Source organism: Bradyrhizobium sp. UNPA324 (genome assembly GCF_006658635.1).
GTDB lineage: Bacteria > Pseudomonadota > Alphaproteobacteria > Rhizobiales > Xanthobacteraceae > Bradyrhizobium > Bradyrhizobium nanningense.
This window is the reverse complement of the sequence record NZ_LFJD01000004.1, coordinates 1,482,369-1,523,585: the sequence shown is the minus strand read 5'-3', so window position 1 is coordinate 1,523,585 and position 41,217 is coordinate 1,482,369. Positions and strand designations below refer to the sequence as shown.

Here is a 41,217-nt window from a genome sequence, read left to right as displayed (position 1 = left end):
CTCTTCCGACAGCCCCTTGGGGGCCTTGTCGGACTCGATCAGGGTCTCAAACCCATAACGATACTGATCGACGTCGATGCCGCGGACCCGTTCGATGGTTTCCTGAACCGCCGCCATCTATCGCTCCGTCCGCACGGGAAACTTCGCAGCCTGCGTCATCGGTCTGCCCTCAAGCCGGAATGCAGGTGTCGGGCACCGGACAGACGACCGCGCATTGTGCCGTGTCGAAATGCCCCTCACACTCGGTGCACTTCTTCGGATCGATCACGTACATGTCACGCTTGAGGCTGATTGCGGCATTTGGGCACTCGAATTCACATGCGCCGCATACCGTGCATTGCGAGGCGACGATCTTGTAGGACATGTGTTTCGACTCCTTGAGCAGGTGATGCCGTCAGACATCTCCCTTTCAAGCGTCGTGCCAACCGTGAAGAATAGGAAATTCAACGACTATTTGCGCAAGGCCGGTTGTCGTGGCCCCGACAGCATGTCGCATCTGCGACACTTGCCGTCAGAGTCGCTTGACCTCGATGCCGTACTTTTTCAGCGCGTAGCCGATTTGCCTCGGCGTCAGGCCCAGCAGGCGCGCCGCCTTGGCCTGGACCCAGCCGGACTTTTCCATTGCCGCAACAACGCGATCCCGGTCGGCGACGCTCCCAGCCGGCGACGCGGTGGCGGCATTCGACGCCGGCGCCACCGGCTCGACCACCGCCGGAAATCCGGCAGCAGCGGTCTCGCGCGGAGCGGCTGGAAGAGCAGAGAGCGGCACGATCGGCAACGAGCGCTGCTGCGCGCTCTCGGATCCACCCTTCCACAACATGGCCGACAAGCACTGACTATGACAGCATGCAAAATCGTTTCTGACGATTTCCGGGCCTGGCGCCAGCGTCGCAGTTCGCTGCACGCAGTTCTCCAGCTCCCGCACGTTGCCGGGGAAGCCACAGCTCATCAGAACCTCGATCGCGTGCCGATCGAAGCTCAGCGCGCGACCGTTTTCACTGTTGAAGTTCTTCAGGAACTCGTTGGCCAGCAGCGGAATGTCGCTGCGCCGCTCGCGCAGCGGCGGTAGCATCATCGGTACCACGCTGATCCGGTAATAGAGATCGGCGCGGAACTCGTTCCGCGCGACCGCTTCTTCCAGGTTGCGGTTGGTCGCGGCGATGACGCGGACATCGACCTTGATGGTCTGGTTGCCCCCGACACGCTCGAATTCCTGCTCCTGCAGCACCCGAAGGAGCTTGGCCTGGAACGAGGCCGAAATCTCGCCGATCTCGTCCAGGAACAGGGTGCCCTTGTCGGCGAGCTCGAACCTGCCCTTGCGCGAATTCAGCGCTCCGGTAAAGGCCCCCTTTTCGTGGCCGAAAAGCTCGGATTCCAGCACCGATTCCGGCAGAGCCGCGCAGTTGATTTTGATGAACGGGCGTTTGGCCCGCGGCGACAGCTCGTGAATGGCCTTCGCGATCAGCTCCTTGCCTGTGCCGGACTCGCCGCGCAGCAAGACCGTCGAGTTCGACTTGGCTACGACCGCAATCTTCTCGAGCAGCCCGCGTAGCGCTGCGCTGTCGCCGATGATGCCTTCAACGTGAACCCTGCGGCGATCGCGCGCTGGCTTGAGCTCGGAGAGCTCCTTCTGAAGGCGATAGCTCTCATGCATCAGCCGTTCGCGGTCCTGCGCGACGACGCGGTGCAATTTCACGGTCTGACCGACCAGATTGGCGACCATCGTCAACAGGCGCACATCGGAATCGAGCCGGTACAACGATCGCTCGTCCCAAACCCGATCGATCGTCAGCGTACCGACGACCTTGGCATCGATGCGGATCGGAACGCCGATGAACGACACGCGCGTCGTCTGCGAGGCCCCGAGAGCCTTCACATCCATCGGACCGAAAGCCGGATGGGTGGCGATGTTCTCCGCGACCAGCGGCATCGCGGTCGCAACGACCTGGTCGACGGCCTTCTGCGGCAACCGCCCACGATAGCGCTCGTCGCTGCCCTCGCTCCAACCGGCGCCAACCGCAAGATCGGGAATGCCGTCATCGGCGAGCAGCGCAACGACGCCATGACGCATCTGGAGAAACGATTGCAGCAGGTTCACGACGTTGGCGAGCGTCGTCTCCAGCCGTGTCGGCGCCGTCAATATCTTGGAGATCTCGAAAATGCCGGTCAGCGCGATCTCATTCAGCGGCACGATCGGCGCAGTCTGATCGGCCGGCGGACGTTCAACCAATGGAGCAGCATTCAGCATGACGGAATCTCCGTTGCCCGTTTCATCCTCCCCGCCGCACTCTTCGGAATTTGTCGTATTCTCATTCATGTCGTGTCGGGAGTCGCGCTCAACTTGTCAGCATCGCTGCAAAAAGATTCCGTCGCACTTGCACGCTTTGTCATCCGTGTCGCGGAATTGACCGTCGGAATGGGCGTCACGCGCGAAAGCGGGATCGCCGCATTGATCTAGCGCAAGTCGACAAAGTTTCTTTGGCGATCGACGCCTGCCGCTTGATCACACGTGCTGCCCTCCGTTGATCGGTACTTCCGCACCGGTGACGTAGCTGGCCGCATCCGAGCACAGGAAGAAGATCACCTTCGCGACCTCGTCGGGCGTACCGACACGATGCAACGGGATGATCGGCGCCAACTGCGCTTCGGTCTCCGGCGACAGGATGTCCGTCTTAATCTCCCCCGGAGCGATCGCATTCACGCGAATTCCGAACTGCGCGTAGTCGTGCGCCATCTCGCGGGTCAGACACGCAAGTGCCGCCTTCGACGTCGCATAGGCGCTGCCGGCAAACGGATGAACCCGGGAACCTACGATCGACGTGACGTTGACGATCGAGCCGGCGGCCTGCTTCAATTCCTCGACCAGGCCCTGGGCGAACAGGATCGGCGCGAGCAGGTTGACGTGGAACACGCTCATCCAGGTTTCGACCGGTGTCGTCAGCGAGTTCAACCGGCTGCCGTCGGCGGCCTTGGGCGAGATGCCGGCATTGTTGATCAGCGCATGCAGCGGCTGGCCGTCGAGCCGTTCCTTGATATCCGCGACCGCGCGCGGCAACGCGCGATGGTCGCTCAATTCGACCTGAACGTGGTTGTCCGCTCCCGAATCCCACGGGCATCGATCACCATCGAACGGCTGCCGCGAGCAGGTGATGATCCGCCAGCCGGCATCGGAAAACAGCTTTCCCGTGGCGTGACCGATACCCCGCGACGCACCGGTCAATACGAGCGTTTTCCGCGCCCCGTGTTGTGCGCGCGACTTGTCGCCGTGAAACGGGCACAGGGCGACATCGGGTGCCGACGTGTCGCCCGGCGCGCCGTCGCGGTCCAGCAGATCGAGCGTCACGCAAAGCTCCTCACCGCGCCCCGGCGGGCGCCACACGATGACAACAGGAGCAACTTTGCAGGATTTGGGCCACGCTCTGCCGGCCAATCACGACGATTTTCGGCGCTCGGTGTCCGCTTCGCGACACGTTGAAAGATTTGCAACAGGGAGCGTTGAGTTTCGGACCAAACAACGCCGTCCCGGTGCGCTCCCTCTTCCTGAACGTTGATCGGCAGTTGAGAGCTGCTTTTCAATCGTTCCAAATGGCCCGGCTCTTGCTCTTCCCGTCTCAACGTTCATTCGCGCCCTGTCGTGCTGCACTTTTCCTGCAAAAGTGGTTTCAAATGCTCCAGCCGAACGACCAACGACTCTTTGCTGTTATCCTCGGCACCAATGAGATCGCATCCGCGATCGGCATTCGGCTCGTGCGCGCTGGCTATGGCGTGGTGCTGTCGCATGATCCGGATCCGCCGGTGATCCGCCGCAAGATGGCCTTCCACGACGCGCTCTTCACCGACACCGCGCAACTCGAGGACATCGTTGCCGAACGTGCGGACGACGGCATGCAGGTCTACCAGGCCCTGCGCGGGCCGGTGCGAATCCTGGTCACCTGGCTCGGCCTACTCGACCTGCTTCCCGTCCGGCAAATCGACCTCCTCATCGATGCGCGTCTTCAGAAGCGTCGGATCACGCCCGACCTCAGGCGGCTGGCCCGGCTGACTATTGGTCTCGGCCCCGGGTTCTCGTCGAACTTCAATTGCGACCTCGCAGTGGAGACGCGTCCGGGCAGGATCGGACTCGTCTCTGACCAGCGCTGGACAGACGCAGCCGACGGCGTTGCGAGCACCCTGGGCGATATCGGAGCGGAACGCTTTGTCTATTCGCGGTTTGCGGGGCGATGGCACACACCGATCGAGATCGGCACCCGCGTCTACCGGGATCTCGTGCTCGGCCACCTCTCCGGCGTGCCGGTGCTCGCGCCGCGCGACGGCATCTTGCGCGGCATCGCCCGCGACGGCAGCGAAGTTCCAGCCGGCGTCAAGCTGCTGGAGATCGACCCGCGCGGCCGCGACGCCCAATGGAGCGGAACGGACCAGCGCGGCCGCGCCATCGCCAACGCCACCATCGCCGCCGTCAGGCTCCACGCCGCGCGACGCATCACGCAACGGAATCCGGCATGATCGTCTGTTCCTGCAACATCATCAGCGATCACGACATCAGGGGCGCGGTCGTTTCGACCGACGACGAGCTGTTCTCGGCCGCACAGGTCTACGACTGCCTGGGTTGCACGGTCAGGTGCGGACGATGTTCACATTCCGTGAAGCGGATTCTGGAGGAGCGGCCGGTTCATCGCGCACGGCATTTGGAGGCCCTTGGAGCCATGGTGGTTCACACGGAGCAGGGTTTGGAACGAGTCGAGTGAAGATAGTAGAGACAATGGAGGCGTGCAAACCAGCCGGATTTGAACGCACGGGCGGGCTTCCTACTTGGGCCGATTGGCCGGCCCTACCCTCACCGCACCACCCGGTAGGCCTTCGCCCCGCTTCCGCCTCGGCCCTCTGCCGCCTTGCCCCGGTCGGTCACCCACATCACGCCGATCCGCGCCAGCATCACCGGCCCGCCGCGCTCGACGACTAGAAGCAAGGGGCCTTGGCCCGACACCCTAGTCACGCGCGTGAGCCACGCTGCTGCTATTATAGTGCTTGTAGTCGTATGGTTGAAAACGCCATTTGCCCCTCAGTTGAACATATCTGAACAGGAATCTATCCGTTCTTTGCTGACCAAAAACGTCAGTGTAGGCGACACTTCCAAAGAACCACAGGTACGCTTCTCCCCGAAACCAACGGCAGCGCATCAGCAACGCTATTAATGGGTACGATATCTGCGCAAACCTGACCATCGGTGGTCGCGCCCGGTTCAATCATGTGCTGCGATGGGATTTGCTCAGATACGGAATAGACGGGGCCGGGAGGTCGGAACGACAACGCAATTCCGTGACTATTCTCCCTGTATATCGCTGGCGTCTTTCCATAATTTTTCAGAGCATACTCGACCCCGGCATTGTTGCCAAACCCCATGTCAGGAGAATTGGGATAGAGCATTGCCGCGTGCACAAATCGGTCCAACGTGTGCTGCTTGATAATAACGTAGAACCTTGCTCTCTCAACCTCAATAACGGCCTGCGCACTGGCCTTTGCCGCCTTGGCAGCATCCTAATTTCTAAATCGACCAGAACCAAAATCGACTTCACCAAAGTGATGGTCATCAAACAGCGCGGTGTCCTGAACTCATTTGCGAAGTTTGATTGCTACATGAGCGCGAGCGAGATCGCGGACGAAGAACTGAGAGACATCGTTCATCATCAACTTGCCCACTGCTCTATGCAACCCAACATCGATGGTCGGCTGTCATGGGGCGCCACGGATGCCGGATGGATCATCTCGCGCATGATTCAAACGGGCAAGTTGTGAAGTGGGCGCGGGTCCCTCTGGGGGCCCCCTCCCCTACGGCCTAAGCGCGCCCCAGAAAATCGCTAGCCGCACAAGGCCGATCTTGGGTTGACACGGTTGACAGGTTGACACAGCGGCAGCTGTAGCTACTTGGTCGGCGCGCCGGGTAGCACAAACTCGCAGCGATACGTTCGACGGTACTCGGAATCAGGGGGTGCGCTATCACCTATCCAGCCGGCAGTTGCTCACTTTAGTGAAATCGTAATCGCACTGAGGTTGGCAGCCATCTCCAATCCGGCCTTAGGGCCTTGCAACACCATGACGACGCCGTTGTCGTTTCTTAGGTGGACACCACCCACACCGCCGACGAAAGCGCCACCACCGCCAACCGAACTGTAATTGCCCGCGAAGTCGTGGACATCCCTGATGCCAGAGGCCCAGCCTTCCAGGCGGCCGGCGGTCGCGCCGGCCGTGATGCCGAGGCTTATCCCTGTGACCCGGAAGGGATAGCTGCGGCCGCGATAGCTCAGTACACCAGTGCCGGCGCCGCCGCCCACCAGCAGGCCCGCCTTCACGATCTTGACCCGGACATGGCCGGCGGCTTGCGCAAACGAGGGAGTGGCCGGAACGATGGCGGCAAATAGGGCGATCGCGGCAAGGCGGGCGGTCAACCGCAGCATGGTGCCCATCATCTCACGGGTTCGCAGCATCGACTTTCTTCCAAGTCTGGTCGGGATCAAACAGCGTAAGGCGCTTGGCCACGAAGTCGGTGCGTTTGCCGAGATCCTTCTGGTAGACGACGCCCGCATGATTGACCAGGAAGGTCATCACGCCTGAATTTCCGTACTCAGCGGGCCACGCGATCAGCGCGAAGCCGCCGATCATCTTGCCTTTGACGACATAATTCATGGCGCCCCCGGGCGCATCGGGTCCCTGCCCCCTCAGAATGCGGAAGTAGTAACCGTGATAGGGCGTCATCCCCTCGCCGGATTTGTACCCCTCGCTCGAGGCTTGCGCGGCCAGTGGTCCGAGCGGGCTGGGATCGCTGTCGTCGCGCCAGAACAGGCCATCCTTCTTGCCTGGCGAGGAGACGATGCGCTGCGCGTAGACGCCGGCGCCCTCGCCGCGGTTCTTGTCCGCATATTCGTTCTGCGCATCGACGAAAGCGAGCGCGGTCTGGATCGCGTCAAGCTCGTTGCGCCCGATCCGACGGCGAAGCACCTCGATGCGCCCTTCGTCGGTGTCGAATTCCCAGCCGGTCTTGGTGTTCACCAGCGGAATCGGGAATGGGAAATCGTCGGGTCCCAGGATGAGGGTCGCGCTCCTGTTGCCTTCCGCCTTGATGCCATGCTTGGCATCGTACATCGAGGTGAAGCGCTGGCGGATATCGTTGTCGGCGACCTCATCGCCGGAGGAGACGATGTCGTCGGCCGCCCTGCCGAGCACTTTCAGGATCTCATCCGGCCCGCTCTTGACCGCGGCGGCGAGCGCAGCCGTCGCGCCCTCCGGCGTCTTGTAGGATTGCTGCGCCTGGGCCGCAGAGCCAAGTAGCGCCAGCACCATCATGCCGGGCAACACGGCGCGGCGAAACAATGTCAGACCGATCATGGCATCACCTCCACGGGGAGCTTCGCGCCGCCCGCGAGCCAGTCGCGGTAGGTGCGGAATGTCAGCCCAAGCTTTTCATAGTAGACCCGCAGATAGCCATCACGGCCGCGGGTCACGGCGCCGGGCATCACCTGCTCGACCTCATGCGCCATCACGCCGACATAGGCCTTGTCGCTGCCGATATAGCTGAAGCGATAATAGCCGAGGCCGCTGGCGAGGTGGCCGAGCAAGACGATGTCGTGCTTCAGCGCGATATCCGAGCGCCGGCCACCGCCGCCACCTCCGCGGAATCCGCCGCCACCACCACCACGCATTGCCATTCCGCCTCCACCACCTCGGCCGGCCATGCTCGGGCCGCCGCCGCCACGTGGCATGCTCGCCATGCTGGACCGCCCGCGCGCCGATGCGGCGGCTGCCGATCGGCCGGAGGAGACGTTCATCGCGCCACCACGATTGCCGCCGCCGCTGCGGTTGGCTGCACTGCCGCCGGCGCGGTTCGCGGCCTTGGCGCGATCGCCGCCGCCCTTGGCAGCAGACTTGGCCCGGTCACCACCACTCTTGGCGCGATCCGCCGCGCGGTCTCCGCCGGTCGGACGATCGCCACGATTACCGGCACGATCACCCGCACGATCTCCGGCCCGGTCGCCAGCGCGATCACCTGGCCCGCCGCGATCACCAGCGCGGTCTCCTGCACGATCTCCCGCGCCTTGATTGGGGCGCAGGACCTGGTTGCCCTCGCGGCCGCGGAAGTCCATCCGGTCCGACGCGCCGGCCTTCAGATTGTTGTTGCCGAAGCGCTGCTGAACGCTGGTGTTGCTGTAGCGCACGCCCTGCCGATGCGCCGGATTGTGCTGCCAGCCGTTGCCGATGTTCGTCGTGCGATGATTGACGTAGACGTTACGGTTACCCCAATTGCAGCCGCCGCCCCAGTAATTGCCCCAGCGTCCGATCGCCCAGGCCGTGCCGAAGGCGATGCCGGCCGCAACCACTCCGGCGCCGATATAGGACGGATAGCCCCAATAGTACGGCGGATACTCCGCATAAGGCCAACTGCCGTAGACGGTCGCTGGATCGTAATACGGCACGTACATCGCTGCGGGATCGGCCTGCTGGATCACGACGACCTGCTTGCCTTCCTGAGACTCGACGCTGACCTTCTGCTGCTTGGTGGTGGCCAGCTTCTTGTTGTCATAAGCCTTCGTGCGCAGCCGCTGGATCGCGTCCATCACATCGGGCTGCTGCGCGAGAAAGGCGTCACCAAGCTTCTTGGTCCAATCGAGCTGATCGCTCATCATGGTCAGGACGTCGGCGGTGCTGGCCAGCGCTTTGACGCTGTCGTCCCAGCCCTGCTTGTCCACCTCCGTCTTCAGCGCGTCGCCCTTCAGGCTCTTGCGCCCCTTCAGCCAGCGGTCGGCCTGCACAATTTCAAGCGGATAGGTCGAGGCGGCCAGCACGTTGGCAAGCAATTCGTCGGGATAGAGCGCGATCGGCGCGACCAGAGCCTCCAGCTGTTCGGGCTTCAGAAGCTCGGCCGTCGGCGCAGCGGGATTCGCCGCTTGCGCCTGCGGGGGCGGCCCGGCAGGCTTGTCGCTCGTCTGGGCCGACACGCAAACCGGCGTGGCCAGCAACAGCGCGAGCGCGATCAACGTCTTGCCGCAGCGGATCATCGCATCCTCCATCTCAGTTCAGCCGAGACCATGAAACCGAGCCAGCAACGTTCATTGACAAAAATCAACGAAACGAGACCGTCGCCTGCTGCAACGCGGGATGCTAGCTCGCGAGCGGCAGGCGAACGGTGAATAGCGCCCCGCCGAACGGCTGGTTATCCGCGGAAATCGTGCCGTGGTGCGCCTCAACAATGGTTCGGACGATAGCCAGTCCCATGCCCATGCCCTGCGGCTTGGTGGTGAAGAACGGATCGAAGATGGTCTTGAGATCGGCAGCCGCAATGCCGGGCCCCGTGTCTCCGACGCAAATTTCGGCAAAATTGCCGGCGCGGGCCATGATCACGCTGACCTCGCGCTTGCCCGTCTGAACCTCCGAGATCGCATCCAACGCATTGAGGATGAGATTGAGCACGACCTGCTGCAGTTGAATGGGATCGCCCTTGACGTGCAAGCCAGTGTCGGGTGGCGAATAGAAGCTCAGCCCGATATTGCGACCTGCTGCGAGGTCACGGACAAACCCTATCACCTCTCGCACGGTCACGCTCAGCTCGATATCCCTAAGCTCGAACGGCGCTTTCCTGAGCATGCTGCGCAGGCGGCGGATCACCTCGCTTGCGCGCTGATCGTCGCGCCTGATATCGGACAGGATTTCGCTGATTTCAACCAAATCGGGGGAGCCTCGTCTCAGCATCAGCTCCGCCGTTTCCGCGTTGGTCAGAATGGAGCCGAGCGGTTGATTCAGCTCATGGGCGATCGACGCGGTCAGCTCGCCGACCGCCGAGTAGCGATTGAGATGTGCGAGTTCGGTAAGGCGCTGCCGTGATTCGACCTCAGCCAGCCGACGGCGCCGTCGCTCATGCAGCAAGCCACTGATGAGGCCCGTCTGGATCAGGATAACCGCCGCGATCATGGCAAGCTGCCAGCGGTATTTTTCCCAGATTCCCGGCTCGCGAAACACGACCTCGCTGCCCTCCGGCAAATTGCTCTCACTGATCCCCCACCGCTGCAACTCGCGCCAATCGTATTTGGGCGCAGCATATTCGATCGGCTCGATCTTGACGTCTGCAGGCTTCTCGCCGCCGAGGATTCGCAGTGCCGCATCGGCGGTCTTTCGGCCCAGTTCGGGGATGGAATGCATCGGGCCACCGACGATATCGCTCCCGAAGAACGACTCCTCGAAGCAGAAGATCGGGGCGTTCGCGACGGCGCGGAGGCGATGCAGCGCGCTCTCCCCCTCATGAACGACGCCCGCCGCGTCGACGGACATCAATCCCCAGAACAATGCCGTGTCGGGCGGAAGTGACGAGGCTCGCTTCAAGATCTCGTCGAACGGCAGATCGCCGTACCAGACGAAGGAAACACGATCTTCGAGTGATCTGACATCCTTCTTGACCTCGTTGAGCCAGAATTTCTCCAGCGCGGACGCGCCGATGACGAGGGCGATGGTCCGCGTCTCCGGCAGCACTTGAAGGACGTCGCGGAACGCGGCGACAAAATCGTTGCGGACTGAAACCACCGTGTCCTTCTCGGTCAGTCTCGCCCGGTCGATCAGCCGTTCTTCCACCGTTGTGAGGACCATCGGCACAGTCGAAAACAGGTCCGACCGATGTCTCTGCACGAAGCCTGCGGCAGGTCCTCCGACGCTCATGATGATGTCGGGCGGACGACCCTGGTAGATCGAGCGAAGATACTCGACGAAGGGTCCTTCAGGTCCCGGCGCGGTGAACCGCGCTGTGAGGAGGGTATGCTCCTGGATGTCCAGCGACCAGGGGGAACGCTGTTCGAGGTTCGTCTTGATGCTGCGCGCGTATTCGCTCCAGGGAAGGAAGTCCCGGCCGAAGGAGTGCAGCAACAGCACGCGCTTGGGTTCGCGGCCGTAGACGTCGCGCTGCTGGGCAGCATCGATCGGATTGGAGCAAACGCCGGCACAAAACGCCGTTCCGAGACACAACAGCGCGACGGCGACGATGCGCGGCTTGACCGACGCAACCAACTTGCGTCCGCTCATGTTTCTCTCCGCCGGCCTCATCCAGACGGCGCCATCACAGCACATTTGAGTGCGACCGTACTAGCCCTCTCGTCGCTTCAGTGGCCACCGCTGAAAATCAGCGTCTTGAACGGCAGCAAGAGGGTCTGGATCCGCAGCAGCAGCGCATGGACGAAACCGATCGCGTCGATGGCATGGAGAACGATCCGCCGACCGGTCGAGGTCTTGGGGTCGACGATCTGCTCGTGATTGCTGGTGTACGCATTCACGATGCAGGTGCTGCCGGCCGTGACGCCGTCAAGCCCGCCCTTGTAGAGCGGCTCGAGGAACACCAGAATCGTCCCCGGCTTGGCGAGGTTCTGCGCCTCGATGAGCTGCTCGCCGGTCCGAAACTGACCGGACGCGATGTAGTCCTGCACGCCGGTCACGACCAGGGGAATCACGGCCCACGGCCTGGACACGCAGGTGGCCTCGGCGACCATGCCCTCCTTCATCACGCCTGCTTCGATCTGGCCGAAGCCGGCCTGCAGCCGCTCCCGGCCGGCGCCTTCGGGAATCAGAATTCCCGCGGGTCGCATCAGTTGATTGACGACATCGCCAGCGCGGACGAGAAATTGCTCGACACGTCCCTCGACGCCAGCACGGACGAAGGTCTTGTCCAGATCCACCTGCGCCTCGGCCAGCGAGGCTTCCGCGCTCGCCTTCTGCGCCGGCAGCAGCGTCGACACCTGCAAGGCCGCCGATTCTTTCGCGGCGGTCGCGGCGTCAATACCAGCCTGACGCTGATCGACCACGACCTGAAGCTTCTCAATATCGCGCTGCGGCACTATGCCCGGATTTCGACGTTGCAGCTCCGTCTTGACTTCGAGTTCGTCCTTGGCCTGCTGATAGCTGGCCCTCGCCTCCTGGAGCTGCGCCTCGGCCTTAACGACATCGGCCTTCGCCGACGCCATGGAAGCATCGATCTCGGCGACCTTGCGCCTGGCCGTTTCGAGCGCTGCCGTCTGCTTCGAATTGTCCAACCTGAAGAGCACGTCGCCCTTCTTCACGGTCTGGCTGTAACCGACATTGACCTCCGCGACACGGCCTGATCCCTCGGGCAGGATCGGAACGGTCCGGAACAGCATCGCCGCGTTGGAGGTCGCCGGATGAAAGAAGAACACGCTGGTGATCAGCGCCACGGTCAGCATCAGGCAGCCCGTGATGCCCCAGCGCAGCTCGTACCAGACGGAGAAGAGCGTGATCTCCTTGCCGAACCGCTTACCTTGCGCAAAGCGCCGATAGAGGTAGTCCGGAAGAATGGTCAACAACGAGCAGATGATGAGCTCAAGCATGGCTGCGCACCTTATGCTCAGTATCCACGATTTGATCCTCCCGGCTGATCGTTGTTGGAGCGGCCGCCGTGTCTGGCTGAGGCGCCTCGCTCGCATCAACCGGCGACGTGCTGTCTGCGATCTTCTCCACTGAACCGGCGATGCTGCGCAGCGGCGTTCCGAAATCCGGCAACTCGATGAGCGCAAGCACCAATGCCGCGATCCAGTACAGATGCTCGTGCGTGAACAGCGCGATAAGTCCCAGCACGGCCACGATCTCGAACTGCAGCTTCTGGGTCTTGTGCGCCATGCGCTCGGGCAAGCTATGCAAATGCCAATACAACAACCCCACCGCGAAAACAGCCGCGATCAGGATGATGCCCGTCACGATCATCAGCGCATCTACCTCGCCTGGCGAGACGATGTAGAAGGGCAGATGGTGTGGTGCCATCGGATGAAGCTGCTCGCTCAACGTGCTCTCCTGAACGGGGACCCGGCTGTCGCGGCCCTTGACGCATTTTGGGGATGGCAGGGTCTGCATTGGTTGATTTGAATCAACGGAATGGCCCCCATCCGACCTAGCCTTGCTTGAGCACTGAAACAGAGCAGCAGGAGACATCGGCAATGCCCGCCAATCTCGACACCCTGATCCCCAATGCCAACCAGATTCGCAAGGAAGCGGCCCTGAAGGAGGCCGAGAAGGCGGAGGAATATGCCCGCCTGGCTGCCGCGGCAGAAGCCGAAAAGCGCGCCCTGGTCGAGCGGTTGAGTAAGCCGTCCGGCAAGACCGAGGAAGAGAAGATCCAGCTTGCCGCGACCATCATCCAGCGTGCGGTGCGCAACGGGATGACCGAGGTGCAGGTCTATCGCTTTCCCAATACGCTGTGCACCGACAGGGGGCGCGCCATCAACCAGCAGGAGCCGGGCTGGGAGAAGACGCTGACCGGTATCCCGAAGGAAATCTTCCAGCTCTGGACCGACTATCTGAAGCCGCGCGGCTATCGCATCAGTTACCAGATCATCGATTTCCCCGGCGGCATGCCCGGCGACATAGGCGTCACGATTTCCTGGGGCGACTGATCGTCGCTCTCCTGGATCCGATCTGACGAAAGGCAGAGCATGGCAAACGACGGGGCCGGGGCGCGGATGAAGCGCAAAGTCTACGAGAAGGAGCTGGAGAAGCTCCAAGTCGAGCTATGCCACCTCCAGGAATGGACCAGAACGACCGGGGCTCGGGTGATCGTCGTGTTCGAGGGACGGGATGCGGCCGGCAAGGGCGGTACGATCAAGGCGATCACCGAGAAGGTCAGCCCGCGCGTGTTCCGTGTGACCGCCCTTCCGGCGCCTTCCGATCGCGAGAAATCGCAACTCTTCATGCAGCGCTACATGGAGCACTTTCCGGCAGCCGGCGAGATCGTGATCTTCGACCGGAGCTGGTATAATCGCGCTGGCGTCGAATACGTGATGGGATTCTGCTCGAAGGACCAGCATCAGCGGTTCCTGTCGCTCTGCCCCGAGATCGAACGGTACATCGTCGATGGCGGTATCATCCTGATCAAGCTTTGGCTCGAAGTGGGAATGGACGAGCAAGAGCGCCGTTTCAAGGCGCGCATTGACGACCCACTGCGGCAATGGAAGCTCAGTCCGATGGATCTGGAATCCTATCGACGCTGGTACGACTACTCGCAAGCTCGCGACCTGATGCTGAAGGCGACCAACTCCGAGCATGCGCCTTGGAGCCTCGTCCGCTCCGACGACAAGCGGCGGGCGCGGCTGAACTGTATCGCGCACCTTCTGAAGTCAATTCCTTACAAGCGCATCAAGAAGGACAAGGTCAAGCTGCCGAAGCGCTCCGCCAAAGGACGCTACGACGATCAGGCTGTTCTGAAGGGCGTGAACTTCGTCGAAGAACGTTACTGAAATGAGATCCAGATCGACCAAAATAGGCCGCGCGATGCGGCCTATCTTGTTGCGTCGACCATCTATTTCAGCCGGATCGTAACCCCGCCGACGGCCGCCGATACCTCGGCGCCTACCTTCGGCCCGCTGAGCTGCAGGATCACGCCGTTCGCGTTTTGCAGTTGAACCGCTCCCGCACCGGCGGCAACGGCGCCGCCGGCTCCGCCCACCGCGTAGGAGCCCTCGATCGATGCCGGGCCGCGCAAGTTCAAGGCACGCCCGACGAACTTGGTCGTCGAGGCACCCACGGTCAAGCCGACGCTCATGCCGGATACGGTGAACGGATAATTCTTGCCGCGGAGGTGCAGCACGCCCTCGCCGCCTCCGACGCCGACGATGAAGCCGCCCTTGGTGAAAACCACGGCGACGCTGCCGGTTTCGGCGCGCGAGGGCGCGCTGAAGCCGGCGACACCGAGGAGCAGAGCAGCAATAGCAACCAGTTTCTTCATGACTTTCCCCTGAGTTTGGCTCGCTATTGAGCCAGAAGCATAGCGAAGTAGCCGAACACGGTGAGCAGGATGCCCGAGACGGCATAGCCGACCGGGAAACCGATCCAGGGCACGGAGCTCTGAATTTCCACCGCAGCCTCCCGGCAAGGACCGGAGTGCGAGCGCGCGCCGGCCACACCGCCCATCAGGACAGCGGGATTGATCTTGAAGATGTGGAATCCGATCGCCCAGACGATGAACGGCGGGATCGTGCAGGCGATGAAGCCGACGATGAAGATCTTCAGCGCGACCGCACCGGTGAGCTGAGCCAGGAGACCGGCGCCGGCGTTGACGCCGACGATGGCGACGAAGACGACGAGACCGAGATCCTCGAGCACGTTGCGGGCTGCGTTCGGCGTGTTGCCGAAAAAGCGCAGCCGCGACACGATCGAGGAGACGATCACACCGGACAGCAACAGCCCGCCGGCATTGCCGAGGCCAACCTTGGCACCGAACGCCGGGAACTCGATCATGCCGATCAGGAAGCCGATGATCATGCCGACCGACAGGGTCAGCAGATCGGTCGACGTGTTGGTGCGTGCAATCCGGCCCCACATCTCCCCGAGCTCGTTGACAGCGGATTTCAAACCGACCACCGAGACGATGTCCATCCGCTCGAGCTTGGTCTTCAGGCCTGCCGGGATCTGCACGCCGCCGCGCTCGACCTTGGTGACCTGCAACTGGCCGGCGATCGCGGTGTCACGGAAGGACTCGAAGGTGCGTCCCACCATGTCCTTGTTGGTGACAAGGATGTCCGCCTGGTCCATGGGAATGCCGAGCGTCTTGGCATCGGCGACCTCGGGACCGATCAGGCCCATCTTGTCGGTGAGATGCTCGGTCGAGCCGCCCAACGCGACGATGTCCCCCTTTTGCAGCACGAGATCGGCATCGGCACCTTGCGCCTCGCCGTTCCGTCCCACGTTGACGATGCGGTACTCCGGATTCATTGCCCGGAATTTGGCGATGCTCATGCCGGCGGTGGCGGGATTTTCCAGCCGATAGGCGCGCAGTCCGAACTGGCGATAGCCGGTGAGGCCGCCGCCCTCGAGGTCCTTGACGCCGAACTCTTGCTCATACTGCCTGGCCGCGGCCTTGGCATCGACCCCCCACCAGCGCGGCAGATATTTGCAGATCAGGATGATGCCGACGGTGCCCCAGATGTAGGTGATGCCGTAGGACAGCGCGATCATGCCCGACGCGTCCTCCGGCTTCATGCCCGCAGGCAGCTTGACGACACCGGACGTGACGGCCTGCTCGGCCGAGCCGATGGCGGCCGACATGGTCTGCGATCCCGCCAGCATGCCGCCGGCCGCACCGGTCGGGAGCGCAAAGAGCTTCGCACCGATGACCACCAGCGCAAGGCCGAGCACGCTCGAGACGACGGCGAGAATGCAGAACTTGAGGCCGTCGCCTTTCAGGCTGTTGATGAACGACGGGCCGACGCGCAAGCCCACGCCGTACATGAAGAGATAGTAGAACAGGCTCTTGGCGAAATTATTCAGCTCGAGCTTCACGCCGTAAGTCGAGGCCCACACCGACAGGCCCGCACCCACCACGATGGCACCGGCGACCATGCCGAGACCGTAACCTTTGACGCTGGCGCGGCCGATATAGACGGCGAGGCCGACGACGAAGAACAGCAGCAGATACGGGTACTGCTGAAGGAATGTGAAAAAGCCCTGCATGTTCGGTCCCCTCTAAGATGCAGCCTTGAGCTTCGGCGCCGCGGCAGGCTTAGGCCTGCCGATCTTCGCCAAGGCTTCGCTGCGCACAAGCTTCAGGCCTTCCTTGGCGTCGTAGCCATGAATCTCCTTCACATCGAGCTTGCGCATGAAGTCGATGGTTTCCTGGGTGATGACCTGGCCCGGCACCATGATCGGAAATCCGGGCGGATACGGGATGACGAAGTTCGCCGAGACGAGCTCGGGTCCCGCTTTCAGCCGCCGGTCGATCTCGGGATCGTTGAGGCGGATGTGCTCGCAACCTGCGACGTCATAAGCGGCATAGAAACCGGTGCGGATGTCGCCTTCGTTGGTCTTGCTGCCGGCATCGCCGCGGAAGCTCGGGTGGAAATGCGAGAAGTTCGGCAGGTCCGGCACATCGGTCATCAGGCTCTTGACCCGCGCCTCGAAGGTCTTCCTGGCGTTAGCGCCTCCCTGCATGAGGCCCTGGTCGATCTCGCCGGCAATCTCCGCAAGCACCCGAACCAGGTGAGCGACGTCGCTGCGGGTGTTGTTGATGTTGGACTGGACCAGGACCGAATTGCGCGACGTCTTGTTGACCTGGATGTTGTACTCATTGGCCAAAATGCCCTTGAACTGGGTACCATCGTAGCCGGCCGTTCCGCACACCAGCGTCATGCGGGTCGGGTCGAGGCAGAACTCGTCCTCGTCGAGACTCCTGAGCGTATTGGCCCAGTTCACCCCGGCTGCGAGATAGTCGGTAAAGCCGCTCTGGCGGTACTGCGCCGGCACCATGGCGTCGGCGCCCAGCACGCGGAAGTATTTCGAGATCAGCGGATTGTTGTTGACGGCGTGACGGATGGCGAACGCGATCTCGATCGCATTGGCGACGAGGCCGTAACCTTCAAGCTCCATCTGCCGCCGCGAAATGTCGAGGCTGGCGATGAGCTGCTGGTTCGGACTGGTGGAGGCGTGCGTGAACACCGCCTCCTTGAACTGCTGCTCGACCGTGTGGAATTCGACGTCCTTCACCGAGAGCATCGAGCCTTGCCGGATCGCCGACATCGACTTGTGGGTCGAGTTCGTCTGGTAGACACGAAGGCGGATCTGCCGCGGGTTGGGGATGAGCCTGGTCTTGAGCAACACCTCGTCCGACGGGTTCTTGCCGAATTCGGCCTGCTGCTTGTCATAGGCAGCTGCGGACTTTGGATCGTGCATCCACGTCTCGATCTCGTTGGCGGCCCCCATGGCAGTACGCCGACGCAGGAACGGCGAGAAGCGCGCGAAACCGAACCAGGCCTCGTCCCACAGGAAGATCAGATCCGGTTTGATGGCGAGACATTCCTCCATCACGCGGCGCGTGTTGTAGATGTGACCATCGAAGGTGCAATTGGTGAGATCGATCATCTTGACGCGGTCGAGCCTGCCGTCGGCCTTGGCGTTGAGCAGTGCCTGCTTGATCGTCTTCAGCGGCACCGCGCCGTACATCGAGTATTCCGTCATCGGGAAGGCTTCGACATAGAGCGGCTGCGCACCCGCCAGCACCATGCCGTAATGGTGGGACTTGTGGCAGTTGCGATCGACGATCGCGATATCGCCGGGCGCAAGCAACGCCTGCACCGCCATCTTATTCGATGTCGACGTGCCATTGGTGACGAAGAAGACGCGGTCGGCACCGAGCGCGCGGGCGGCCTTTTCCTGCGCCTTCTTGATGTTGCCGGTCGGCTCGAGCATGCTATCGAGGCCGCCCGTCGTGGCACTGCTCTCGGCGAGGAACAGGTTCGGGCCGTAGAACTCGCCCATGTCGCGAATCCAGTCCGACTTGAAGATCGACTTGCCGCGGGCGATCGGCAGCGCGTGGAACGTCCCGATCGGACGCTGCGCATACTTCTTGAGATTGTCGAAGAACGGAGTGTCGTATCGGTCCTGGATGCCTTCGAGGATCGACAGATGCAGTTCCAGCAGCTCTTCCACCGAATAGAAGATGCGGCGGACGACGTTGGCCTCGGGATTGCCTGCCAATTCCTCGACGTCGCGATTCGAGATCATGTAGAGGTCGAGTTCCGGCCTGACCCGTTTGATGATCTGGGCGAGCCGGAGCGCCGACGCGTCGGATTCGTCCTTGAGGCCGGCCGTAGCCATGATCGAGCGAAGGACGGGCGCGTCGTGTCGCGACCGCAGGCCAAAACCCTCGTTGATGATGACCGCGGCAATGTCGGGATTGAGCATGGTCGCGCAGAACGCGTCTTCGAGGTTGCCGACGATGACGGGCTCATAGATGAAGCCGTCGACCGGACGACGCAGCTTGCGCCATTCGGCGGCGAGTGCCGGCCACTGACTTGACGAAACACCGGTCACGATGAGGGTTTCGAAATAGGGCCGGCGCGCCGTATGCCCGCCAAACGACGGCGGCACCAGCTCTGGCACGTCGCCATTGCCCTCATCCTTGGCGCTCCAGTCGCCGGCGTGCTGACGGAAAGACCGGGTCGCCAGCGCCTGGGCGATCTTCGTTGCAAGCGCGAACGATGTGGAGCCGTCGCCCGCGGCGGCGGCTTCCCGCAGCGCTGCCATCAGGTGCAGGCCGGGATAGCCGTGGAACTCCTCGGTGACCGAGAGCTCGGCCAGCGCTGCATCGTAAGCCGCGCGATTGCCGACCCGCGCCCAGCTCTTCGCTGCTTCCACGAGATCGCGCCAATCGTCTGCCCGCGCTCCGGGCCCGGAAAAGAATCGATCGATACGCTTCTCTGCGGAGTTGGCATCTTTGGACATGTCTCTCTCCCGATCCCAGAAATTGTGATGCGGATCGTGGCCTCACGGCCCTCCCCTCCATTGATCCAAGTCAACGGTCTGAGGGATCTTGAAAAGCTTCGGCAGCGCGGATGCATTTCGCAGCGCAAAAACCGTTAGCCGCCCTTCGCATCGCTGCCGCCCAGCACGTTGTCGAGCGTTCGCAGCCATTGTGCACTGTCGGTCTTTTCGGCCAGCCCCTCCGCCCGCAGGAGATCGCGAAGCTGCGCGTGCGCGCCAACGATGCAGAGTGCGATGTGACGCGAGGCCAGCTCGTCATAGAGATCGTGCAGCATGCGCGCGCCGGCGAGATCGATATAGGGCGATGCCGAGAGATCGCAGACGACCAGCCTGATATCGGCTGATGTGCCCAGTGCGTTCAGCACCGCCGCCAGGATCGTCTCGGCATTGATGTAGAGCAGCGAGGCCTCGGGGCGAAACGCGATCACGCCGACCAGCGGCTCCACGCCCTCGTGCCTGGCGCTATCGGAATAGCGGCCGGTTCCCGGTAACCGCCCCAGAAATGCGATATTCGGCTGCGACGCCCGCGCGAGCAGCAGGAAGATCGACGCGATCGCAGCGAGCAGCACGCCTTGAAGGATGCCTAGCAGCAGCACCGAAATCAGCGCGATGGCCGCCGCGTAGAAATCGATCCGGCTGACCTTCCACATGCGGATCAGCGCGGGAATGTCCACCAATCTGTACACCGCGACAAAGACGATCGCGGCCAGCACCGCCTTGGGAAGATTGGTCAGCAGGCCTGTGAAGAACAACAGACACAGCGCCAAGGTGGCCGAGCAGATCACCAATGCAAGGGGCGTACGCGCGCCGGCATTGTCGTTCACGGCCGATTGCGATAACCCTCCGGCGACCGGGTAGCCGTGGCCGAATGCCGCGGCAAGGTTGGCGGCGCCCAAGCCGAGAAATTCCTGCCGAACGTCGAGCGCATATCCGTGCTTGGCAGCGAAGCTGCGCGCGGCCGACACACCTTCGATATAGGCCAGCAACAGACAACCCGCAGCAATGGGGAACAGCTCTTCGGGCTCAACCAGCCCAAAGGTCGGAACGGCAAGGGCCGGCAATCCCTCGGGGATCTTGCCGGTGACCGGCACTCCCATGGCAGGCAGTCCAAGCAGCGTAGCCGCAGCGATCGAGAGGGCCACGATGGTGATGCCGACCGGCCGCCCCGGCAAGAGCCGCTCACCGAGCAGCAACAGCAGGAGCGCCACGGCACCGACCGTCAGCACCAGCAGATTCGTATCGCCAAGCTGGCCAACGATGTGGATGGCCCGATCGAAGAAATGGCGACCGCCGCCGGGAATGCCGAACAGGCTCGACAATTGGCTCATGATGATGGTGAGCCCGGCGCCCGCCTTGAAGCCTACCAAGATGCTGTCGCTGACCAGACGAACGAGAGTAGAGAGCTTGAACAGCCAGGCGATGAGACATAGCAGCGCCACCGCGCAGGCGACGAGACTGGCAATCTGCGCATAGCGAACCGGATCACCTGCGGCGAGCGAGCCGACCGTGCCCGCGATCATCAGCGAGATGGCCGAGGTGGGTCCGATGGCGAGCTGGCGCGAGCATCCGAGCAGTGCGTAGCCGATACCGCCGAGAATATAACCGTAAACGCCGATCTGGGGCGGCAAGCCGGCAAGGGCCGCGTAAGCCAGCGACACCGGGATCGCGTACGCGGCCAGCGTGATGCCGGCCACTGCATCGGAGCGTAGCCAGGCCATGCAATACTCCGAGAGCCAGCCGAACGGCGGAAAGAACCGCATCCAGCCGACCCGCGGATCGAACGGCGGCTTCATGAGCTCACCTCGGAGCGCACGACTTCGCACCGCAACAGCACGATCAGCAGCGCGACGACGGGAAGACCCAGCGCAAGGTCCGGAACAACCTCGGTCAAGAGCGCCCCCAGCGCCGCGCCAAGACCGAAGGCACCGCACACGGCCGTGAAGACGCCGGACCGCCGCACCGTCCCAACCGCGGCCGCCCCGGAAGCCACCGCAAAGATGCCCTCGATCGCCTGGCGCATGTTGCCCGTGATCATCACCGTGCTGTACGTCGCACCCTCGACCTTGGTGAAGACCGCCGCCTGCATCGCGGCGACGAGCGAAATCCCGAGCGTGCCGGCAATCTCGGGCATCCGATTATGGAGAATGCCGACGCCGACCAGAAGGAGGATCTCGACCAAGGTGCTGATCGCGCTGGCCCTCTCGCCAGCAGCGCGGCGCAGCCAGGCGGCGATCACGATGCCGACCGCGAAGGCCATGATCGGAGGGACAAAATGCAGCGCCCTCGCCCAGTCACCAGCCATTCCGTAAACCCAGAGAAAGACCAGGTTCGCCGTCTGCGCGTTCGCCATTACACCATGGACGATCCAGGTATAGGCGTCCAGGCAGCCGCCAGCGAAGGCCAGCAGCAGTGCGACGGTGATCGTTTCGTCGCGGCGCAGCAATGAAGTCGCGGCAATACCCTGTGAGCTCATGTCCGAGACGTCGTGTGTCGCCGATCTGGCGGTGGCCCATTGACGCCGCGCGGGCGCAGAGAAGGCTTGACTTGAATCAAGCCTCCGAGGGGCTTTGAGGATTCAATTTCCATCGGAACAAACGCGCTGGGGAATCGCGACCATGGACACCATCAGGTGGATCATCTCCACCGCTCCCGAAATCTTTCTGCTGATTGCGGTTGCCCTTGGGACCGTGCTCGGCCGGATCAGGATCCGCGGCTTCTCGATCGGCACCACCGCATGCACGCTCATCGTCGCCGTGCTCATCGGTCAACTCGGCAGCTTCGCGTTTCCGTCCGTGCTGCGGGTCATCCTGTTCAGTCTGTTCGTGTTCACGATCGGCTACAAATCGGGACCTGAATTCTTTGCCTCCTTGAGCATCCGCACTCTGGCCCAGGTCGCGATGGCGCTCGTGCTTGGCGGCACGGGCTTGATCATCGTGCTGGCCTTTGCGTTTACGGTCGGCCTCGATCCAGGCACCGCTTCGGGGCTTGCGGCAGGTGCGCTGACTCAATCCTCAGTCATCGGCACTGCCTCGGGCGCCCTGGCGCAGCTTGGGCTGCCGAAGGCACTGCTCGAGCAGCAAGAGGCGAATATCGCTGCCGGCTACGCCGTCACCTACGTTCTCGGATACATCCTGACGCTCATCTACGTCCCGTTCGTTGCGCCCAAGCTGATGGGGGTCAATCTCAAGGACGAAGCCAAGAAGCTCGAGATCGAGCTTGCCGGGGGCGAGCCTCCCAAGACCGAGAACCTGCATTACCGCAAATTCCAGGCGCGCGCCTATCGCGTCTCGGCGGCCGCGGGCCGAACCGTGAAGGCTATCGAGGAGGAGATCGGCAGCCGCACCGTCATCGAGCGCATCGTGCGCCAGGGCGCCGACATCGAGCCGCATCTCGACACCGTACTCGAGGCCGGCGATGACATCGTGATCGCCGGGCGGACAGCGGTGATCGTTGCAGCGCGGCCCGTGCTCGGCACCGAGATCGACGCCGACGAGATCCTGAAGGCGATGCCGGGCAATGTGGTCGATGTGTTGGTGGACAACCGCAATCTGCACGGCCGTTCGGTCCAGGACGTCGCCGATCGCGTCGGCAGCAATGCGCGCGGCGTGTTCCTGCGCACGCTGACACGGATGGGGCGCGAGGTGCCACTCAGTCCTGACACCCGCATCTATGTCGGCGACGTCATGACCCTGGTCGGCACCAGCCGCAACATCGAACGTGCAGCCGCGCAGGTCGGGCAGATCTTGCGCACCGGCGATCGTACCGACATCGCCTTTCTCGCGGCCGGCATTGCCGTCGGCCTGCTGGCCGGCCTGATCAGCTTCAAGGTCGGAGGCATTGCGCTGACGCTCGGCGGTGGAGGCGGCGCCTTGATCGCCGGCCTCGTCTGCGGCTGGTTGCGGTCACGCCGCCCGACCATGGGCGCAATGCCGCCTGCCGCGCAGCAGACGCTGAGCGACCTCGGCCTCGGCGGCTTCATTGCCGCCATTGGCCTCGGCAACGGCCATGCAGCCTGGATCGCGATCCAGGCGCATGGCTTGCTGCTGGTCGGCATGGGCCTCGTCGTCACGCTCGTGCCCCTGATCGTGGCGACGCTGTTCGCGTACCACGTGCTGCGCATGAACCCAGTCGTCACGTGCGGCGCGCTGGCAGGAGCCATGACGGTCGACGCGGCCGTAACGGGGGCCTGCGAGGTCGCCGAAAGTCAAACGCCGGTGCTCGGCGTCGCCGTGCCCTATGCGGTGGGTAACGTCGTCCTGACGGTGCTTGGTCCCATCATCGTGGCCGCGACATTTACCGGATGAGGAGGACGGGATGCGGTCGTATTCCTCAATCCAGCGACTGCGAGCAGTGCTGCTCGTGCTCGCTTGTCTGATCGCGCCGGCCCGTGCCGATGATCAAGCTGCCCCGCGAGGCATTCAGGAAGAGATCTGGGCTCTGCCGTTGCCGCTCCCGATGTTCGCTTATCTGGTGCGCCCCGTAGGCGACGGCCCCTTCCCGCTGGTGATCATGAACCACGGCGTGTCGCTCAACCCGACCGATCGCAGCTTCTTCCCACTGGTCGAGTTTCGCGACGCTGCCAAATGGTTTGCCAGGCACGGCTATCTCGTGGTGGCCCCGGTCGGCACGGGATATAGCGCCTCCGCGATCGACATCCCCGAGCGCGGGATCTACGGCCCGTTCTTCTCGAAGGTGGGCAAGTGCACCAATCCGAATTTCCGCGATCCGGGTCTTGCCGTCGCCCAAGTCGACCTCTGGATCATCGACTATATGGTGGCCGAGAAGCGCATCCTGCCTGACGGCGTGATTGTGGTCGGACAATCCGCCGGCGGATGGGCCTCGATCGCGCTGTCGAGCCTGAACCCGCCGCAGGTCAAGGCGATCATTATCTTCGCCGCAGGTCGCGGCGGCCGGGTCGGCGGCAAGCCGAACAACAATTGTGCGCCCGACAAGCTGGTTGAGACCACGGGCGAGCTCGGCCGTACCTCACGGGTGCCGATGTTGTGGATCTACATCGAGAACGACACGTTCTTCGGGCCGGTACTGTCGAAGCGGATGCATCAGGCCTTCACGGCCGCGGGCGGCAAGGCCGAATACCACCTGATGCCGCCGTTCGGCAACGAGGGGCATTATTTCATCGGCTCGCCGGATGCCATTCCGATCTGGTCGCCGCTCGTGTCCAATTTTCTCGACAAGCTCAAATAGCCGCCACGAGAACCTCGGAGTTCAAGACATGGCACGCCCTCATTGCGAAGCTGCAAGGCCAGTGTTTCTCACTCAGGCCATTCTTGCGGCCGTTCTATCGGCGACCTGCGCCGCGGCACCCGCCCTTGCCGAGATCACGCCCCGCGGACAGCGCACGGCCAACGATATCAAATACGGCGACTGGAAGAAGCTCTGCTTCAAGGCCGCTGGGGCCCCGCTGCTTTGCAGAACCACGATCTCGGGGACTTACGAGACCGGGCAGATGGCGGTCCGGATCGATCTGATCGAGCGGGAAAAAGACGGCAATGCGCGCATGCAGATCTTTGTGCCCGTCGGCATGTACCTGCGAACACCAGCGAAGCTGAAGGTGGACACCGGCCAGTACCACCCGATTCCCTACAATTGGTGCCTCAGCAACAGCTGCATCGCGGGCGACGTGGCGAGTTCGAAACTGGTCAAGGAGATGGAGACGGGAAAGACGCTGACGTTGGAAGTCGTCGATTCCAATCTCCTGTCGCTGACGACGTCCCTGCCTCTCGCTCAATTCCGCGCCACCCACCAGGGGCCGCCGGCGCAGACGCTCGAGCAAGACATCGACGAGTGACGGATCGCCCGCCTGCTCTCAGGCGTCGTACTCGGCCAGCCCCTTGCGGTCGAGCAATACGATTTGTCGCTGTGTCGCTCCCTCGAACTTCAGCATTTTTTGGCCGCGCAGTGTGGAGCACGCGCGCGAGACCGTTTCGAGGGTCAATCCGAGATAGTCTGCAATGTCGCGACGGCTCATTGGCAGTACCAGGATCCTGGGATGGCCGAGCCGCTGGTCGAGCTCGAGCAGAAACGCGGCCACTCGCTCCAGCGCCGTCTTTCGGCCGAGCAGAAGCATGTGGTTCTCCGCATGCTGGAGGTTTCTCGTTACGAGGCCGAGAAAGCTCGAAGCACCCGATTCCCGGCCTTGCATCGTTTCGAGCAGGCTACGCCGCCTCGTGATGCGAACCCTGGTCTCGACTACAGCTTCCGCGGTAAAACGATGAACTGCGCCATTCTCGAGACCGAACATGTCGCCTGGCAGGTGGAATGAATTGATCTGGCGGCGGCCGTCGGAGAGTAGTTTGTAGGTACGCACCGCTCCGGAGATGATCTGGTAGACGTACTCCGTCTCCTCGCCTTCGCCGAAGACCTCCGTTCCTCTGCGATATCGAAATTCACTGCAGAACACGCGCTCGCCGGCGAGTGCTGCGAGATGCCCGTCAACCGGACGGCTGCTGGGGGTGTTGGTCCTGAGCAGCATCGTGAAAAAACTCCGACTGAATTGACAATGCATGAATGCTAGGCAGGAAGCGGCCGAGCGAATTTGATCTGCAGCAACTTTAAGTCCCGCCTAGGTACTTGCCCGGAAGCGGCCCGGCCGCGTCGCTTGCGAATCCGCCTTCAAAACGCCTCAGAAGCGCCGAATTGCCAAAAACCGATAGGACGCTTCAAAGGCGTGGAGTTGCGTCGGATCAACAATGCACGTCGAAACTCATCTAACTTGCAGCAACTTTGGGGATGGCTTCCTGCCGTCGTGTGCTCAAAGCGCGACCGGCGTGGTCACAGCAGGCGCAAGCTTTTCCGGCAAGCCAGCGGACTCTTAGAAGCAACGAAATGCCTGCACGATCATCTTCGGGCCTGATCTTGACCGTACTGCTGCTTCTCGGCTTCGCCGGCCAAAGCGCTCACGCATCAATCACAATCCGAGTTCAGCTTTCCACCCAGACGATGCTGGTCGCCGTCGACGGAGCCGCGTATGCGACCTGGCCAGTCTCGACGGCGCGGCGTGGATACCGCACTCCCACCGGCACATACCGGCCCTATTCTCTCCAGCGCATGCACTATTCGAAGCTCTACGACTTCACGCCGATGCCCTATTCGATCTTCTTCCACGGCGGATACGCAATTCACGGGACATTTGAAGTCCGCAATCTTGGGCGTCCCGTGTCCCATGGCTGCATTCGGTTGGCGCCAGAACGAGCGCAATCACTGTTCGAATTGATCCAGGCTCAGGGACCTCAGAATACGACGATCGAGATCTCGCCTTGACGCAAAGGCATCGCGCCATCTCGGCGGACGCCAACGATCTTAGCCGGCCCCCTGGATCGGCGCAGCCTCGGCAAAGCATCGACCCGGCACGTCGATTGGCGGCTTGCAAGCCGCTTTCCGAGGCTTGAGTAGGTCTCGCGGCTGCAGGCGCACCGGTTCTTTGTCCAGCGCTCTGCGCTTCAATTGCACCGTTGGCAACCTGTCGCTCTTCCCCGAGCGATCTGCGTTCTGTTCGGACCGAGGTCCTGCCGACAGGCCAGGTAGTGGAATGGCCTGGTGAACGGCCATCGCCGTCGTCATGCCCGCGATGTAGATGAGTGAATGCAACGTGAGTGTCTTGAAAAGCATGATGCTGCCCATTCCACTTGTGTCCGTTCTGGACATCGCCGCAAGAATTAATCAAGGCTAGATCGAAGTCCCCACGCCGGCTTGATCTGGCGCAAACGCGGCGCAGCCTAAGTAAGCATCCCTAGCCGCCGCCCTCACCGCGGCGGGCCTGGCTTTCAGATAAGCAAAGCCCCGGCACAAGGCCGGGGCTTCGTAGTGAGACAGGTTTTGAACGCTGGTATTCAGCGACGTCCGACGCGATTGACGGGACCGCCGCGATTCATCGGCGTTCCCGGCCGTACCGCCTCGCGAGCGGCAGCACGGGCGACGGGCCGCGGTCTCAGCACGACGCCGGCTCTGGCGACGCAGCTGGGCGGATAGTCAATGTACTGGCAGTACACGACCGCGGCCGCCGGGCCGCTACTGACGGTCGTTCCCACGACAGCCAATGATGCGCTCATGACCAACCCGGCAAGGGTCAACGATCTGATTGATGGGGGCAATTGCACGAGAACCTCCTGACTGCTTCGGCACCAACAGAGGTTCAATAGCAAGGCGGATATGGAGCGTACCCGCAAGCCCTCGGATGGGTGTAACGGTAGCCACCGTAAGCCGCCGCTCCCGCTGCTGCCGCACCGTAGTACGCGCGGCGATGGACCCGGCGATTGACACCCGCGACACTCATCGGTGTTAGAGGCCGCCCGACCCTCGCTTGGGCGCTATCCAGCGATACGGTGAGAAGGCTTGTCGACGATGGCTGAAGTGACAGCGGAGCTGCCACGAACATCGATAAAGCCGCGATCAGTCCAAGACGTTTGGCAATTCCCGTCATGCTCATCTCTCCCAATTTGGTCGTGATCGGAGCTACCGTGAGTTCATCCGTCGCCGGACCGTTGATAAAGATCAACAGAACTTCAATTTGCACACCGGGAAAGGGCGCTGAACTTGTTGGGCGTCGCCCAGGGTACCAGCACGTCTTGCTAGTCGCCACGCCCGCACACCGCCTCGACCGAGGCGATGAGCAAGCTCGGCTTGAACGGCTTGTTCAGATAGGCTGCGCAGCCGGACGTCATCGCCGCCGACCGACAGACTTCGCTGTTGTTGCCGGTGACGAAGATGACGGGCACCGCAATACCACTGGCCGCAAGCTGACGGCGCAAATCGATTCCGGATTGGCCAGCCAGATCGATGTCCAGAACTATGCAAAGAGCCTGGTCAAACTTTTCATGCTGGAGCAGCGCCCCGGCCGAGTCGAATAGCGTGGTGTCATAACCATGCTCGCGGAGAAGCCGCTTCATGCTTCTTCGGAAGGACGGGTCATCGTCGACCACATAAATTGATTTGTCTGCAAGCACGATGCGCGGCTTTCTGTCGAGATAGGCGAAGGCAGCACGCCCTGCAGCTTCGTCCTGCGCATTGCGCGCCTCGAAAGTCGGACCGTCAATAACCTGCGCTATTGTCCCTTCGTACAGGGGGCATGCCTAGTTCTTAGAAGCGCTAGGATCGATCAACCCAAGTCGCTCCGCGATCGATACGAGTTCTGCGAACGAATGGACTCGCATCTTTTCCATCACCTGGTGGCGATGCGCCTTGATCGTCCGCTCCGTCGTTCCAAGCTCGTGAGCAATTTGCTTGTTGATCTTGCCAAGCACGATGAGGTCGAAGACTTGCCGTTCACGGGGCGTCAGGGACGATAAAAGCGCGCGAAATGCGTCTAGCGTGCTGCGCTGGTTCTGCGCGGCGATCTGACGCGACATGGCGCGCTCTATCGCGTCGATCAATTGCTCTGACGAGACCGGCTTCGTCAAAAAGTCCTCGGCTCCGGCCTTGATCGTGCGCACGGTCGTCGCCGTATCCGCGTAGCCGGTCACGAAGACGATCGGCAACGTCGAACCGATCTCGATCAGGCGGCTTTGCAGATCGGGACCGCTCAAGCCCGGTATCTTCACGTCGAGCAGCACACAAGCAGGCTGCTCACCACTCGGCAGACGCCCGAGCAATTCCGCCGCCGACGAATATGTTGCGACGTCGTAACCCGCCAGCCTCAGCCGGCGTTCTATTGCCGTCCGAAACGATGCATCGTCGTCCACCACAAGAACCAAGCCCGGCAATTCTACCTCTTAGCCACAGAATGCTTTGAGCAGAGCGTCCCTTGGCTGAACACCAGCGCAAGGCCATTAAAACCAGAAGTAAATTCCGTCCATCTGAACGACATCGTGCTTAGCAAAACGGTTCAAATCGAAACATAGGGTTCAAAAGTAGCATACCAATGTTGGCCTTCTCATCCCGGGCACGAACCTTCGACCCTGTCCCCAGGTACAATGTCCCCAGAGACAATGGACGAAAATATCCTCTTTAGTCGTAAATCAACCTCGGCGGGAGTAGGATAGCGCGGCGCATTCTCGCAATGGAATTCTGAATCTGAGACCAATTCAGCCATACGTTGAGGAGTTGGCCCATGTTTGTGCGCATCACGACCGATCCCACCCGCCGCCCAAATTCACTTCGCGACCTCGGAATGACCAGCTGCTCGAACCCGACTGTCAGTCTAAGCGAATTTTCTTACAAGAAAGGGACTGAGATTTACGGCGAGAAAGAGGCCGCCGAATACGTGTATCAGGTCAAGACGGGTGCAGTGCGAAGTTACAAGCTCCTGTCGGACGGACGGCGTCAGATCGGCGCGTTTCACCTTGCCGGCGATATCTTCGGACTGGAGAACGGCGATTCGCACCGCTTCACGGCCGAGGCGATCGTCGATACCACCGTCCGGCTGATCCGCAGGCAAATCCTGGAGCTGGTGGCCGACATCGATCCCGTCGTTGCCAACAACCTGCTAAACATGACGACGAATAACCTTCAGCACGCCGAAGACCACATGCTGCTGCTGGGGCGCAAGACATCGCTGGAGCGTGTTGCCGCCTTCGTGCTCGAGATGGACCAGCGCTTGACCGGAGCCGGTGTCATAGCTCTCCCCATGTCGCGGCGGGATATCGCTGACTATCTCGGTCTGACGCTCGAAACCGTTTCGCGCGCTTTGTCGCGGCTGCACGAGCTTGGCATCATTGCTTTTCTTGGCACCACACAGCGTCAGATCGTATTATCGGACCGGCAAAAGCTCGCTATCATCGATCTTCAGGGCTGAATCCGGGAGCGCCGATCGCAGCGAGGTGCTCAAGCGTCTTGCGCAAGACTTCAAACAGCACGGCGGTCGACCAGCCGAACAGAAGGATGCCGTTCATGGCGGTCATCGGCCCGGTCAAACGCCACGCTTGAACCGGCGTGATATCGCCGTACCCCAGCGTGGTGTAGTTAACGAAGGCGAAATAGAGCAGATCGGATTCCGCGGGCGCAGCGCCGAGCATCAAATAGGCGAGCGCCCAGACCAGGACCTCCAGCGTGTGCGCGAGCATGAGCACGGCTGCCGTCGCGACCATGACGGCCATCAGCTGCAGCCTCGGCCGGTGGGTGTGCCTCAAGCCGGCGGTCCGAGCGATGCCGATAGCACCGACGGTCACAATCGCATGGATCATGATGTTGATCGCGCTGACGAGAGCGCCAGCCAGGAATTGGAGTGCCATCCGGGTCGAACGAAGCTCAACTGCGCTTGGGCGAGGTCGGGTCGAGGCGCTGCCTTTGTGCTCTCATGCGTTTGATCTCTTTTTGCAGCGCTTCGGTCTTCTCATCGCGCTGTTCCGACCCGGTCTTCTGCAGTTCGTCGCGGCGCAGCTTTTCGAGCGCCTTCTCAACCGAGAGCTTGGTCGTGCCGGCCATGATATTGTCCTCGTTCCGTCGTTTCCGATAGCGATGCTGCTATCTCGCTAGTCCTCCGAACCAGGCGCCGAAATAGCCGGCATAGAGCGCCGGGATTTCGAGGTTCATCGAATGCCCGACACCGGGCACGATCACCAACCGGCAGTCCGGCATTGCGGTCGCCATCGTCCTCAGGTCAGCCGGCGGGATCCACCCGTCCCGCTCTCCCCACAGCACCAGGTGCGGATGCCGGATTTCGGCCATCCGATGCTCCAGCTCCTTGCTCTCCCACTCCCGATTCAGGTTGACGGGTGTGCCGATCCAGATGCCCTCGGAGACGCCGAAGGTCTGCTCGAGGATCCGCTCGAACAAAAGCTGGATGTCTCCAAGCCCCTCCCGAAACCGCGGCACGGTGTTTGGCGCAAGACTGTCAGGAACGAACAATGAGGATGCCGCCGTCGCCATCACCGCTCGCGTCACTTCCTTGCTCGCCATCATCGCACGGAAGACGCCAATCTGATCGGCATTGAAGGCCATGCCGAGCGGTGTAATCGGATCGAGCGCGAACACCCGCCCGAACCGTTGCGGTTGCATCAGCAGCATCCGTGCCGCGATGATACCCCCGGTGGAATGGGTGGCGAGATGGCAGAACTCGATTCCGAGCGCGTCGAGCGCGGCCAGCAGATCCTGCGCGTGCTGCTGCATCGCGTAGTTGGAATAGTCCGCGGCCGGCTTCGGACGGTCGCTGTCGCCGCAGCCGCGCCAGTCGATGCCGATCACGTGGAGCCCCGAGGGGAATAGCGGTGCGGAGAGCTCGATCCAGTCCTTGCTGGCGAGATTGCCGTGGACGAAGACGACCGTGACGTCGCCTCGTCCCCACTCTCGCCAACCCAACTGGACCTCGCCCGCCTGCACTTTTGGCATGATCGAGGCCTACTTGTTCAAGCCAGCGGTGGGAGCCGCGCCCGGGGGCGTCGGGGCCACCGGCAACGCCGAGACCACGGCGCCCTTGATCATGCGATCCGTGCCCATCGGCGAAGAGGTGTCAACCGTTCCTCTGGTCACGAAATCGACGACGTCGGTCGGGAACTCCACCGGATTGTCGGTGTGAATGAAGTGCCCGGTCTCCGGATAGATTTTCAAAATCGGCCGATTGCCCGCGTTGGTCATGCGCGACATGAACGGCGTGATCGCGTCGCGGCCGAGATCGGTCAATCCGTTGAAGGCCGGCGTCGGAATGAACGGTTCCTTGTCACCGAACGAGAGGAAGATCGGTGCCTTGATCTGCGTGAGCCGCTCGTAGAGGTTCTTCGGATCATCCTGCTGAAGCTCGGCGCCGATGGTGTAAATATCGTAGATGAACACGTTGCACCACTGTTCGAGCTCCCGGGGGTTGCCCTTGATCAGACCGACGCGCTGCTCGGTGTGGAAGCGGGCATATTCGCTGTCGCTGAAGAAGTAGCCGCTCTTAGCCGCCGAGACCACGTTGGTTTCGGGATCGCGCTTCTTGAAGTAGAAGAAGTCGCGAACATTCTGCTCCGAGCGTTTGATCTCGGCGTCGAGGATCCCGGTCGGGCCCCACGTTGCCTTCCACTTCTCGAAGTCGTGGTCAAAGGCCTGATCGAACAATCTCGCCTTCTTGTCCTTGGCGATCGTGATGTCGCGCGGATATTCCTCGAGGCCGGAGGGCGCTTCGAGCGCGAGGCCCTGCACCGCATCCGGCCAGGTCAGGGCATAACCCATCACGAACTGACCACCGAGCGAATGGCCGAGATAGTAGGCCTTCTTCACGCCGAGCTGGTTGACCACGAGGTCATGGATGACCTCGCGCATGTCCTGCATGGTACGTGCCGGACTCTTGTCGAGATTGCCGGGTCCCGACATGCCGTAGTGTGGCAGATCGGGCGCGATTACACGTACGCCGCTGCGGAGGGCATATTGCATGACGTTGCCATAATGCCCAGCGAAGGCACCCTTGCCGTGGATGATGACCAGCACCTTCGGATCCTTGTCGGTGCCGGCATATTCGTCCATGTAGCCGATTTGCCAGGAGTTGCCGCTCTTATCTTTCGCGTTGGCGTATTTGACCGGATAGGGATAGGTCACGAACTCCTTCCAGAACGATTTTTTCGGATCGATGTTCGCCGCCACGCCGGGCACGCGATAGTTCTTGTCATCAAACGTCTGGGCGCGATCGAGCGCCGCCACGTCATCCATGAAGGCAACAAACTTCGGATCATTCTTACGCTGGTTAATGATCGGGAACACACCGTAATGCGCGACCGGGCTTTCCTGGGCGATGAGGTCTGCGCCAGGGACCCGATCGACAGCCTTCTCGGCTAGCTTGAAGTTCAGCCACAGATCGTTGGTGATGTGCATCACCAGCGTGCGCGCACGAATGCGGCCGAGATAGGGATTCACGTTGTGGGTTTCGCCGACCCGGTTGCGCCAGACGAGATCGACCGCGTCGTAGAGCTTGGCACGATTGGTGACGTTCAGCCCCGCCTTCTCATTCGGCGGATCCCAATAGAAGATCTCCGGCTGCACGGCTTTCCAGTTCTGGCTCGTGCGGAAGGCGAAGTCGTAGCCCGTCATTCCCAGGATCGACCAGCCGAACGCGACGCCGGGCACCGGATGCTTCTCCTTGGGCAGCTTATAGTAGTCGCCCTTGGTCGCCTGCCAGACGGGATCTGCCTCGATCGCGGCCGTCATCATCTGGAAGGTCCAATTGCCGACGGGATCATCGCCATCCGACTGCGTGGTGCCGCCGATCGGCATGATCGCGCTGACATACTCCGGATGCATGACACCCCAGACGTAGGTCTGGGTGCCCCCCATCGACACGCCGGTCACCAGCGCAGCGCGAACGATCTTCAGGCCATCGCGCAGCATGCGGTAGTTGGCCTGCACCATGTCATAGTAGCTATATTGTGGAAACTTGATCCCGAGGCCATCGGACGGCTTGCTTGCACCCCAGGTGCCGAGCGGATCCACCATGACGACGTAATAGCGATCGGTATCGATCGGCCGGCCCGGGCCGATGATCGGCACACCACCGGACACGGCAGCGCCTTTGACCCATTGCTCGTACATGTCAGTGGAGTCGCCGGAATAGTAGGAATTGATGATCACCGCATTGGTGATTTCGCCGGCCGTATTGCGGCGAGGCGTTCCGACGGCGATGTAGGCGGTGCGCAGTTTGCCGGCCCCGAGTGATTCCAGCGTGATGCCGCCCTCCCCGCCATTCTCCCATTTGGAGGGATCGGCGAGGTCGTACTTGCCGCCGAGCCGGAAGTTCGCAATTTCATAGGTCTTCTTCAGCTCGTCATGCTGCATCTGCGACGAGCGGCGCGTGAATGGCTGCGCAAGCGCAAGCGAAGTGCCGATCAGCAGCAGCACTACACTTACGAGAAAGCGGCGCGTGGCATCACTCCCTTTCATGGCGATATCCTCCGGCAATTGTTCTGATCGAAGGCTAGGAGCGGCTGCACGGCATCCTTTGACTTAACTCAACGGATTGCTGATGCTTTGACCCAGGATGTTGTGGCACCACATTACCCTCGGATTGCCGCAATGCCTTTTCTCAGCCATGGCTCGTATCGGATCCGCTACGAGCTCGACGGCCCAGCCGACGCGCCGGCCTACGTGCTGGTGAATGGTCTGACGCAATATGCCGAGCTTTGGACCGCCTATCGCGATGCGCTCGTCGCTCGCCGATTCCGCGTCGCAACCTTCGATCTGCTCGGTCAGGGCGAATCCGACAAGCCCGCTCTCTTCATCAGCCAGGACGATCAGGTTGCGGCTCTGCACCTGCTGATCCAGGAAGTCGGTGACGGGCCCGTGTTCTTGAGCGGCATCAGCTTCGGGGGCCTGATCGCACTACGCTATGCCGTCGCGCATGGCGGCCGATTGGCCGGGCTTGTGCCAATGAGCTGCTTTGCCGAACTGCCACCGCAACTTTTCCTGCTCGGCAACGCGCTGCGCACCGGCCTGATCCTCGGCGGCACCAGCTACCTGCAGGATCTGCTGCTGCCAATGAATGTCTCGGACCAATGGCTGGCGCCGGTGCTGGACAAGCTCGACAGCGTGAAGAGGCAGGGCTGGCTCGTGAACGATGTCTACGCCCTGCAGAACCTGATGGAATCCTTCCTTGATTTCCAGCCGCTCACGCCGCAACTGCCTTCGATCGGCATACCGACGATGATCCTGAACGGCGAGTTCGACTTCCTCACTCCGCGCGCGCTGCACGAGACGCTGCGCGTTCAGATTCCCAACAGCTCGCTGGTCATCATCCCGCGGGCCTACCATGCCTTCACGCTGGAGAAGCCGGCGCTGACGGCCGATCTGCTCGCCCGCTTCGCTGAGGACGTGTTGGCGGGGCGCTGGCAAGGCAACAAGACGGTCTGGATTGCACCGGATGAGGCGGGCGGCGATCTCGTGCCGTTTCCCACCGGTTATGATCATCTGCGCGCGGTCCCCGTGCAGGGAGCGATCGCATGAGCGCCTTCTTCGGTCCGCTCGATTCCGATGGCCGCGTGCCGGCCCGGCAGCAGACCCGCGTCGCGAGCTTCCTGATCTCAGCCCACGGTGCGCTTGGGCGTCGCTTCGCTCTCGCCTTGCCTCTCAGGTTGGAATCGGCCTGGCAAACCGAATTGAACGCGCAGTTCTACAACGAATCCGAGATCGTTTCCCTGCTCCTGCGTGCAACCCGTTGGATGCCGGACCTCGCCCTGGGCTATCTCGCCGCGGCCTGGGAGACCGCTTGGTTTCCCGCGGCGGCGGATGGCATTCCGGACCATGCGCTGGCACTTGCCGTCGACCTTGCGACCCTCGCTCACGCCATTCACGCTGGCATCCGGCCGGCGGCTCTGCTTCCGGTCGAGGCGAACGCGAACGATCCTTTCGTGATGGCGCTGCGGCGCGTCGAGTTCGAGAGCGGCCGGTTGTTGCAAGCGCAAATCATCTTCCTGAAGGGAGAGAGCCTCGTGCCGTTTCGCGACGCCGTGAGTGCCGCACTCGAACGGCGCCACGCCGAGGTGCGCAAGCTGTGGCGCGAGATGCTCGAGGGCATCGACGTTTCGAGCGACGAAAATGGACTGAAGTCTTGACTCAAGTCAAAGGACGACGCTGACCGTCCGCCAACATTCCGCCGACGAACTGACCGGAGTTCCGATCATGAGGGCCGTATCCGTCGAAGAAGCCGTCGCGATGATCCCAACCGGCGCGAGCATCATGGTCGGCGGCTTCATGGGGGTGGGGACACCGGAGCGCCTGCTCGACGAGGTCGTTCGACAGAGGAAGAGCGGCCTCACGATCATCAGCAACGATGCGGCGTTGCCCGGCAAGGGTGTCGGCAAGTTGTTTGACGCAGCGTTGGTTTCGCGGCTGACGGCCACCCATATCGGTCTGAACCCCAAGGCGCAGCAGCAGATGCTCACCAATCAGATCGGGGTCGACCTGATTCCGCAGGGCACTTTCGCCGAGCGCATTCGCGCCGGCGGCTGCGGCCTGGGTGGTGTGCTGACACCGACGGGTGTCGGCACGCTGGTCGCGGAAGGGAAGCGCCAGATCGAGGTTGACGGCAGGCCCTATCTGCTCGAGACGGCGCTGCGCGCGCAATTCGCGCTGGTGCACGCCTTCCTCGCCGACTACCTCGGCAATCTCTCCTACGCGCTGACCTCCCGCAATTTCAACCCGGTGATGGCCATGGCGGCCGATACCGTGATTGTGACCGCGGAGCACATCGTTCCCGTTGGCGTCATCGCGCCCGACCACGTCATGACGCCAGCGCCGCTGGTCGACTATCTCATCACCAACGCGAACGGGTGAGGTCATGGACGCACAGGAGATCATCGCTCGCCGTGTCGCGCAGGAGCTCAAGCCGGGCAACCTCGTTAATCTCGGCATCGGCATTCCAACGCTCGTCGCAAACTATGTGTCGCCCGATTTGAAGGTGTTCTTTCAGTCCGAGAACGGGCTAATCGGCACTGGACCCATTCCTGAACAGGGACTGGAGCATCCGCTGCTCACCGATGCCGGCGGAAGGCCGATCAGCGCGCTTCCGGGCGCAAGCACGTTCGACAGCGCAATGTCCTTCGGACTGATCCGCGGCGGCCATGTCGATGTCACCGTGCTCGGCGGCCTGCAGGTTGACGCAGGCGGTCACCTCGCCAACTGGATGATCCCTGGCAAGATGGTGCCCGGCATGGGTGGCGCCATGGATCTGGTGAGCGGGGCCAAACGGGTCATCGTCGCCATGCAACATGCAGCGAAGGGCAAGTCGAAGATCGTCAAGCAGTGCAACCTGCCGCTGACGTCCAGCCGGCCCGTAAGCCTGGTGGTCACCGACCTCGCGGTGATCGGCTTTCCCGACGGGAAAGCCACCCTGATCGAGACCGCCCCCGGCGTCAGCGTCGGCGAAGTCATGGCGGTCACGGAAGCTGAGCTGGTTGTCGGCGACAGCGTCCCCGAAATGAAGATATGAGTGGATGAAGCGGCATGCGTATATTCAGCGACTTCAAGGAAATCAAAGCGGCCGTCGGCACCGAAATCGGGGTTAGCGACTGGATCGAGATCACCCAGGAGCGGATCAACCAGTTTGCGGAAGCGACCTGCGACGAGCAGTGGATTCACGTCGATCAGGAGCGTGCCAGCAAGGAGATGCCCGGCGGCAAGACCATCGCCCACGGGCTGTTGTCGCTCGCGCTCGCGCCGCTGTTCATTCGATCCGTGATCGGGCTGAAAGGCCTGCGCAACACGCTCAACTACGGCGCGGACCGGATCCGCTACCTGGCGCCCGTGCCGGCAGGATCCAAGTTGCGAGGACGCGTGACCGTCGCGGAAGCCGAGGACGTACCACCCGATGGCCTGCGCGTGAACTATCATCTCGTGATCGAGATCGAAGGCGGCAAGAAGCCGGCCTGTATCGCCGAGCTGATCGCGCTGCATTATCGCTGAGACACCGTGGACCTCACGCGCCAGTCAGTAATGGCGTCTGGTGCCGTAATTATCGCTGCCGAAAGGACGCCTTTGCACCGGCGCGAAGTACGGATTTACCTCACACATGGCCGCACGGCCGGACGCTGACGCCCGACATTGCGGCATCGATGTGTAGCTGCAATCAATCCACTCCCCGCCGTCTAGAGACCCCTCATATAGTTTCATGCAGACTGGATATCGAGGGTCATAGGTCTGAGCCTGCCCTGACAAAGAGCCGATGACCAGCAACACCATGCCTAGTAGGGCGATACGCATCCTATCTCCAGCACTCTGCCTAGCCCTCGCTTAATCGATGATGTGATAGCCGCCATCGATGTACAGCACCCCGCCGGTCATCAGCTTGGCGCCGTCGAGCGCCAGGAACGCGGTAGCATTGCCGACATCGTCGATGCTCACCAGGCTCCGCGCCGGCGCCTTCGATTGCGCCTTGTCCATCAACTCGTCGAACTCGGGAATGCCCGAGGCCGCACGGGTGGCCAACGGTCCCGGCGAAATCGCATGAACCCGAATGCCCTTCGGGCCCAGCTCGGCCGCCGCATAACGAACCGCAGATTCCAGCGCCGCTTTCGCCACCCCCATGATGTTGTAATTCTCGACCACCATCTGGCTGCCATAATAGGTCATGGTGAACATCGTGCCGCCGTTCTTCATCAGCGGCTCGGCCAGATGGGCCATCCGCAGGAAGGACCAGCAGGAGACCTCCATGGTCTTGAGGAAGCCCTCGCGGCCGACGTCGACGACACGGCCGTGCAGCGCTTCCTTGGGCGAGAAGGCGATCGAGTGCAGCAGGAAGTCGAGCTGCCCCCACTCCTTCGCGATTCTCTCGAAGACCTGCTCGGTCTGGCCTTCCGCCATGACGTCGAGCGGCATGAAGATCGGCGCCTCCAGCGCCTGCGCCAGCGGCTCGACGTGCTTCTTGGCACGATCGTTCAGATAGGTCACCGCGAGCTCGGCACCGAGCGCGCGGAACGCCCTGGCGCAGCCCCAGGCGATGGACTGATCGTTGGCAATGCCGACGACGAGCCCCTTCTTGCCTTTCAGGGCCACCTTGGTCTCCGGATAGACGGGAATCATGACACCCTCTCTTGTCTGGGGTTGCTCGATGGTGTGTTCATCAGCAGCGACAGCGTATGCTGCGCAATCATCAGCTCTTCATCGGTCGGCACCACGTAGACCGGAATGAGACTGCCGGTCTGCGAGATCAGCCGGGCGTGGCGTGAGTTTTGAATGGGATCGAGCGCGACTCCGAGCCAAGCGAGCTGCTCGGCCACGCGGGCGCGAACGGTTGCAGAATTCTCGCCGATCCCGGCCGTGAAGACGAAGGCATCGAGACCTTGCAGAGCGGCCGCCAGCATGCCGGCGTTGAGGCCGATCCGATAAGCGAAATAGTCGATCGCGAGCTTGGCCTTGGGATCGTCACTCTTCTCCAGCTCGCGCATGTCGTTGCTGACACCGGAGAGGCCCTTCAAGCCGCATTCGCGATAGAGGAAGTCCTGCACGCTCGCGGCTGACATGCCCTTCTCGGCCATGAGGTAGAGCACCACGCCGGGATCGAGCTGTCCCGGCCGCGTTCCCATTGGCAGACCGTCCAGCGCGGTGAAACCCATCGTGCTCTCGACGCTCCGCCCGTCCTTCATCGCGCACATGGACGCGCCGCTGCCGAGGTGAGCAACGATCACCCGGCGCTTTGCGATTTCGGGGGCTACGCTGGGCAGCGTCCTCGCAATGTACTCATAGGATAGCCCGTGAAAGCCATAGCGCCGCACGCCCTCAGCATGAAGCTGGTGCGGAATCGCGTAGTAGTCCGCCAGGGCACCATGCGTGCGGTGAAATGCGGTGTCGAAGCAGGCGACCTGCGGTAGCGTCGGGAAATTCGCCAGGATCGAGCGGATCGGCGACAGGTTGTGAGGTTGGTGCAGAGGTGCAAGATTAATGAAGCGCTCCAGCCGGGCCACCACGCCGTGGTTGATCAGGACCGGCCTATCGTAGTCGGGGCCGCCATGAACCACCCGATGTCCGACCGCAATCGGGTGAATGCGAAGCTCCTCGCGCAGCCACGCGCCAGCGACGCCCATTGCAGTCGAGACGTCCGGCACCGCCTCGATCGGGTAAGCGCGGTCGGCCAAGGGATCGCCCGCCCCGCCGCTTGCCTTAAGCCGCGGACGGCTGCCGATGCCGTCCATCTGGCCCTTGATCTGCCGCCGCAGCCGGCCCTCGCCCTCGACCGAGAAAATCTGGAACTTGACACTCGAAGAGCCGGCGTTGACGACGAGGATCGTATCCATGGCGATCACGCAGCTATTGTGGGAGCATGCTGGCGGCGCGCGTTGGCATAAAGCGACGCCACGGCGCAGGAAGCCATCCGCGCGCGCGGCGTATCGGCTCGCGAAGTCAGGACGACCGGCACCCGGGCGCCGAGCACGATGCCGGCCCCATCGGCCTTGGCGAAATAAGCAAGATTCTTTGCCAGCATGTTGCCGGCCTCGAGATCGGGAACGACGAGGATCTGCGCCCGGCCGGCGACCTCGGACTTGATGCCCTTGATGCGCGCCGCCTCAGGGTCGATCGCATTGTCGAACGCCAGCGGGCCGTCGAGTACACCGCCGGTGATCTGGCCGCGGTCGGCCATCTTGCAGAGCGCAGCCGCCTCGATGGTCGATGGAATCTTGGAGGTGACGGTCTCGACCGCCGACAGAATGGCGACGCGCGGCGCCGCGCCGAAGCCAGCCTGCGTGTAGAGATCGATCGCATTCTGGATGATGTCGCGCTTGGCATCGAGGTCGGGAAAGATGTTGATGGCGGCGTCCGTCACGAACAAGGTTTCGGCATAGGCCGGTACATCCATCACGAACACATGGCTGATGCGGCGATTGGTGCGCAGGCCTCCGGCCTTCGCGGTGACTGCCCGCATCAGCTCGTCCGTATGCAGGCTGCCCTTCATCAGCATCTCGCCCTTGGCGGCGTGAATCAGCTCGACCCCTTTGGCGGCAGCGTCCTCGCTATGTGCGGCATCGACGATCTCGAAGCCCGAGATGTCGAGATCGAACTTTCTGGCGGCATCCCTGACCTTGCCTTCAGGGCCGACCAGGATGGGCCGGATGATGCCGGCCTGTGCGCTGTCGACGGCCCCACGCAGCGAAGTCTCGTCGCAGGGATGCACCACGATGGTTGGGACCGGAGGAACGGCCCTGGCTGCCACGATCAGCCGATCGTACTTGCTGGACGATTGCGATTGCCCGGTTTCCGCTGCCATGACGTTGCTCCCGATCCACTTAACGGCCGCTACGAAGCTCTCGCCTGGTCGAAAGGGGCAACGTTGTTCGCGCTCCCTTCTCCCGCATCGACGCCAAGAAGCGCCCCAATCCGCTGAAGGCGGTTCGCAGGTTCACCCAAGACCGCGCCGCTGGCGGACAGCACGTCCCGTATGGACCCGAACAGAGTCCGGCGCTGACTGACGTCATCGGGCAACAGCTTCGGAATGGCTGCGAGCGCACCTTCCTGGTCCAGCAGCAGCATGAAGAACTGCTCACGAACCAGCATCTTGAACTCGGCCAGCGACAGGCGAGGCCCTGCATA

Annotated in this window: 44 protein-coding genes (1 of these 44 cut by a window edge); 15 read left to right on the top strand and 29 right to left on the bottom strand. The window is 62.3% G+C overall.

Translation table 11 applies throughout. From position 1 onward, the window contains the following. Positions 1–169 precede the first annotated feature (169 nt). The 3 genes from UNPA324_RS07420 to UNPA324_RS07410 form a co-directional block, all read right to left on the bottom strand. On the bottom strand, positions 170–364 hold the full coding sequence (locus tag UNPA324_RS07420; RefSeq protein WP_092184483.1) for a 4Fe-4S binding protein: 195 nt from the start codon (positions 362–364) through the stop codon (positions 170–172). A 147-nt stretch (positions 365–511) separates the two neighbouring features. Continuing rightward, positions 512–2,248 (bottom strand): nif-specific transcriptional activator NifA, encoded by a 1,737-nt coding sequence (gene nifA, locus UNPA324_RS07415; protein WP_141934221.1) that lies wholly within the window; start codon positions 2,246–2,248, stop codon positions 512–514. Positions 2,249–2,503: 255 nt separating this feature from the next. Continuing rightward, positions 2,504–3,343: an SDR family NAD(P)-dependent oxidoreductase gene (locus tag UNPA324_RS07410; RefSeq protein ID WP_128919587.1), complete on the bottom strand. Its 840-nt coding sequence runs from the start codon at positions 3,341–3,343 to the stop codon at positions 2,504–2,506. A 323-nt stretch (positions 3,344–3,666) separates the two neighbouring features. On the opposite strand from UNPA324_RS07410, the gene UNPA324_RS07405 reads away from it, so the two are divergent. After that, positions 3,667–4,503, top strand: coding sequence for a xanthine dehydrogenase (locus tag UNPA324_RS07405; RefSeq protein WP_141938738.1), 837 nt, complete (start codon positions 3,667–3,669; stop codon positions 4,501–4,503). Beyond that, on the top strand, positions 4,500–4,745 hold the full coding sequence (locus UNPA324_RS07400) for a (2Fe-2S)-binding protein (RefSeq protein WP_141934220.1): 246 nt from the start codon (positions 4,500–4,502) through the stop codon (positions 4,743–4,745). The genes UNPA324_RS07405 and UNPA324_RS07400 overlap by 4 nt, the downstream gene beginning before the upstream one ends. A gap of 89 nt (positions 4,746–4,834) precedes the next feature. Here UNPA324_RS07400 and UNPA324_RS35055 read toward each other — a convergent pair whose 3' ends face one another. Then, positions 4,835–4,993, bottom strand: coding sequence for a hypothetical protein (locus tag UNPA324_RS35055; protein WP_164936263.1), 159 nt, complete (start codon positions 4,991–4,993; stop codon positions 4,835–4,837). A gap of 437 nt (positions 4,994–5,430) precedes the next feature. On the opposite strand from UNPA324_RS35055, the gene UNPA324_RS07395 reads away from it, so the two are divergent. Beyond that, on the top strand, positions 5,431–5,793 hold the full coding sequence (locus tag UNPA324_RS07395; protein ID WP_141934219.1) for a hypothetical protein: 363 nt from the start codon (positions 5,431–5,433) through the stop codon (positions 5,791–5,793). Positions 5,794–6,017: 224 nt separating this feature from the next. On the opposite strand, the gene UNPA324_RS07390 is transcribed toward UNPA324_RS07395, so the two are convergent. The 6 genes from UNPA324_RS07390 to UNPA324_RS07365 form a co-directional block, all read right to left on the bottom strand. Continuing rightward, complete coding sequence (locus UNPA324_RS07390) at positions 6,018–6,482, bottom strand: hypothetical protein (RefSeq protein ID WP_128919584.1); 465 nt, start codon at positions 6,480–6,482, stop codon at positions 6,018–6,020. After that, positions 6,466–7,380, bottom strand: a complete 915-nt coding sequence (locus tag UNPA324_RS07385) for a DUF2950 domain-containing protein (protein WP_128919583.1) — start codon at positions 7,378–7,380, stop codon at positions 6,466–6,468. The genes UNPA324_RS07390 and UNPA324_RS07385 overlap by 17 nt, the downstream gene beginning before the upstream one ends. Then, complete coding sequence (locus UNPA324_RS07380; RefSeq protein ID WP_141934217.1) at positions 7,377–9,047, bottom strand: DUF3300 domain-containing protein; 1,671 nt, start codon at positions 9,045–9,047, stop codon at positions 7,377–7,379. Before UNPA324_RS07380 ends, UNPA324_RS07385 begins: the two co-directional genes overlap by 4 nt. A 103-nt stretch (positions 9,048–9,150) precedes the next feature. Continuing rightward, on the bottom strand, positions 9,151–10,611 hold the full coding sequence (locus tag UNPA324_RS07375; protein ID WP_349630197.1) for a sensor histidine kinase: 1,461 nt from the start codon (positions 10,609–10,611) through the stop codon (positions 9,151–9,153). Positions 10,612–11,132: 521 nt separating this feature from the next. Continuing rightward, positions 11,133–12,368 carry an HlyD family secretion protein gene (locus tag UNPA324_RS07370; RefSeq protein ID WP_141934215.1) on the bottom strand — a complete coding sequence of 412 codons (1,236 nt, stop codon included), beginning with the start codon at positions 12,366–12,368 and terminating at the stop codon, positions 11,133–11,135. After that, on the bottom strand, positions 12,361–12,819 hold the full coding sequence (locus UNPA324_RS07365; RefSeq protein ID WP_141934213.1) for a hypothetical protein: 459 nt from the start codon (positions 12,817–12,819) through the stop codon (positions 12,361–12,363). Before UNPA324_RS07365 ends, UNPA324_RS07370 begins: the two co-directional genes overlap by 8 nt. Positions 12,820–12,971: 152 nt before the next feature. Here UNPA324_RS07365 and UNPA324_RS07360 point away from each other — a divergent pair, with 152 nt between their 5' ends. Both UNPA324_RS07360 and ppk2 read left to right on the top strand, forming a co-directional pair. Next, positions 12,972–13,427 (top strand): hypothetical protein, encoded by a 456-nt coding sequence (locus UNPA324_RS07360; RefSeq protein WP_141934211.1) that lies wholly within the window; start codon positions 12,972–12,974, stop codon positions 13,425–13,427. Between the two features lie 39 nt (positions 13,428–13,466). Further along, positions 13,467–14,267: a polyphosphate kinase 2 gene (gene ppk2 / locus UNPA324_RS07355; protein WP_128919577.1), complete on the top strand. Its 801-nt coding sequence runs from the start codon at positions 13,467–13,469 to the stop codon at positions 14,265–14,267. 62 nt (positions 14,268–14,329) lie between these two features. On the opposite strand, the gene UNPA324_RS07350 is transcribed toward ppk2, so the two are convergent. From UNPA324_RS07350 to UNPA324_RS07330, 5 genes are all read right to left on the bottom strand, one after another. Continuing rightward, positions 14,330–14,755 carry a hypothetical protein gene (locus UNPA324_RS07350; RefSeq protein ID WP_128919576.1) on the bottom strand — a complete coding sequence of 142 codons (426 nt, stop codon included), beginning with the start codon at positions 14,753–14,755 and terminating at the stop codon, positions 14,330–14,332. A gap of 23 nt (positions 14,756–14,778) precedes the next feature. Beyond that, a complete protein-coding gene (locus tag UNPA324_RS07345) occupies positions 14,779–16,479 on the bottom strand; it encodes an aspartate:alanine exchanger family transporter (RefSeq protein ID WP_128919575.1) in 1,701 nt (566 codons plus the stop codon). 12 nt (positions 16,480–16,491) lie between these two features. After that, positions 16,492–19,245: a beta-eliminating lyase-related protein gene (locus tag UNPA324_RS07340; protein WP_128919574.1), complete on the bottom strand. Its 2,754-nt coding sequence runs from the start codon at positions 19,243–19,245 to the stop codon at positions 16,492–16,494. A 134-nt stretch (positions 19,246–19,379) separates the two neighbouring features. Next, on the bottom strand, positions 19,380–21,077 hold the full coding sequence (locus UNPA324_RS07335) for a SulP family inorganic anion transporter (protein ID WP_141934209.1): 1,698 nt from the start codon (positions 21,075–21,077) through the stop codon (positions 19,380–19,382). Further along, complete coding sequence (locus UNPA324_RS07330; protein ID WP_141934207.1) at positions 21,074–21,757, bottom strand: YoaK family protein; 684 nt, start codon at positions 21,755–21,757, stop codon at positions 21,074–21,076. Before UNPA324_RS07330 ends, UNPA324_RS07335 begins: the two co-directional genes overlap by 4 nt. 142 nt (positions 21,758–21,899) lie before the next feature. On the opposite strand from UNPA324_RS07330, the gene UNPA324_RS07325 reads away from it, so the two are divergent. Genes UNPA324_RS07325 through UNPA324_RS07315 form a run of 3 tightly spaced genes read left to right on the top strand, consistent with a single transcriptional unit; the run spans position 21,900 to position 25,093 of the window. Beyond that, positions 21,900–23,588: an aspartate:alanine exchanger family transporter gene (locus tag UNPA324_RS07325; protein WP_141934206.1), complete on the top strand. Its 1,689-nt coding sequence runs from the start codon at positions 21,900–21,902 to the stop codon at positions 23,586–23,588. Positions 23,589–23,598: 10 nt separating this feature from the next. Beyond that, positions 23,599–24,489, top strand: coding sequence for an alpha/beta hydrolase family protein (locus UNPA324_RS07320; RefSeq protein ID WP_141934204.1), 891 nt, complete (start codon positions 23,599–23,601; stop codon positions 24,487–24,489). A 28-nt stretch (positions 24,490–24,517) separates the two neighbouring features. Continuing rightward, entirely contained in the window at positions 24,518–25,093 is a 576-nt protein-coding gene (locus UNPA324_RS07315; protein ID WP_141934202.1) for an invasion associated locus B family protein, read from the top strand. 18 nt (positions 25,094–25,111) lie between these two features. On the opposite strand, the gene UNPA324_RS07310 is transcribed toward UNPA324_RS07315, so the two are convergent. Further along, complete coding sequence (locus tag UNPA324_RS07310) at positions 25,112–25,777, bottom strand: helix-turn-helix domain-containing protein (RefSeq protein ID WP_141934200.1); 666 nt, start codon at positions 25,775–25,777, stop codon at positions 25,112–25,114. Between the two features lie 383 nt (positions 25,778–26,160). Between UNPA324_RS07310 and UNPA324_RS07305 the strand changes: the two genes are divergently transcribed. Further along, the gene (locus tag UNPA324_RS07305; protein ID WP_245471996.1) at positions 26,161–26,565 is read left to right on the top strand and encodes a L,D-transpeptidase; all 405 of its coding nucleotides are present in this window, start codon (positions 26,161–26,163) and stop codon (positions 26,563–26,565) included. Between the two features lie 39 nt (positions 26,566–26,604). Here UNPA324_RS07305 and UNPA324_RS07300 read toward each other — a convergent pair whose 3' ends face one another. The 4 genes from UNPA324_RS07300 to UNPA324_RS07280 form a co-directional block, all read right to left on the bottom strand. Beyond that, positions 26,605–26,925 (bottom strand): hypothetical protein, encoded by a 321-nt coding sequence (locus UNPA324_RS07300; RefSeq protein ID WP_128919568.1) that lies wholly within the window; start codon positions 26,923–26,925, stop codon positions 26,605–26,607. Positions 26,926–27,134: 209 nt separating this feature from the next. Then, positions 27,135–27,353, bottom strand: coding sequence for a hypothetical protein (locus UNPA324_RS35625; RefSeq protein ID WP_128919567.1), 219 nt, complete (start codon positions 27,351–27,353; stop codon positions 27,135–27,137). Between the two features lie 519 nt (positions 27,354–27,872). Beyond that, positions 27,873–28,223 carry a response regulator transcription factor gene (locus tag UNPA324_RS07285; RefSeq protein WP_347338755.1) on the bottom strand — a complete coding sequence of 117 codons (351 nt, stop codon included), beginning with the start codon at positions 28,221–28,223 and terminating at the stop codon, positions 27,873–27,875. A 150-nt stretch (positions 28,224–28,373) separates the two neighbouring features. After that, positions 28,374–29,003, bottom strand: a complete 630-nt coding sequence (locus UNPA324_RS07280; protein WP_128919565.1) for a response regulator transcription factor — start codon at positions 29,001–29,003, stop codon at positions 28,374–28,376. Between the two features lie 347 nt (positions 29,004–29,350). Here UNPA324_RS07280 and UNPA324_RS07275 point away from each other — a divergent pair, with 347 nt between their 5' ends. Beyond that, on the top strand, positions 29,351–30,034 hold the full coding sequence (locus UNPA324_RS07275; protein WP_141934198.1) for a helix-turn-helix domain-containing protein: 684 nt from the start codon (positions 29,351–29,353) through the stop codon (positions 30,032–30,034). Here the strand turns inward: UNPA324_RS07275 and UNPA324_RS07270 are convergent. The 4 genes from UNPA324_RS07270 to UNPA324_RS07260 are packed head-to-tail and all read right to left on the bottom strand — an operon-like array spanning position 30,015 to position 34,083. Beyond that, positions 30,015–30,470: a potassium channel family protein gene (locus UNPA324_RS07270; protein ID WP_141934196.1), complete on the bottom strand. Its 456-nt coding sequence runs from the start codon at positions 30,468–30,470 to the stop codon at positions 30,015–30,017. The two genes, UNPA324_RS07275 and UNPA324_RS07270, sit on opposite strands and share 20 nt — an antisense overlap. A 16-nt stretch (positions 30,471–30,486) precedes the next feature. Beyond that, positions 30,487–30,663 carry a hypothetical protein gene (locus UNPA324_RS35050; RefSeq protein ID WP_164936273.1) on the bottom strand — a complete coding sequence of 59 codons (177 nt, stop codon included), beginning with the start codon at positions 30,661–30,663 and terminating at the stop codon, positions 30,487–30,489. Positions 30,664–30,702: 39 nt separating this feature from the next. Then, on the bottom strand, positions 30,703–31,566 hold the full coding sequence (locus UNPA324_RS07265; RefSeq protein WP_141934194.1) for an alpha/beta fold hydrolase: 864 nt from the start codon (positions 31,564–31,566) through the stop codon (positions 30,703–30,705). Positions 31,567–31,575: 9 nt separating this feature from the next. After that, complete coding sequence (locus tag UNPA324_RS07260; RefSeq protein WP_141934192.1) at positions 31,576–34,083, bottom strand: alpha/beta hydrolase; 2,508 nt, start codon at positions 34,081–34,083, stop codon at positions 31,576–31,578. Between the two features lie 132 nt (positions 34,084–34,215). Here UNPA324_RS07260 and UNPA324_RS07255 point away from each other — a divergent pair, with 132 nt between their 5' ends. The 5 genes from UNPA324_RS07255 (at position 34,216) to UNPA324_RS07235 (ending at position 37,599) form a co-directional block, all read left to right on the top strand. Continuing rightward, the gene (locus UNPA324_RS07255; protein WP_141934190.1) at positions 34,216–35,142 is read left to right on the top strand and encodes an alpha/beta fold hydrolase; all 927 of its coding nucleotides are present in this window, start codon (positions 34,216–34,218) and stop codon (positions 35,140–35,142) included. Continuing rightward, entirely contained in the window at positions 35,139–35,750 is a 612-nt protein-coding gene (locus UNPA324_RS07250; protein ID WP_141934188.1) for a hypothetical protein, read from the top strand. Before UNPA324_RS07255 ends, UNPA324_RS07250 begins: the two co-directional genes overlap by 4 nt. A gap of 67 nt (positions 35,751–35,817) precedes the next feature. Beyond that, positions 35,818–36,471 (top strand): CoA transferase subunit A, encoded by a 654-nt coding sequence (locus UNPA324_RS07245; RefSeq protein WP_128919558.1) that lies wholly within the window; start codon positions 35,818–35,820, stop codon positions 36,469–36,471. Positions 36,472–36,475: 4 nt separating this feature from the next. Next, entirely contained in the window at positions 36,476–37,126 is a 651-nt protein-coding gene (locus UNPA324_RS07240) for a 3-oxoacid CoA-transferase subunit B (protein ID WP_141934186.1), read from the top strand. Positions 37,127–37,140: 14 nt separating this feature from the next. Beyond that, positions 37,141–37,599, top strand: a complete 459-nt coding sequence (locus UNPA324_RS07235) for a MaoC family dehydratase (RefSeq protein WP_128919556.1) — start codon at positions 37,141–37,143, stop codon at positions 37,597–37,599. Between the two features lie 24 nt (positions 37,600–37,623). On the opposite strand, the gene UNPA324_RS07230 is transcribed toward UNPA324_RS07235, so the two are convergent. The 5 genes in view from UNPA324_RS07230 to UNPA324_RS07210 are tightly spaced (at most 30 nt apart) and all read right to left on the bottom strand, a layout consistent with a single transcriptional unit that may run on beyond the window. Then, positions 37,624–37,896: a DUF3551 domain-containing protein gene (locus UNPA324_RS07230; RefSeq protein ID WP_128919555.1), complete on the bottom strand. Its 273-nt coding sequence runs from the start codon at positions 37,894–37,896 to the stop codon at positions 37,624–37,626. A gap of 30 nt (positions 37,897–37,926) precedes the next feature. Then, a complete protein-coding gene (gene fabI / locus UNPA324_RS07225) occupies positions 37,927–38,715 on the bottom strand; it encodes an enoyl-ACP reductase FabI (RefSeq protein ID WP_128919554.1) in 789 nt (262 codons plus the stop codon). Continuing rightward, on the bottom strand, positions 38,712–39,926 hold the full coding sequence (locus tag UNPA324_RS07220) for an acetate/propionate family kinase (protein WP_141934184.1): 1,215 nt from the start codon (positions 39,924–39,926) through the stop codon (positions 38,712–38,714). The genes fabI and UNPA324_RS07220 overlap by 4 nt, the downstream gene beginning before the upstream one ends. A gap of 5 nt (positions 39,927–39,931) precedes the next feature. Further along, positions 39,932–40,894, bottom strand: coding sequence for a phosphate acetyltransferase (locus UNPA324_RS07215; RefSeq protein WP_141934182.1), 963 nt, complete (start codon positions 40,892–40,894; stop codon positions 39,932–39,934). A gap of 29 nt (positions 40,895–40,923) precedes the next feature. Then, positions 40,924–41,217: the 3' end of a DUF3141 domain-containing protein gene (locus UNPA324_RS07210; RefSeq protein ID WP_141934180.1), read on the bottom strand. The gene runs 1,926 nt beyond the window's last position; the window shows 294 of its 2,220 coding nt (coding positions 1,927–2,220); its start codon lies off the right edge, out of view; it ends in the stop codon at positions 40,924–40,926.

Coding starts and splice junctions, on each gene's coding strand:
- UNPA324_RS07420 (WP_092184483.1), bottom strand. CDS start 364: ATGTCCTACAAGATCGTCGCCTCGCAATGCACGGTATGCGGCGCATGT.
- nifA (WP_141934221.1), bottom strand. CDS start 2,248: ATGCTGAATGCTGCTCCATTGGTTGAACGTCCGCCGGCCGATCAGACT.
- UNPA324_RS07405 (WP_141938738.1), top strand. CDS start 3,667: ATGCTCCAGCCGAACGACCAACGACTCTTTGCTGTTATCCTCGGCACC.
- UNPA324_RS07400 (WP_141934220.1), top strand. CDS start 4,500: ATGATCGTCTGTTCCTGCAACATCATCAGCGATCACGACATCAGGGGC.
- UNPA324_RS07390 (WP_128919584.1), bottom strand. CDS start 6,482: ATGCTGCGAACCCGTGAGATGATGGGCACCATGCTGCGGTTGACCGCC.
- UNPA324_RS07385 (WP_128919583.1), bottom strand. CDS start 7,380: ATGATCGGTCTGACATTGTTTCGCCGCGCCGTGTTGCCCGGCATGATG.
- UNPA324_RS07380 (WP_141934217.1), bottom strand. CDS start 9,047: ATGATCCGCTGCGGCAAGACGTTGATCGCGCTCGCGCTGTTGCTGGCC.
- UNPA324_RS07370 (WP_141934215.1), bottom strand. CDS start 12,368: ATGCTTGAGCTCATCATCTGCTCGTTGTTGACCATTCTTCCGGACTAC.
- UNPA324_RS07360 (WP_141934211.1), top strand. CDS start 12,972: ATGCCCGCCAATCTCGACACCCTGATCCCCAATGCCAACCAGATTCGC.
- ppk2 (WP_128919577.1), top strand. CDS start 13,467: ATGGCAAACGACGGGGCCGGGGCGCGGATGAAGCGCAAAGTCTACGAG.
- UNPA324_RS07350 (WP_128919576.1), bottom strand. CDS start 14,755: ATGAAGAAACTGGTTGCTATTGCTGCTCTGCTCCTCGGTGTCGCCGGC.
- UNPA324_RS07345 (WP_128919575.1), bottom strand. CDS start 16,479: ATGCAGGGCTTTTTCACATTCCTTCAGCAGTACCCGTATCTGCTGCTG.
- UNPA324_RS07340 (WP_128919574.1), bottom strand. CDS start 19,245: ATGTCCAAAGATGCCAACTCCGCAGAGAAGCGTATCGATCGATTCTTT.
- UNPA324_RS07335 (WP_141934209.1), bottom strand. CDS start 21,077: ATGAAGCCGCCGTTCGATCCGCGGGTCGGCTGGATGCGGTTCTTTCCG.
- UNPA324_RS07330 (WP_141934207.1), bottom strand. CDS start 21,757: ATGAGCTCACAGGGTATTGCCGCGACTTCATTGCTGCGCCGCGACGAA.
- UNPA324_RS07325 (WP_141934206.1), top strand. CDS start 21,900: ATGGACACCATCAGGTGGATCATCTCCACCGCTCCCGAAATCTTTCTG.
- UNPA324_RS07320 (WP_141934204.1), top strand. CDS start 23,599: ATGCGGTCGTATTCCTCAATCCAGCGACTGCGAGCAGTGCTGCTCGTG.
- UNPA324_RS07315 (WP_141934202.1), top strand. CDS start 24,518: ATGGCACGCCCTCATTGCGAAGCTGCAAGGCCAGTGTTTCTCACTCAG.
- UNPA324_RS07310 (WP_141934200.1), bottom strand. CDS start 25,777: ATGCTGCTCAGGACCAACACCCCCAGCAGCCGTCCGGTTGACGGGCAT.
- UNPA324_RS07300 (WP_128919568.1), bottom strand. CDS start 26,925: ATGGGCAGCATCATGCTTTTCAAGACACTCACGTTGCATTCACTCATC.
- UNPA324_RS35625 (WP_128919567.1), bottom strand. CDS start 27,353: ATGAGCGCATCATTGGCTGTCGTGGGAACGACCGTCAGTAGCGGCCCG.
- UNPA324_RS07275 (WP_141934198.1), top strand. CDS start 29,351: ATGTTTGTGCGCATCACGACCGATCCCACCCGCCGCCCAAATTCACTT.
- UNPA324_RS07270 (WP_141934196.1), bottom strand. CDS start 30,470: ATGGCACTCCAATTCCTGGCTGGCGCTCTCGTCAGCGCGATCAACATC.
- UNPA324_RS35050 (WP_164936273.1), bottom strand. CDS start 30,663: ATGGCCGGCACGACCAAGCTCTCGGTTGAGAAGGCGCTCGAAAAGCTG.
- UNPA324_RS07265 (WP_141934194.1), bottom strand. CDS start 31,566: ATGCCAAAAGTGCAGGCGGGCGAGGTCCAGTTGGGTTGGCGAGAGTGG.
- UNPA324_RS07260 (WP_141934192.1), bottom strand. CDS start 34,083: ATGAAAGGGAGTGATGCCACGCGCCGCTTTCTCGTAAGTGTAGTGCTG.
- UNPA324_RS07255 (WP_141934190.1), top strand. CDS start 34,216: ATGCCTTTTCTCAGCCATGGCTCGTATCGGATCCGCTACGAGCTCGAC.
- UNPA324_RS07250 (WP_141934188.1), top strand. CDS start 35,139: ATGAGCGCCTTCTTCGGTCCGCTCGATTCCGATGGCCGCGTGCCGGCC.
- UNPA324_RS07245 (WP_128919558.1), top strand. CDS start 35,818: ATGAGGGCCGTATCCGTCGAAGAAGCCGTCGCGATGATCCCAACCGGC.
- UNPA324_RS07240 (WP_141934186.1), top strand. CDS start 36,476: ATGGACGCACAGGAGATCATCGCTCGCCGTGTCGCGCAGGAGCTCAAG.
- UNPA324_RS07235 (WP_128919556.1), top strand. CDS start 37,141: ATGCGTATATTCAGCGACTTCAAGGAAATCAAAGCGGCCGTCGGCACC.
- UNPA324_RS07230 (WP_128919555.1), bottom strand. CDS start 37,896: ATGCGTATCGCCCTACTAGGCATGGTGTTGCTGGTCATCGGCTCTTTG.
- fabI (WP_128919554.1), bottom strand. CDS start 38,715: ATGATTCCCGTCTATCCGGAGACCAAGGTGGCCCTGAAAGGCAAGAAG.
- UNPA324_RS07220 (WP_141934184.1), bottom strand. CDS start 39,926: ATGGATACGATCCTCGTCGTCAACGCCGGCTCTTCGAGTGTCAAGTTC.
- UNPA324_RS07215 (WP_141934182.1), bottom strand. CDS start 40,894: ATGGCAGCGGAAACCGGGCAATCGCAATCGTCCAGCAAGTACGATCGG.